The sequence below is a fragment of the Microcystis sp. LE19-41.2A genome (genome assembly GCF_027530405.1).
Lineage (GTDB): Bacteria > Cyanobacteriota > Cyanobacteriia > Cyanobacteriales > Microcystaceae > Microcystis > Microcystis aeruginosa.
In genome coordinates, this window is the sequence record NZ_JAPZQJ010000646.1 from 1 (window position 1) to 42,450 (window position 42,450).

Below are 42,450 nucleotides of genomic sequence, written 5' to 3' on the forward strand. Positions count from 1 at the left end.
TGTTCGTCTAACTCTTGATTAATTTGTTTCATTACATGGAATCTATCGGCGACTACCTCGGCCGATGGCATCAATTCTTTCACCAAATTTTTATAGGGCAACCAAAGGTCTATGCTCACTTCTTCAATTTGCTCTAACACCTCTTTTCCCCAGCCTGTAAGCGTTTTCCTCAACTCCTCTTGTGTTCGCTTCTCTAGAATAGCTATTAGTTTTCCCGTATCTAAATTTACTAAAACCGCACAGTAATTTTTTTGTCCTTTGACTAGAACGATTTCATCAATTCCTAGCCTTTTTAATTTCGATAGGTCTGGCTCTGTAATTTCTTCGGCGATGTCCTCTACCATTCTTTGAATCTCTTCTTCCGTTACGTTATTTCTTCGGCTAACATTTAAAATATCTCCTTCTTTTAATTGTTCGAGTATATTCTCGGCTAGTCTTTTCGTATAGGTTCGTTTCTTGGCGACAAAATCTAACTCTTCGCTAAAGGGTCTCTGACAATTACCGCACTTAAATTGACGACGATTAACTTGTAGGTACACTGGTTGTCCTGAGATTGGTAAATCTTTGACTAAATGTCGATGATTTTGGTGGAGTTTATCGCTCTCTAACCCACAACGAGGACAGGTTGCTTTTTGATTTTTCGATTCGACTGGTCAAACTATACCGATATTTTCTAGGTGTCGATAGCCTTGAATACAGGTTCCTTGTAGGTTCAAAAATTTGTCAAGTATCATAAGTAAAATAATCTCGTTTTTGGCTATTATATCAAATCTTAACTCAATTGTCTATCTTTTGGTATTAACCTGTTTGTGCCTTAAGTCCTTCCCTGTATGGATTTCAGCTACTTTTGAGGGTAGGCACTCTCATCGAATTTTATTTTAAGTTAATTATTTGCATAACAATTCCCGAAGAGCCAACATTTTTAATGGCTCCTGGCAAGCAGGTATAATGCCTGAAATTAGAAACCGTTTGTAAATTAATGTAAAAAGCTCGCCAAGTCAAGGTTTTGGCGATTTATAGAGCAAATGAACTAAAAACTCAGGATCTTTGTCAAGTAAGGACTTTGGCGATTTAAATACTTGTTTACAAACAGTTTCTTACTGATACAACCGCAAGATTTGTGGTCGGTGATGATTTCCAACATCCTCAAGCAATCTGAAGCAACCATCTATGGGATCGAGGGTAGGACGTAGAGCCAAAAAAGACAGGCATTGAGCCTGTCTAAAAAACCAAACAAATTACCGATCAGTTGGCCACAAATAGGGAGTTTTTTGCGTCAAATTTCCAAGCAATACCATCGGGATCTCTGATGCGACTCCAATCGGCAAATTCTGTTTCGGATTTATTTTTCTTGTTTCTACCCAAAACGGCCGGGGTAACTCCTAAACGTTTAGCCAAATCCGCCAAACTCATTGATGAGATAGTTTCAGAATCAGAGGTTAGAGATTCTTCCTTAACTTCTGATTCTGATTGGGATAAAGAACTATCAGGACTGTTCAAACTAGGATTAATTATCTCCTCCGGTTCTTGAATTACCGTTTCTTGAACAGCGATCGCTGCGGTATTTTCTTCCTCTTTTTCCTCAAATAATTTACCTAAATTAGTCAGAGGTTGGGAGGAGGAAATAACAGGAACCTCCGGGACGGAATTTTCCCTCTTCTCGGCGACAATCAGGGGGGATTTAGTCTCCTGCGATTGCTCTAAATTGGTCCGAGGGAATCTCGATGCAGTAATCGCAGGAATTTGTTTTTCCCCTATTTGTTCTAAAGAGGGGTCACTCTCATCAAAAATACTACCCAAGGTACTGGCGGTGATAAAGTAATAGGCCATACCCTGATCGCCTACAGCTTTTTTTTGCGCCCCAAATTCCTCAGCTTTTTTGTCTAAAAATTGTCTGGCTAATTTGGCCGTGAGATTGGCTTTTGCCGATAGGTCAATCGGGGTGAGACAACCTTGATTGTCCTGTAAAAGTTGATTGAAATAGGGGTTAATCACCGTCGATAATTTTGACCAGCGATAGTCTTGCCACACCTTGACTGCCAGAGTTAAGAAGAAGACAAGTAGGATCAATGGCCAAGCGGTAAAAACAAGGATGATTAGCACCGCTAGGGGGATGATGAGGACGAGAAACCCCGCCGTTTGACGATCGATAATTTTTCCAGTCATAATTTCATGAGCTGCCACAATTAAAATTCTTAATGGCTAGTTTGACTATCTCCTGCCATAAGTGTATATGACCAGTTTAGGCTTTATTGGTCACGCCGGTTAGTTCTAGTCGTTCAAACATGGCAAATCGTGCCTTCAAGGCCAGAGAATCATCAAGTTTTGTTAAAAAAATCGGTTTTTGATACTTTTGTTCTAAAGCTTTTTTGATTAACCAATCGGCTAAAAAGGGATTTTTGGGTAGTAAGGGACCGTGGGCATAGGTAGCGATCGCATTGTGGTAAAATGCCCCTTCATAACCGTCCTCTCCGTTATTTCCGTAACCGGTAATCACCTTTCCTAAGGGAGAAACGGTTTGTAAATAGGTACGACCCCCGTGATTTTCAAAACCAATTACTAGCGGTTTTTCCCCAGTCATAGCTTTAATTTCCTCCGCTAAGGGGGAGGCAGTAATTTCAAAAACCACGTTACCGATACAGCGTTTTGCATTGGGACCGGGATGTTTACTTACTAGGTCTAATAATCCCAATCCTTCGATTCTTTGACCGAAAGCTGGTTCGTAATAATGTCCTAATAATTGTGGGGAACCACAGGTAAAAACTCCCGGTATTCCTGCTGATAATTGTTCTTTCATCGCCGCCGCTTTTCTCCCCTGTAAATCCCGCATAACGATCTCCTGTTGCCGATCCTGCGCTCCACCCCCAACAATTATATCTACTTGATAAAATGTCTCGGCTTCTGTTTGAGCATCTAGGGGAATAATTGTCACAGGAATATCACGCCATTGACATCTTCTTTGAATAGTAATAACATTACCTCGATCGCCGTAGGTACTCATTAAGGTCGGATATAACCAGCCGATTTTTAGTTCTAGTTCTTGCATAATTTCTTAGGGGAAATGGGGGAATGGGGAAATGGGGAAATGGGGGAATGGGGAAATGGGGGAATGGGGAAGTGGGGAAGTGGGGAAGTGGGGAATTTCAACTAAAACCCTAAAACCCTAACACCCTAAAACCCCCCGCAACGCGCACGCAGTGACCACACCAACACCTAACACCAATCTTCACTCTTTTCTAATTTCTACAAAATCTTTCGGCCCGTGAGAATCTCTCGTACTTCTAACATAGCAGAATAGGTGGGTAAAATATGTAAAGTTTCCTCATTTTTGGTGTTATTAAGGGCAATTTGGAGCGCTTTTTTTAGCTCGGATTCAACAATTAAATTAACGGGATAAGCGAGACTATCCTGACTATATTGTAAGCGTAAAGCCATGTCATAAAGTCGATCGCCCGTTACTACTAAAGTTGTTCCCAAACGGGTTAATTTTTCCGTATCCACATCCCAAATCCAAGAAACATCCGTACCGTCGGGGATGCGATCATTGAGAACTAAGAGAGTAGTAGAAGACTTTTCTTTCTGTAAAATATCAGCCACTGCGCGAATTGTTTCATTCATACCCACGGGATTTTTAGACAGTAAAATCCTAACTTTTTTACCCTCAATTTCTAATTCTTCCGCTCGACCAAAAGCCGCTTTAAAACCCTGAACTGTCTCAAAAATTTCTCGATCTTTAATCCCTAATTCCTGGGCTACTAAACCCGCCGCTAAAGTATTATATTTATTATAAACACCGATTAAAATCTGCGGCCAATCCTGACTATGAAAAGCAGGACTACTCTTTTTAAAGCCGCAACTAGGACAACTAAAATCCCCTAAATGGGAGAGATAAACTCCGCGATAATCCAAAGAAGCGCCACATTTAGGACAGTAAATAGAATCGACAGCGTGGGGAATTTCTTCTAGATATAATTCCGGCTCACTTAAGCCAAAATATACAACTCTTTGGGGCAGTTGTTGACCCAAATGGGAAAGGGTCGGATCATCAGCATTGAGAATCACTAAAGTATCGGTGGGTAGGGGAGATATGGCCCCTTGCCAACGGCGACTAATTGTATCCACTTCCCCATAGCGATCGAGTTGATCGCGAAACAAATTGAGAGCTAAAATAGCGCGAGGACGACAATCTTTTAAAACCAAAGGGAGAATATTTTCATCCACTTCTAAAATGGCATAATCAGCCTTTAAAGTGCCGAATAAATTGGCATCGGCTAATAAAGCAGTGATTAAACCATTAATTAAATTTGCCCCAGTGGTATTATGGGTGACTTTTGCCCCCTGACGCTCTAGAATAGTTCTTAGGAGTAGGGAAGTGGTAGTTTTTCCATTCGTGCCAACCACCAAGATTACCCCCCGTCGGACTTGCCCACAAAGTAGCGGTAACAAACGGGGATGGAGACGACGGGCAATTTCCCCCGGCAAGACGCTGGCAGCCCCTAAACGGAGTCCTTTAACCACAGCAGTAACGGTTTTAGCCACCGCTACGGCTATCCCTAAACGGATGCGATCAAACAATTGCATTAACTGAGATTCTCATAGCTGTTTCGTGATTTTACCCCTAAAAGAAGACCGGTAAACGGGGTAAGTTCCCTAATTCCTCTCGCAGTTGAGGTAAATCTCAGTTCATTCTGGCGTTTTTTCTCCCCTAACAAGTTTTTTAATTGTAGTTATTATCGGAAATTTTCTGCGTAATTCACTATAAGTAATTGTTGATTTTTCCTGAATCATAAACAGGAAAGCTTCTTGTGTAGAATTGTATTTTTGAGGATAGCGAGGACTGCTAGGGTGAATGGCAATTAAATTATAAAAATAAGAACCTTGGTTAAGAGAATGAAGGCGACGTAGATCGCTAGTGAGAAAAGGCGCAGGAGCGAAATAACGAAAGAAATGGTAGCCAATTTCTGCTAAAAATTCTTGCAATTGCTCGATTTTAAATCCATATTTTTCGTAATGGGGTAAACAAACTTCAATATATAAAATGGGGTGATACTGTTTTAAGGTCTTCCTGGCTCCCTGAAGAACTTTAATCTCCATTCCTTCCACATCTATCTTAATAAAATTACATTGTTTCAGATGCAAATTATTTTCTATCCAAAAATCTAAGGTTGTGGAAGTAAATAGTTCTCCCTCGACCTCTGATGATTCAATAAAGCGGGTAGCTCCCATGTTTTTAGGGGCTTTTTTTATAGAAAAATTTTTTTGAGTATCACTAATAACATCAGTTTGTACTTGTACTAAATGTGAAACATTATTCAATCGCAGGTTTTCCAAGAGAATTTGATGAGTTTCTGGACAAGGCTCAAAGGCAAATACTCGGCCTTGAGGGGATGATAAACGGGCTGCCAAAGTTGAAAAAGTGCCAATATTGGCACCAATATCAAAGCAAACATCCCCCGGATGAATCATTTTATCGTCGATTCCGGGATAAGCACTCGCCAAATCTCGCAGATTTTCCAATAAATTAGATGTCTTCGGGTCGAGACAATAAAATTTACCTTCAGGTGTATTAACCAGCTTTAAATTATCATTCATAAACTCAGCCTTGAAATATTTGAAAACATCATATTACGCTTCGAGAATTTTGTCAATATTTAAAGCCAATAGATTTCCAGAAAATGTAGCATCTGAGTTAAGTTTTAGCCCCTTGATTACAGGGAAGTATTCTTACAGCGGTTATCCTAATAGTAGAATACGAAATTTTCCTTTTGGGGAGTAAGCAGACCAGAGCGCGGAGACGATGCCAAATATAGGTTACACTTCACCTTTAGGAGAAAAGCTTAATCAAAGTGATTGCCACTGCCATCAAATACAAAAAGCCTTTATCTGCCCCAGGGGTTCGTCTTTGAAAAAGACAGCCTATAATTGTAGGTAAGTTTGGCGCCGATTCTACCGCACACGACATTTTAGGGCTAGAGCTTATGGGTTTATTGACAAGATTGGGGATTTCACTGGGATTACTCGCCCTAGGTGGTACTGTGGGTGTGCTAGGAAATCAGTATTTAAGCAGAAAAGAGCCGCTAGAGGTAAATAAACCGCAGGCAATCCTCCCCGCTTCCCTCTCTCTCCCTGTTATTCCCCAAACCGACGGCAATGTTAATTTTATCGCCCAGGCCGTGCAGAAAGTCGGGCCGGCGGTGGTGCGGATTGACTCGGCCCGGGAAGTGGCCGACCAAATTCCCGAAGAATTTAAACAGCCCTTTTTTCGGCGCTTTTTTGGTAATGAAGTGCCGATTCCCAAGGAGCATTTAGAACGAGGAACCGGTTCTGGGTTTATAATCAGTACAGATGGACTACTTTTAACTAATGCCCATGTGGTGGAAGGGACAACCCAAGTAAAAGTGACTTTGAAAAACGGTCAAACTCATCAAGGTAAAGTCCTGGGGGTTGACAATATGACCGATGTGGCCCTGGTGAAAATCGAGGCGAAAAATTTACCGACGGTGACTTTTGGCAAGGCCGAAACTTTAATCCCCGGGGAGTGGGCGATCGCTATTGGCAATCCCCTAGGCTTAGATAATACGGTGACAGTGGGCATTATTAGCGCCCTAGGACGCACTAGCAGCGAAGTGGGGGTTCCAGATAAACGGGTTCGTTTTATCCAAACCGATGCCGCTATTAACCCCGGCAATTCCGGCGGCCCGTTGCTAAACGCCAAGGGGGAAGTTATCGGTATTAATACGGCAATTCGGGCCGATGCCCAGGGTTTAGGGTTTGCTATTCCCATCGAAACCGCCCAAAAAGTGGCGGGACAGCTATCTAGCAAGGGTAAAGCGGAACATCCCTACATCGGTATCCACATGGTGACGCTAAACCCAGAATTACGGCAGCAATTGAACGAAACTAAAGAATTAAACTTTAATATTGACCAAAATGAAGGGGTAATCGTCCTGCGAGTGGTGGAAAATTCCCCCGCTCAAAAAGCCGGAATGCAAGCGGGTGATATCATCGAAACTGTGGCAGGAAACCCCGTTAAAACCGCTTCGGATGTGCAGCAAGGTGTAGAAACCAGTGCGATCGGTGGTAATCTGGAAATCGAGATTAACCGCAGGGGTAAACAACAAACTCTCACCGTTCAACCGGGGGTTTTTCCTAGCAAAACTAGCGAGTGAACTACTTTCAACCGGTCAAGGGGCGACCCCTTACCCTAAACTGGGAGGAGAGAAAATAGCAGCGGAGCGATCGAAATTGAGGCAGCGGTTACAATTAAAACTATCAATTGGGCGCGGGGCTGCCCTTCTAATCGGTTTGCTGGGATTAACGGCCTGTCAACCGCCTGATCCGCCGACAATTTCGCCGACAGAATCGCCTAAAATTGAGGAAACTGGCCGCTTAATTCTCAATAATGCCACCTTAGAACAGGCTAACCCCTCCGGACAACCCCTCTGGAAAATTCAAGTCAAAAAAGCTACCTACACCCAAGACCAAAAAATCGCCCGTCTGGAAAATATCAAAGGTAATATCTATCAAGATGGGAAAGTGGTTTTACAGGTTAGTGCTGACCGCGGTGAAGTTTACAAGGAAGGCCAGGAAATTCTCCTCAAAGATAATATTGTGGCTGTGGATCCCCGCAATAAGGCCATTATTAACGCGCCGGAATTGCGTTGGCTACCCAAGGAGGGTGTTTTAATCTCCCCCAAAGGGATCAAAGGTAGTCATCTACAACTAGAAGCTAAGGCGCGCCAAGGACGCTACGACACGCGCCAAGAAAAACTAGAATTACAAGGTCAAGTGGTGGCTACCGCCAAGGAATCCCGTGTTGTCCTGCAAACCGAGCGCCTGTACTGGGAAATTCCTCAACAAGTCATTAGTACCGATCAAAAAGTCGCTTTTGATCGCTATATTAGTAAAACTATTATCGATCGCCTTACTGCTATCGGCGGTCGTTGGGAAAGAAAAAATAATCAGGTTATCCTGCAAGAAAACCTCGAATATCGCTCTTTAGAACCACCTTTACAGATTTCTGGTTCTCAGGCAATTTGGAACTATCAAAATCGTACCCTAACTTCCGATCGCCCCACGGAAATTTTTCAATATCAAGATCAAATCACTATTACTGGTAATCGTGTGGTGGTGGAATTAGGCAATCGTATCGCTTATCTCAAGGATGGGGTTAAGGGAATTAATCAGAAAACTGGGGCGCAATTGTATAGTCAGATCTTAACTTGGAAAATGTCGGAAAAAATTGTCGAGGCCGAGGGGAATATTATCTATGAACAACAGGAACCAAAATTTAATCTCACTGGCGATAAAGCGATCGGAACTTTAGAAGATAATAACATTGTTGTTAGTAGTAGCTCCCCCGATCGAGTTGTCACCGAGATTTATCCCCGTTAACAGGGAAAATTAGCCAAAAAAAACTCTCCCCAAAAAAGGGAGAGAGGGGGGGGAAATATTTAGGGTTTGCTGAAAAAGTTTTTCGTGGGGACAGGGTGTGGGGTGTGGGGTGTGGGGTGTGGGGTTCACCCCAATGGTCGGCACTTTTTGAGGGAAAAAAAGTTTAAAAACCTTATCCAACAAGGTTTTTAGATTTATTCAGCAAACCCTATTTAAAACCTTACCATTTGAGCAGGTTAAACTGTTCCATATCGATCGTGTCGCGGTTACGATAGATAGTCAGGATAATCGCTAAACCCACGGCTGCCTCGGCTGCCGCTACGGTAATCACGAAAATAGTAAAAATTTGGCCTCGGATATTAGCGGGGTCAAGATAGTTGGAAAAACCCATTAAGTTAATGTTAACGGAATTGAGCATCAATTCGATCGACATTAAAACCCGGACGGCATTGCGACTGGTGACTAAACCATAAATTCCGATACAAAATAAAGCCGCCGCTAATAACAAATAATACTCTAACTGAATCTGCATGATACCTCTTTCTTTGGTCTTATTTAGGGGCGGTTAATTCTCTAGGTCGTTCGGGTAATGTTAAGGCTGTGGCCGTAGGTTCTTCAGCTTTCAGGGTGGGGATAAGGTCACGACGAGCTAAAATAATTGCTCCGACCATGGCCATTAATAATAGCACGGAAGCTAATTCAAAGGGTAGCAAGAAATCACTAAAGAAATGCTTACCGATTTCTACTAAAGTATTAGTCACTACTGCGGGAGAAGTGCTAGAAATTGACCAAGGCGTGATTAAAACCATGGTCGATAACAGGACAAATAAACCCACACAAACTAAAGCAGTAGATGCCCGACGAATCCAACGTTTAGGAATATCAGAAAAGTCCTCTTGCTTGTTAACAAGCATAATGGCAAAGAGAATTAAAACGTTAATTGCGCCCACATAAATTAGAATTTGTGCCGCCGCTACAAAATCAGCATTTAGTAAGAGATATAAACCGGAAATGCTGATAAAAACACCACCCAATAAAAAGGCGGAATAAACGATATTAGATAATAGTACCACGCCTAAAGCTGTCCCGATTACCAGGGCTGCTAAAATGCCAAAAGATACTATTTGAACGCCCTCGGCTAAATTCACAGTAGTTTCATCTCCTTTTATGCTTGAGAGTTATTAATTATTAGTTATCAGTGAGGGATTGGGTGATGGGGTGGTCACTGCGTGCGCGTTGCGGGGGGGATTGGGGAGAAAAAGCTGTCTCGGAGCCCCCTAACTGCTAATTAATCGGTAATTTCTTCTGGACGTTTACCGGCGCGTTGACTACCGGCGGGTAAATCGTGGGGTTCGATGACACCTTTAGGCAGATAACCTAATTCCCTCAGAGGTGTCACCATCGGATCTTGGGTGACTTTGTAGGGTAAACGGCCTAGGGCGACGTTATCATAGTTTAATTCATGACGATCATAGGTCGCTAGTTCGTATTCTTCGGTCATCGACAAACAATTAGTCGGACAGTATTCCACACAATTGCCGCAGAAAATACAGACCCCAAAATCGATACTGTAGTGTTTGAGTTCTTTCTTTTTAATTTCCTTGTTAAAAGTCCAATCCACTACTGGTAAATTAATCGGACAAACTCGCACACAAACTTCACAGGCGATACATTTATCGAACTCAAAGTGAATTCTACCCCGATAACGTTCCGAGGGAATTAACTTTTCGTAGGGATACTGGACGGTAATCGGACGACGACGCATATGATCAAAGGTAACGGATAAACCTTCGCCGATGTATTTCGCCGCTTGAATGCTACCTTTGGCGTAATCGCTGACTTGTTTGAGAATGTTAAACATGATGGTCAGAGTTATAGTAGGTTAACAGGGCAAAAAAGGAAATTAACCGCCAAAAGCAAAGGGAAAAGCTAGTTTTAGGGCGGCGGTAAGTAGTAAGTTAACTAAAGATACTGGTAGGAGGAATTTCCAGCCTAAATCGAGTAATTGGTCAATGCGAACCCGGGGTACGGTCCAACGCAAGAGAATAGCGATGAAGATGAGAAAATAGGCTTTTAATACTGTCATCGTAATCCCTAGGGAAGCGGTGATAATTTGTAGCCAGGGATTGGTTTCACTCACTCCCAACCAGCCGGCCAAAGCATTGACGGGGATAGGAAATTCCCAACCGCCAAGATAGAGGACGGCGAAAACTAGGGCCGACAGCACGAGGTTAACGTAGGAACCCACATAAAAGAGAGCGAATTTCATCCCCGCGTATTCGGTTTGATAACCGGCGACTAATTCCTCCTCCGCTTCCGGTAAATCGAAAGGCAGACGTTCACACTCAGCTAAAGCGGCAATCCAGAAAATCAGAAACCCCACCGGTTGGCGCCAGATATTCCAGCCTAAAATGCCATAACCGGATTGTTGTTCGACAATATCAATGGTACTGAGACTATTAGACATCATCGCGATCGCTAATACCGATAAAGCCAAAGGAATTTCATAACTAATCGATTGCGCCGCCGCCCGCAGGCCTCCCAGCAAGGAATACTTATTATTCGAGGCATAACCCGCCATTAATAAGCCAATGGGGGCAATACTGGACAAGGAAATCCATAAAAAGATACCTACGTTTAGGTCAGTAATCACCAGATTTTGACCGAAGGGGACGATGAGATAGGAGACAAACACCGGCATCACCACCAAAATCGGCCCGAAGAGGAATAACCAAGGGTCAGCCTTAGCGGGGACGACATCTTCTTTAAAGACTAATTTCAGACCGTCGGCGACCGGTTGTAAAACGCCCAAGGGGCCTGCGTATTCCGGCCCGATACGCTGTTGGACGGCGGCGGAAATTTTTCTTTCTAACCAGACGCAGACTAAAACCCCCACCGTGGCGGCTATAATCATCAGGAACATGGGTAAAGGCATCCAAATCGCTTTAGCCAGTCCTCCACTTAATCCCAGGTCTGTTAGGGATTTAATGAAACTTTCTTGTAAATCTATGCCTTGATTCATATTTGGCGATCGCTGTACTGTCGATAGTTCGGCATGGTCTGAAGATTTTTAAGCAAATCTTATAGCCTAGTATACAGTTAGTCGGTCTGAGGGTTATCAGTAAAGTGACAAAGGCTTCAACTCATTAGCAGCCAAGAGAGTCAAGCAATCTTGATTCCCCCGCCGAGAATAGGTATTAGTCAATAGTTAGACTCTGAATCTATCAATGTTCCCAGCTGTTTCTTAGCGCCGACAACCTCAGCTAGTGACCAATTATTCACAGGAAAAAAATCTAGATAACTTACCGTTTAGGCAGTTAAAGCAGCTCTCCAGTCCCTTGTGCGATAAGTTTTACCGACTGTTAAAACCCAGTTATCGAGCGTTTCTGGCCACTCCCCGCTATTTAGGGTAGGCTGAAAAAATCTAAAAACCTTGTTGGGTAAGACTTTTAGACTTTTTGTCAATCAAAAAGTACCAGGCATGGGAGTGATCAGGGGGAAAATTCCGGGACTTTTTCCCTGAAAATTAGGTAATTGGCCACCTCAAAACTGGTAAAACCCCACACCCCACACCCCACACCCCACACCCTGCCACCAGGAAAAACTTTTTGCCGCAAACCCTATTTATTATGATAAGCCGCCTGTAGATCCCGAATCGAAAACAAAGCTTGAAACTTTATTCCCTGAGATTGGTAAAATTCCGCCCCTCCTTGCTCTCTATCCACCAAAGCAATGATTAAATCTACTTGATAACCGGCATCGCGTAATCTTTCTACCGCTACCATGGCACTTTTGCCCGTTGTCACCACGTCTTCGAGGACAACCACCGCGGCACCCGGGTTTAAAATCGGCCCCTCGATATAAGCCATGGTTCCGTGACCTTTTGCCTCTTTGCGGACAATTAAAGCTGGAATCGGACGATTTTCGTAGGCAGATACCACAATAACGGCGCTGACAATCGGATCCGCCCCTAGGGTTAATCCTGCCACCGCTTGGGTATCTGGAGGCAGTAGCGACAGCAATAAACGCCCCACGGCTAAAGCTCCCTCAGCAGTGAGGGTAACTTGTTTGCCGTTGATATAGTAGCTGCTTTTTTGTCCTGAAGACAGGGTGAAATCCCCCTCTCCATAGGCAAGACGGACAAGAGCATCGAGGAGAAATTGACGCAGGGAAGCAGTATCGAGATTCGCTACCGAGGAATTAGCCATATTTTCAGGATTGGGAGCCTGACTGACTCCAAAATTTCGGTTACAATTAAGCCAAAAGTCATTATATATTGACTCGATCGCTAGTATTGATTTCTTTCTCATCCCATTGACGCGATTTTTTAATTAACCCTATCCCTGTGAGGAGATTTTTAGCCATGCGCGCTCAATTTTTACTTCCTTCCCTGTTTTGTTTAACCGGTTTAGTCTGGTTGAGTTCGCCTATTGCGATCGCCCAACGTTCCCCCGCCACCACTCCGGCACCGGTAAAAACCCAACAATTGCAACTTGTCCCCTCTCCCGATACGGCGGTGGGATTTAATAATATCCCCGGTTTGTTTAACCGCGCTGTTAATAACAATACGGGTCGTTTCTACGACTACACCAGCATTTTAGGACAGTTCAACTCTCGGGAGGGTTGGCGTACTTTTATGCAAGGTTCCTATTTCGATAATATGATTACCCGGGATGCGAAATTGGTCGAAACTTTATACTATGATGTCATGCAACAGCAACAGTCTGGCCCCTTAATTCGCACCCAAGATTTACCCAATCCCTTCGATACTTCCCTACAGGAAAATCCCAGTTATTTAAGTCCTGGCGGCTTTTAATTCGCCAATTCAACTCGGAATTGGCGAACAATGTAATGGGTCGAGAATCTTCTTTGAAGGTTCCCGAACTGCGGCGAGATGCCTTTTTAAGTTCGATCGAAGCTCCTTGAGAAGCTAAACTCTCACCCATTTGGCAATATCAAGGGTTTTGTCATAACGATAGCTCATGCCATCATTGGCAACAATTATTTGACCTCGACTGGCTTTATTTTTGATGGTACTTAAGCTATAGTTGGTCAGTTTTTGCATTTCTTGATGGGTAAAATTGTCTTGATTGTTAATTTCAGAGACAATTTCTATCGTTTCATCAACGGTTTTGGCATTGTTAGAATGAGTTGCAATCGCTGCTGATGGATGATAGTCTTCCATCCTCATTAAGCGCCAAGTAGAATCCTCGGAAAGTTCCAAAACCTTTTGATGGTAGTTAAACAAACTTTCTCGATGTCCGACACTAATAAAGGTCTTTCCAGTTTGTTGTAACTGTTTATATAAATGATCTTCATTTTTTAAATCTAAAGCACTGGTGGCTTCATCTAAAATCACAAAATCTGGCTGATTAACGAATAGTCGCGCAAAGGCTAGACGTTGTTGTTCTCCTAAGGATAAAATATTTTCCCAATCCACTTCCTCATCAAAATTTTTGATGCGATTAAGAACATCTTGCAGGTTAACTTCTTGTAAGATTTCTTTTAATTGGGATTCACTCATCTCCGTTGTCGTTTGAGGATAAATTAGCTGTTCACGCAAGTTTCCTAAAATGATATAAGGACGTTGGGGTAAAAATAATAAATCGTCGAGGGGAGGTCGCACCAAATGACCTGTCCCTGTATTCCATAACCCAGAAATAGCGCGTAAAAGAGAACTTTTTCCTCGACCACTTGGCCCAACAATTAATAAACCTTTCCCTGGTTCAACGGATAGGGATAAATGTTCGACAATCACTTTAGCGGCATCGGGAGTTTGTAAGGTGACATCCTCAAAAGCTAGATTGTTATTTTCAATGACTTTAATGGTATTAACTGGGGTTTTTTGTTTGCTTACACCCTCTAAAGCTTGGTAAAACTCTTCTAAACGTTCAATATAATTAATAAACTCACCGGAGCGTCCAAATTCATCCACTAACACGGATAAGGCTGTGGAAAAGAAATAGCAACAATAGCTGGCTTGGTTAACTTGTCCAAACTCAATTTCACCACTAATATATAATGGGGAAACAATTAAGAAGGGGAAGATTTGAACAATGGATTGATAGCCTCGGTTAAAAAATTCCTGGGTTCTTTCCCAATTAATTCTTTCAATCATGATTTTAATCACCTGATTGAACTTTCTTTGAATAATATTTAACTCTTTTTCTTCCCCTCTAAAAAATGCAATTGATTCAGCGTGAGTCCGAACATGAGTAATGGCGTATTTATAGGTTCCTTCGATTTCTAATTGTTGTTTATTGACTTTATTTAGTTGTTGAGTAATATAGGTGGCAAGAATATTTCCAATAATCGTATAAACCAGAAGCACAATAGAAATGGTTTTAGAAATTGACCAAAGGATGACAATAAAAACCAGCATCTCCATAACTTTTTCAACACAGGTTGTTAAAAAGTCCATCGTTGTTCTGGCAATGGGTTGAATTTCTTGGGATAAACGTTGATCTGGATTTTCAATATCCCCTTTAAAATTAATTTGATAATAAGCACGATTTTTAAAATATTTTTGCAAGATACTACTATTGATCCATTGATACCAATCCAGCGCAATTAGTTTTTTAAGAAACCTAGACAATCCTGTGAAAAACGTCATACTGCCTAGAGTAATCCCATAAATAATGACAAAATGAGTTAATTTTTCTGCATCCCTAGCTTCTGTGACGCTAATTAAGTCTCTAAAAACAAAACTATTAAACGCATTAAGACCTACTACTCCCACTAATAATAAAAACAATAAAACGAGCATTCCCCAGGAACGAATAATCTGCGAAAAAGCTCTATCCTGGTGTTCTTTAGGATACCAATAAACTTGAATAAATCTTAAAAATTCTTGAAGAGATTGATTGAAAGTTCGGGTATCTTCTTTGAGATTTATAGTATCTGAGGCTTTTTCTGCAACATTCATAGAATTCTTCTCGCACTAAAATGGGGGACATTAGAACTTTTAATGTCTATCTATTGAGTTAGACACTAATTCAGCATACCATAAAAATCTGCATTATTATCACAAATTCTATTACTACTATTTTCTAGATTTTTTACATATCAGTAATCAATATTAACCTATTGTTTAGGCATTGGAGCAGATTCATAATCGTTTGATAATTTTGGCAGGATTACCAGCAACAACAGTAAAAGGTTCTACATCTTGTGTCACCACCGAACCTGCTCCAATAATTGCTCCTTTCCCAATCGTAACCCTTTTAAGAATCGCAACATTAAATCCAATCCAAACATGATCTTCTATCACCACTGGTGCAGATTTTATATCAAGATATTTAGCATCCTTAATCAGATTATTTAAAATGACGACTTCCACAAATTATTTCTGTCTTAAAACATAATTTAATGAATGAGCATCGGTATCATAAATATTGACATCATCGGCAATTATAACTTCATTGCCAATTTTGATAGAATTTGCTGATCTAATTCCAGTTTTCTCACCAATATAACAATTTTTACCGATTTCTATTTTTCCATCATGGGTAAATAAAAACAATTCACCTAATATTATGGTATTTTCTCCGATAGTAATTAAACTTTTATCTACCCTATAATTTTCACACTTTCCGATAAATTTTACGGAACTGTGAACCGTGGCATTTTCGGAAAGTTGTTTACGTTTTTCGATTCGTTCTTGTTCTTCTAAGAATTTTGAAATTAATAAACATAATTTATGTTTTAAGTTAAACATAACATTTCCCTCTTAGAATTGATGCTCTGGATATTTTGAATCTGGGTATGAGATAAGCTGTGCAATTCAGCTTATGGAGTGTGATGAAATCGATCATTTATTGTGTTAAAAACCCAATTTTAGTAAAATATTCAAAATAAGTTTTTAACAATCTGTCATCAATTTTTGGAAAATTAAAGGCTGTACCCTTTAACCCCATTACCGTATTTTGAGCATCAAACTGGGGGGGATAACCTGCGGATAAATTTTCATCTGAAAAATTATCTAACACCGGAGATAAAGCATTATCTGTATTAATTTTACATTGTTCTGTTAAATGTGATCGCCATTTTTCAAAAGAAACCAACTGCAACGGATAACCCATTTCCCGAACACAATCAAATAAGTCACGATTTAAGGTTGGGTGAGAATTCAACAAATGAAATGCTTTCCCTAAAGAGCTTTCTTGACTGGCTAAATGTATAATTGCACCACTCACATAATCCACAGGAGTGAGGTCTTCTGTACTATCGCCAAAATCAGGAATCATTCCTAATTGAATACAGCCTTTAATCATACGACAAAACAAATCTTCTCTATTACAAATTCCGGTTTTGCTATGTCCAATAATTCGAGACGCTCTGAAAATTGTCATCGGAAGTCCCCGTTTTCCAGCTTCCATGATTAATTTTTCAGCAACCCATTTACTTTGAGTATAACCAGCATTGAGTCCATGATTTATACCTAGAAGATCAGATTCTTGAATTAAGTTTCCTTGAGCATAACTGGGGGAAAAAATAGAAATCGTTGAGACAAAATGAACAGGTTTAGTTTTAATTAAGCACGCTAATCTCAAGATTTCTGCTGTTCCTAAAACATTAGTGGGTTTCAGTATTGAATAGGGATAAATGGCATTAACCCAAGCTCCATTATGATAAATCACATCAATTTGATTCCCTAAGTCCAGAAAATCTGGTTCACACATTCCTAAACGCTTTTGGGATAAATCACCAATAACAGGAATAATACGAGAGCTTTTCTGTTCATCCCATAATTGAAAGATTTTTAATTTCTGGTAAATTTTCGCTTGAGCTTGTTCTAAACTTTTGTCTCGAATTAAACAATGAATATTAGCTTCTGTTTTGTCTAATAATTCAGCTAATAAATGAATTCCGAGAAAACCCGTAGCTCCTGTTAGCAAAATATCAGCAGGTTTTTGAGGAAAGGGAGCCACAAGATTCGGCGGTTGAATGGAGGGATCTAAGGTAATTTCGACTTGCCAATCTGGGATTTGATCGCTCTCAATTTCATCAGATAAATTCAAGTCTAAATTAGAGGATAATCCTGCTACCGTCGGTTCTGAAAAAAGATAGTTTAAAGGAATATTAATAGCTAATTGTTCTCGCAGTCGAGAAATCACTTGGGCAGCTTTTAAAGAATGACCACCTAAGTCAAAGAAATTATCGAAAATACTAATTTGCTTTAACCCTAAAACATCTTGCCAAATCTCAGCAACAATTTTTTCCGTAGCTGTTCGGGGTGTAATCATCGTTTTTTGCTCCTGAATTTCGGTGGGTGCGGGTAAAGCGTTACGATCAATTTTCCCACTACTCATTAAGGGCAATTCTTGAAGCTGTACAAAGAAAGCTGGAATCATATAATCTGGTAATTTCTGTTTGAGAAAACTTCGCAATTTTGCAGGATCAATGGATGGAGATTTTGGCACAATATAAGCCACTAATTGTTTATTATTTTTTTGATCTTCTCGAACAATTACCGCCGTCACTCGGACATCTGGGTATTCAGTTAATACGGCTTCAATTTCGCCAATTTCAATACGAAACCCTCGAATTTTGACTTGATTATCAATGCGTCCTAAAAACTCTATATTTCCATCGGGTAAATAACGAGCTAAATCTCCAGTTTTATAGAAACGTTGATATTCTGATGAATTAAAAGCATGAGTAATAAACTTTTCACGGGTTAAATCATCGCGATTGAGATAACCTTTAGCCAAACCTAAACCTCCAATTAACAGTTCTCCCGGTATTCCAATGGGGACTTGTTGACAATAGCGATCACAAATATAAACCTGTGTATTTGTAATCGGTTTACCAATAGCAACAGAATGAATTTGAGCAATTTTATGACTCAAATTGGGATTAAAAACCGTGGTAGTTATCGTCGCTTCTGTCGGACCATAAGCATTCAGCCAAGTGATATCTTCTCGTTGACTATTTGATAGTATTTTTTGCCATAATATTAATCGCTCTGGTAATACTTCTTCACTTCCTGTAATCACTAAGCGTAGGGTTTCAGGTAAAGTTATTAAAGTTTGAGATAAATCTAATACCCATTCATGCCAATAAGTAGCAGGAAGATTAATTACCGTTAAACGATTGTGCTGAATAAATTGAGTAAAATCGGCTAAAGAAGGGAATATTAATGCAGGACGCATGACTAAAGTTGCACCCGTTAAAAAGGTTGGATAAATTTCTTCAGCAGCTACATCAAAGGTAAAAGAAGCAAATTGTAAAATTCGGTCACGACTTGTTAAATCATAGGCTTTAATGATTCCTAAGCTATGATTAACTAAACTTTGATGTTCAATCATAACCCCTTTAGGAGTGCCTGTTGAACCAGAGGTATAAATAATATAAGCTAAATTATTTGGCTGAATAGGGTTAACTAAATTGTTTTGGCTTTGACTAACAATTAAGTTTTCTTCATTATCCAGACAAACCACTTCTGCTTGATGATCACGGAATAAATTAACCAAGGTATTTTGAGTGATTAATACCGAGACTTGAGCATCATTTAAGATATAGTTTAAACGCTCTTGGGGATAATTGGGAGCTAGAACAAGATAAGCAGCACCCATTTTAAGAATTGCCAAAAAACTGATAATAATAGATACAGATTGTTCTAAACAAATACCCACTAATGATTCAACTTTAACCCCCTTAGATTGGAGATAATGAGCTAATTGATTGGCACGATAATTTAAGTCTTGATAGGTGACTTTTTCCTTGCCCCATTCTATGGCAATATCATTCGGCGTTTTTAAAACTTGATGTTCAAATAATTCATGAATACAAACCTTTGGATTTTCAGCAATATTAGTCTGATTCCATTGAGCTAATAACTTTTGTTCTGATAACGGTAAAATTGGTAATAATTCAATTGATTGTTCAGGATTAACGGCAATTCCTTCTAATAAAGTTTTAAAGTGGGTAATCATGCGCTCAATTGTGTTTTGATTAAACAACGCGCAATTATAATCAAACGATCCAACTAAACCCTCAGTCGTTTCTTGCATGGCTAAGGTTAAATCAAATTGAGCAATTAAAGCATTCATCGTGACGGGAGTTAATTTTAAATCCGCCATCGAAAAATGATTAATGTGCAGCATATCTTCCCAAGAAAACATCACTTGGAATAAAGGACTATAACTTATGTTTCGTTGAGGATTTACCGCTTCTACCACCTTCTCTAAGGGTAAATCTTGGTGTTCATAAGCTTCTAAAACTACTTGTTTGACTTGATTTAATAAAGCTTTAAACGAGAGATTTTCTTTAAACTGAGTGCGAATGGGTAAGGTATTAATAAAGCAACCAATTAAGGGTTCAATTTCAGGAAACTGTCGATTTCCACTGGGAATTCCAATCACAATATCTTCTTGACTGCTATAACGATATAATAAAATATTAAAAGCCGTTAACAGCGTCATATTTAAGGTAGCGGTTGACGTTTGGCTAATATTTTTCAGGTGTTGGCTTAATTCTGGACTTAGTTTAAATGTACAATTATTGCCTTTAAACGTTTGTATGGGAGGACGAGGATGATCAGTGGGAATTTCCAATAAGGGTGGAATTCCCGTTAATTTTTGTTGCCAATAATTAACTTCCTGGGTGAGTTTATCTCCTTGTAACTTTTGTCTTTGCCAAACGGCAAAATCACCATATTGAATAGGCAAATCGGGTAAAGGATTAGATTGTTTTTGTAAAAAAGCTTGATATAAACTAGAAAGTTCTTCGAGTAAAACTTTCATTGACCAGCCATCAAAAATAGAATGGTGTAAACTCAAAAATAAAAGATAAGAATTAGCTTTTATTTTAACCAAAAAAGTCCGCATTAAGGGAGCTTGGGTTAAGTCAAAGGGAGTATAAATTTCTTGTTCGGTTAATCGCTCTAATTCTTGGGTTTGTTCCGCAGAAGATAAAGACTGTAAATCCAGCAAGGTAAAATTTAAATGAATTTTCGGGTTAATAATTTGTCGGGGAATTTCGTCAACTTCTTGAAAACAAGTTCGCAACAATTCATGACGTTGCATAATAGTTTCCAAAGCTTTTCTAAAGATTTCAATATCTAAATTGCCTTCAATTTGAAAGCGAAACGGCATATTATAGGTATAGCCTTGAGCTTCTAATTGGTACAAAAACCAAAGTCGTTCTTGAGAAAAAGAAAGCGGTACAAATTGAGACGGATTTCTAGTCGGTATTGTATTCGTTTTTACACCGATTCCTTTTTTTTGTAGTAACAGCTTGAGTAATTTTTGTTGGTCTTGAGAATTATGGTTCATTTTTGACATGAGTTAATAGGATTTATTTAATTTAGTGATTTTAGGTTGGTTTCATGGATACAAATCAACCTAAAAATTGTTTAATTATTGATGCTAAATAGCGGTATAACCTCCATCTACCATTAAAATTGTTCCAGTTACATAAGAGGAAGCTTCAGACGCTAAAAACACGACAGGGCCAATTAACTCTTCTAAATCTCCGGTTCGTTTCATGGGAATTCTAGTATATAATTCGTCCATTTCATCCGAAGTTGAACGTAAACCTTCTGTTCCTTCCATCATATTATTCATATAGCCCGGTGCAAAAGCATTGACTCGAATTTTGTGACTAGCTAATTCTACCGCTAGGGATTTTACTAATTGATTGACACCACCTTTTGCGGCGCTATATGCTCCTGAAGATTTGGGAACAGCAACGAAAGCACAGATAGAAGAATTCATAATAATTGAACCTGCTGTTCCTTGTTTGATCATTTGTTTGGTTGCGAGTTGAGCGCAATTAAAATAACCTTTTAAGTCAACATTAATAACCTGATCCCATTCAAATTCTTCTAATTCATCAGTGTTTTTGAGAATTTCAACTCCTGCATTACAGACCATAATATCGAGTTGACCATAATGAGCAACCGCCTGGTTAATTAAATTCTGACAAGCTTGACGTTGACGAACATCGGTCTCAATTGCGATGGCTTCGCCTCCTGCTTCTTGAATCAGTTGAACCGTTTGTTCAGCACCAACTTGATTAATATCACCAATTACCACCTTAGCTCCAGCTTGTGCTAATCCTTGGGCTAATACCCGACCAATTCCTCGGGCAGCACCCGTGATAATTGCAACTTTACCTGTTAAATCAAAGAGATGATTTGTCATTTTTTTCCTTCAGTTTAAATCAATGTCCATTATATAAAGTTTAATTCATTTAGGTTCAGCTTTGAGATAATAAAGCTTGAACTTCTTCTGGTGAAAGTTTGGAAATTTCTTGAACTGTTACGGCAATTTCATTCAGTAAACCTTCATGCCCCACTAATTCAATCATGACTTGAGTTAATTGGCTGATAGTTGAGTGATTAAAAAGTTGACGCACAGAAATTTCAATTTCTAAGGTTTGACGGATTTTACTAATCAGTTGAATCGCTTTTAAAGAATGCCCACCTAACAGAAAGAAATCGTCTTCAATCCCAACTCGTTCTACTTCTAAAATTTCTGCCCAAATTTCTGCTAAAACTTCTTCAATTGCAGTTCGAGGAGCGACATAATTTTGAGTTAACGATAAGGGGTTTTTATCGGGTATTGGTAAGACTTTTCGATCAACTTTACCGTTAGGACTGAGTTGAAAAGATTCCATCACCACAAAAGCAGAGGGAATCATATAATCGGGTAGCCAGTTTTCAAGGAAATGACGTAATTCAACTTGGTTTACGGTTTCACCTGGACGGGGAATAAAATAAGCGGCTAAATATTTTTCTCTGGCGGTTTCTCCCTGAACTGTAGCAATGGCTTGGGCAATTTGAGGATGTTGATTTAAAATAGTTTCTACTTCCCCTAATTCAATTCTATAACCTCTAACTTTGACCACATCATCAATTCTTCCTAAATATTCAATGTCTCCATTGGGTAAATAACGAGCTAAATCTCCAGTTTTATACAGCAATGAATTATCGCTAAAGGGATTAGGAATAAATTTTTCTTTGGTTAATTGGGGATTGTTGAAATAACCCCGCGCTAAACCGCCACCCGCAACATATAACTCGCCAGTGACTCCGATGGGTACAGGTTGAAGATGAGAATTTAAAATATAAACTTGCACATTAATCGCGGGTTTACCAATGGGAATATACTTCGGCCAAAGCTCAGGATTAGGGTCAAAGGTATAACTGGTAACGATATCCGCTTCTGTGGGTCCATAAAAATTGTAAAGCGTACAATGTTCGAGTTTCTTGAATGCAGAAATCATCGCTGGGGTAATTTGTAATTGCTCTCCAGCTGAAATAATTTCACGCAAGTTAGCAAATAAGTAGGTTTCCTCACTATAGGTTTCAATTAATTGTTGTAACAAAGTAACGGGCAAAATCGCTTTATGAATGGGGTTATTTGCCAATAATTGACTTATTTTAGCAAGGTCTAAGCGGGCATCTTCTGGAACAATAAATAAGCTTCCCCCTAAACACCAGGCTGCAAACATTTCGTGATAGCTAACATCGAAATTGAAGGGAGCAAATTGTAAGAAATTTCTCTCCGGTGACATTTTCGCCTGATGATGCTCAATAATATTGGTTAAGGATTGATGCAGGATCATAATCCCTTTTGGCACACCCGTAGAGCCTGAACTATAAATAATATAGGCCAAATCCTTTAAACTCACGGGGTTGTCAAGATTAGTCTTGGGTTCTAAGGCAATTTCTGACCCTTGTTCATCCAATAAAATCCGTTGAGAAATGGTTTCACTGTTTAAAAGAGATTGACAATCTTTTTGGGTTAATAAGGTTTTGATTTGGGTGTCTTGCAGGATGTAAGAAAGTCTTTCTTGAGGATAGGTTGGGTCTAGAGGAACACAAACACCGCCTACTTTTAACACTGCTAAAACGGCAATTACCATATTAACAGACCGTTCTAAACAAATCCCGACCAAAGATTGAGAACTCACCCCAATTTTTCGTAAATAATGAGCCAGTTGATTGGCAGACTCATTGAGTTCTTGATAGGTTAATTCTTGCTCTTGAAAAACAACGGCGATGGCTGAAGGGGTTTTGAGGGTTTGTTGTTCAAATAATTCATGAACGCACTGTTTTAGGAGTTTTTCGGGTGCAGTTTGATTCCATTCAATTAATAATAATTGACGTTCAGCTTCCGTTAATACAGGTAAGTCTTGAATCCGACGATGGGGATTAATAGCGATTCCTTCTAATAAGGTTTTAAAATGACCTAATATCCTTTCAATGGTGTCATTTTCAAATCGTTCTTGAGGATAAATAATTTTAATACTTAAGGCTTCTCCAGGGGTGACAATAACCGTTAAGGGATAATCAGCATTGCCATAATCTTGCATTTCACCGACTTGTAAACCGCCTAAATTCTGACTATCATTGTCGCTAAAGGGTAAATTTTCAAAGACAACAAAACTTTCAAAAACTGAATGAGGGGACGGAATTTCACTCCATTTTTGAATATCAATTAAAGAACTATAACTATATTGCTCTCGTTCTAAATGCTCTTGTTGTAATTGTTGAAACCAAGTTAATAATTCAAGTTGAGGCTCAATTTTGATGCGAACGGGTAAGGTATTTAAAAACATCCCTACCATCGATTCAATTCCTGTAAAATTGGGCGGTCGTCCCGAAACGGTTGCCCCAAATACAATATCAGATTCACTACTATAATGATGTAATAATAAAGCCCAAGCTCCTTGAATTAGGGTAGAAAGAGTAAGGCGATATTCTTGGGCGAGTAATTTCAGACGACTGGTAATTTCTGGAGAAAGTTTTGATTTTTGATGAAGATAATTTTTACTTTGAGTAACAAGAGGATTTAACGGTTTATCAACGACTAATGGAGTTGGAGAGGTAAAACCTTGAAGATTTTGTCGCCAAAATCGTTCGGCTTCAGTTTGATCTTGCTGTTGTACCCAATTAATATAGTCTTGGTAAGGGCGGGGTGTCGGTAAATTGACGGGTCGATGGTTGATGAGTCCAGCGTAAAACTCGAAAACTTCTTTCAACAGAATTGCTGTTGCCCAACCATCTAATAAAATATGATGTCCAGTATGGATAAATTCATATTTTTGATCTTCGACTTGAATTAAATGACATCGAAGTAAGGGGACTTTATCTAATTCAAAATATTGCTCTTTATCAGAGATTAATAATTCCTGAAATTTAGTTTCTTGTTCGGCGAGAGAATGCGCTCGCCAATCATAATTAAACCAAGGTAAGGTGACATTTTTTCTAACCACTTGTAAAGGCTGTTTGGTTTTTTTCCAAGCAAAACAAGTCCGTAAAATACTATGTCTATCTACTACTTTTTGCCAAGCTTGTTGGAATGCATTAATATCTAAATTACCTTGCAAGGTGATTTGAATTTGTGATAAATAGGTCTTTGATTCTGGATTATATAAAGAATGAAACAGCATCCCCTGCTGCATGGGAGAAAGGGGATAAATGGATTCAATATCTTTTTTACTAACCTTAGATTTTTGAGGTGTTACCATTGTTTTTCCCAATAGATTAAATAAAAATGTGCGTGAGTTTATTGAATCAAATTTTATTCAATAAATACGATAAACTTAGAACGAATTACCTTTAACGTTGACTAGACCACTTGAGTTTAAATTTGTTAATTTCTTCATCGGTGTAAAAATGACGCACTAATGGTTGATCATAAATTTCTTCTAAATATTCATCACTAAAGGTCAGACTCTTTCTTAAATTATCATAGATGAGATAGTCATCCGCTTCTAAAAAGTCTGCTCGGTCAAGTCGTTCACAATCTAAATTTTCAACACCTAAAAAAGTTTCTAGGGCTTCTTTTAAGCAAGAATCAAGTTTTTCTAATTTTAAGACTAATAAGTCAATATTTCTGTCTGGGAAATTTGCAATCGCATAACCTTTTTCTTTCGGAAAATCAATGGAAGCGATATCAATGCCGAAAACTGGTTGCAATTCTTCTTCAAACCAGTCAAACTGCTTTCCATAAACAAATTTTTGAGACCAAAATTTTTTAATAATTTCATCCATTGTGATTAATCCTTCTTGATATTTTATGAAAAATTCAGGAAAAACAGATTGACAATGAATGACTTGAAAAAACCAAGAAATATTACGGGCGATGGGTTCTCGGACTCCAGTAATAATTTTAATATTTTTTTGATTTTTAATTTCCTCAATGTGTTCGCTTAAATATTTGGTCATACAGGAATGCCCAAAGGTAAAAGCATGATAATGTTTCTCCAGTTGCATTGTTTCCCAAATTTTTGAGAAATGTTCTGAATTCAGATTATGGATATGATAAATAGCTTGATTTTGCAGATGTTTTTTTAGGGTCAAATAGGTACTCATTGAACCGACTTTCCCCATTTGATAAACAAATATGACTGAAGAATTATTGAGAAGTTCTTGTTTTAATTTTCTTTCTGTATTCCACATATTAATCCTATTATTCATATAGGAATACACGGGAAAAAACTGTTTATCTGCGATGGGATAATAGTTAAGAGCTTGGTTTGAGAGTTTAGTTTGTGTGTTCATGATGCTTGTTGATGATGCTGGAGGGTTGAATTTAAAATGCTGACGAGGATAAACCACCATCGATGGGAATAGTAATTCCCGTTATATAACTCGCACATTCTGAAGCTAAAAATACAACGAGATTAGCAAATTCTTCAGTCGTACCAATTCGATTCATGGGAATTGTTTTTAGAATTCCTTCTCGGATTAAATCTGGGGTTGTTCCTTGCTTTTTGGCATAAATTTCTAAATATTCTCGATGTCTAGGGGTATCAATAACGCCGGGGTTAACACTATTAATTAAAACATTATAGGGGGCGGTTTGTCTAGCTACTGATTTGGTAAAATTCATTAAAGCTGCATTGACAACACCCGATTTAACTAAACGAGGAGATGGCTCTTTTCCCGATGTCCCAATGATATTAACAATTCTTCCCCAATGTTGTTTTTTCATAATCGGTAACACTAAATTGGTTAAGCGAATATAACCCATTAATTTTCCTTGAAAAACGTTTAACCAATCTTCATCGGAAAGGTTTTCAATTAAATTTTCAGCAAAGTTAGCTCCTTCAGAATTATTGACTAAAATGTCAATTTTGCCGTATTGATTTAAAGAGTCTTGTATTAATTGTTCAGAATCTTGAGCTTGATGGACATCAGCCACTAAACGCAGAATTTGTTGGGAAGGATAAGCTTGAACCAGAGATTGATAAGCTTGTTCTAAGCGTTGGGAATTGCGACCACAAATAATTAAGTGACAGCCTTCTTCTGCTAATTTTTCAGCAATGGTAAACCCAATTCCCGCACTACTTCCCGTAATCAAAGCCACTTTATCTTTTAATCCTAAATCCATAAACTTTGTCCTAGCATTTTGTGGTTAAACTTAAAATTTTAAAACAAACTAAATTAAAATTTTAATCAAATTAATATCTTGATTCGATGAATTATATCCCTTTTTTAAAACTTTTGAAGGAGCATAATAAATTTGACCATATTCTAAACACTGTTCTTCATTTTCTATAAAAATTTCTAATTGTCCATTTAAAATAAATCCGATTTCTTCTTGCTGACCTTGATGTGGGGGAATGGAATAACTAGACGGGATTTTCATCATCACGATTTCAAACCAAGAACCCTTAACCGATTGACAAGGTAAATGAGTGATTTTATCTTGGTTGTTTGATAGGGTTAATACAACGTCTTCTGAAGGTAAAGAAGAGGTAATCCGTTTAAGATCAAATCCAATCATCGCTTCGGACAAAGGATTAACAAAACCATGAGAAACATTAGCATCGGCGACATGAATATCTTGTAAAGCTCTCAAGGGTTTAATCACATCTTTAATATACAGTTCCAGTTCTCCTGAGAGTACCATGCCAATTTGACTTTCAGGATGTTGGTGGGATTCAAGTTTAGCATTAGGAGCTACAGCGGATAATTGAAAAATGGTATTTTGGCATTGAAAAACCTCTAATTCTACATGAGGATTGAGTTTAATAGGCTTGGGAATTGGGAAAAATTTAGACATGATTTTAGGGGACAAGTTCAAAATGAAATTGAAATTTAAACTCTCAATTATTTTTCTGTGATGAAGGCAACTATTTTCATCGGATAGGGAGCTTTTTTAGGTATGCACAGGTAAATAAATACTTTGAATCATGGTGTTTTCCTGTTTGTGAAATAAAGACCAACTCATCTCAATTTTACCATATTGTGAAATAAATTCTAAATCATGTTCTCGGATGGCATTTTCATTGGTAATGGCTAAATCTGCCAACCCCTGTTTAACTTGAATAGCGGCAACACTGGTAGAATTGACAAATTTGATTTTAATCTTGTTTTGATTCAGGTCGCTAGGTAATAAATAGGGAAGTAAAGGAAGAGGAGCGGGATGAGTAACTAGGGTACAGTTTTCTAAAACGATTCCTTCATTTTTTCGCTTGGCTAATCCGTAAACGGGTGTGGGATAGGTGAAGATAAAACCTAGTTTAAAACTCGGTTCCATGTAGAAATCATTAATTCTTTCATAGGCATGGGGTACTAACGCCAAATCTATCTGATTGTCGAGTAAAGATTCTTTTAAATCTGTAAAGCTATCAAATAAATGACTATTAACCGAAATCTGTTGTAATTTCCATTGAGAAATTAGATAATTTAAGGTTTGTTCACTACTGGTTTCTTTTGGACCCAAAGTGCCAACGCTTAAGGTTTTGACATCAAGCTGGGGATAACACAATTCCATTGAAAACTTTAACATGGTTTTAAGGCTCCTGAATTTTTAAGGGCGGATAAATTAGGATTTCCGGTGCAAAATAAAACAATTTCAAGTTCAGCAATTAAAAATTTTACCAACTCATCAACGGCGGCTTCTGATTCAATCGCTGCTACGAGAAACGGTCGAGCCAACCCTCCTAAATCGGCTCCTAAAGCGATGGATTTGGCAAGGTCTAAGCCATTTTTTAAGCCTCCAGAAGCAATCAAAGGAATGGTTGAATTCATAGACCGAATGGCAGTAATACATTCAGCCGTAGGCAAACCCCAATCGGCAAAAACTTGTCCGAGATGCCTTTGTCTGTTGTCTTTGGCTCTTTGACTTTCGACTTTAGCCCAGGACGTGCCTCCGGCCCCAGCCACATCAATCGCAGCGACTCCGGCTTCAATTAATTGTTTGGCCGTCACCGCAGAGATGCCATTTCCGACTTCCTTGGCGATGACGGGAACGGGCAATTGAGCGCAAATTTGCTCGATTTTAGCGAGTAACCCTTTAAAATTGGAATCGCCTTCCGATTGAACCCATTCTTGTAAAGGATTGAGATGCAGAATTAAAGCATCAGCTTCTAATAATTCCACCAGTTTTAAACAGTCTTCTAAACCGCAGCCGTAATTTAACTGTACAGCCCCTAAATTCGCTAACAGGAGAATATCTGGCGCCAGAGAACGGACTGCAAAGGTCGGCGCTAATTCCGGTTGTTCGAGTGCAATGCGTTGAGAACCCACCCCCATCGCTAAACCATAACGTTGAGCGACCGTTGCCAATCGAGTATTGACTAAATGGGCTAATTCTGTTCCTCCGGTCATGGAAGAGATGAGAATTGGAGCTTTTAGAGATTTCCCCAAAAAGGTTGTCCCCAGTTCAATATCGCTACGGTCAAGTTCAGGAAGACAACAATGGGTAAAACGATATTTTTCTAAACCGTTTGTAAGTTGTTGAAACTCTACATCTTCTTCGATACAAACTCGCAGATGTTCGCTTTTACGATTTTCAATTTCACTGGGAAGATTAGGTGATGGCATAGTTGTTATCAAGCAGGAGGGTTAAACATTAAGTTGAGGTTAAAAATCGAGTTCTGAAAGCAGTTCATCTAGTTCTACCTGATTAAGATCCGCATCGGGAAAATCCGATGGAGTATAGCCTCCTTCTACCGATAAACAATGGTTAATCAGGCTTTCTAAAGAATCTCGATAGGCAGCAGCTAAATTTTTGATCGTTGTTTGATGATGAAAATTTTCACTATATTGCCATTCTATATCAAGTTGCCCATCAACCACAATTCCATGAATCGCAATTAAATGGGAACGTTTTCCCAAAGGACTATGAATGGAACCACTGGATTCTTGAGATAATTTCCAGCCTATCTCGCCGATTTGATGGCTGGTAAATTGACCTAAATAATTAAAGCTAATTTGAGCTTTTGGATAGTTTTTTAACGGGGATTGAATCGTTAAATCTGAACTCAGATAATATCCAATTCCATAATCAAATCCCCGATTCGGAATTTGTCGTAATTGCTCTTTAATGGACTTGAGACATTCACCGGGATGGTGAAGATTTTCTAAGGTCAAAAAGACGGGAAAAATACTGGTAAACCAACCCACAGTTCGAGATAAATTCACGGATTCAATTACATTCTCTCTTCCATGACCTTCCATGTCAAGCAAAAGCTTATAACTCCCTGTCCAATGGCCAAAAGCTTGGACTAAAGCGGTCAATAGAATATCATTAATTTGGGTGTTATAAGCTTGCGGAACCTCCTGTAAGAGTAAGCGGGTTTGTTCTTCGGTTAAGGTGAAAGAAACCGTTTTTGCATGGGCAACAATGTTGGACTGAGCTTCACCTTGACAGTCCAAAGGAAGAGGAGAAATTGAGGGAAAATCACGGTTTAGCCAATACTTGAATTGAGCGTGAAATTCTGGGGTTGTAGCATAGTTTTGCAGTTCCTCAGCCCAAGTTTTAAAAGAACTGGTTTTAGGAGGAAGTTGCAGAGGCTTTTGGGTTTCTAATTGGTGGTAAATCGTAACGAAATCTTCGAGGATAATCCGCCAAGAAATTCCATCTACTGCTAAATGATGAATGATAATTAACATTTTTCCCCTCTCACCCAAGGCGAAGAAAACCACCGCCATTAAGGGTCCTTCCTCTAAGTTGAGTACCCGTTGTTGAACCTCAGAAATTTCTGCCATCTTGGTCAATTGTTCATGGCAAGATAGATGGTATAAATCCACCTTTTCAAAGGCGAAACTATGGCAGTCTAGGCTGTGATTTTGTTGCCATTGTTCCCCTTGTTGCACAAACCGTAACCGCAAAGCATCATGGTGATAGAGTAATTTAGAAATAGTTTGTTTTAATAAATCTGGTTGTAGATTATTGGGAACCTCTAACAAGATAGATTGATTAAAGTGATGACGTTCGGTCCAATTTTGTTCAAAAAACCATTTTTGAATCGGCGTTAACGGGACTTCACCTGTAACTAATCCCTGGTCAATTTCAGTGATAGCAGTTGTCTCCGCTACGGTGGCTAATTGAGCGATAGTTTGATGACTAAATAATTGTTTAGGAGTAATTTGTAATCCCACTTGATTAGCTTTAGCGACAATTTGAATGGCGATAATTGAATCGCCTCCTAATTCAAAGAAATTCTCATTAATACTAATTTGATTTTGACCTAAAACTTCCTGCCAAATTTGGGCTAAAATTGTTTCTTTCTCGTTACTAGGAAGAAGATAATTTTCTAATTCATCAACATCAATTTCTGGTCTAGGTAAAACACTGCGATCAATTTTTCCATTCTGATTAAGAGTAAAAGCATCTAAGAAAATCAAGAAAGCAGGAATCATATAATTGGGAAGCTTTTCTTGGAGAAAAATTCGTAATTCTGGCTGAGTGAGTTGTTTATCTTTCGGAACAACATAAGCATACAAACGCTTGATTCCAAGTAGATCTTCTCTGGCGATAACAATTCCATCTTTGACCTGAGGATGCTGAAATAAAACGGCTTCTATTTCGCCTAATTCAATTCTAAAACCTCTGATTTTTACCTGATGATCAATCCGTCCAATAAATTCAATATTCCCATCGGCTAAATAGCGTACTATATCACCTGTTTTATACAGACGTGCTGACGAATCTTGACTAAAAGGATTGGGAATAAATTTTTGTTCAGTTAAGTCAGGACGATTGAGATAACAACGGGCTAAACCATCACCACCAATATGCAATTCGCCTTTAACACCAATAGGAACAGGTTGCAAATAGGGATCAAGAATATAAATTTCTGTATTAGCTAAAGGACGACCAATTGGAATAGTTGTAGCTTCTGAAGGAATATTTTTAATTAAATACCAAGAGGTAAAAGTTGTGCTTTCTGTTGGCCCATAAACATGAAGTAAATTTTGAGCGGTTCCTTTATTAAGGGATTCTTTGACCCATTGAGGATCAACTGCTTCGCCACCAAAAAGTAAATATCTTAAGCTTTGAAAAGCATGGGGAATAGTCTGAACTAACTGATTAAATAACGCTGTCGTTAAGAATAAAATAGTAATTTGATATTTTTGGAGAAAATGAACAAATTTTTCAGGAGAAAGAACTATATCTTTATCTACTCCTATTAACTGTGCGCCATGTATCAGCGCCCCCCAAATTTCAAAAGTAGCGGCATCAAAAGAAGGATTAGAAACCTGAGCCATTCTATCAGTTGGTTTTAAATATATATAGTTAGTATTACAGACTAAACGAGTCACTCCTCGATGGGGAATAGCAACTCCTTTAGGTTTACCTGTAGAACCTGAAGTATAGATGACGTAGGCTAAATTCTCAGCGTTAACATGACTGAGAGGATTCTGTTTACTTTGTTGTTTAATTGGGTCTTCATCTTGTTCTAAACAAATCAATTGATTGACTGTTGTTGGTAGTTTTTTGATGAGGTGCTGTTGCGTTAATAAAATTTTGATTTCAGCATCATTTATGATAGATTCAAGTCGTTCTTCGGGATAGCTTGTGTCCAGTGGTACATAAGCTCCTCCAGCTTTTAAGATTCCTAAAAATCCAATAATCATTAAGGGTAATCGCTCGACACAAATCCCAATTAATTGATCTGGTTTAACCCCTAATTTTTGTAAATAACGGGCAATCTGATTGGCTTTTTGATTTAACTGTTCATAGGTGAGGGATTGTTCTCCATCGATGACCGCTATAACATCAGGTGTTTTAACAACCTGTTCTTCAAATAACTGATGAATACAGTAATGATCAGGATAAGACGTTTGAGTTTGATTCCATTCTACTAATAATTGTTGTTCTTCCGATTCAGTCAGTAACGGTAATTTCCCGACGGTTTGCTGAGGATTGGCTACAATTCCTTTTAATAAAGTTTGGAAATGACCCACCATGCGGGTAATTCTTTCGGCGGTAAATAGGTCGCTATCATATTCCCAAAAACCTTCTAAATAAGCTCCTTTTTCCGTTTCAATTTCCTCTAAAACTAAGCTGAGATCAAATTTAATTCTCTGGTTTTCAATGGCTAGATATTGAGCTTTTAAATTGGGTAATTCTAAAGCATTGAGGGGGGCATTTTGCAGCGCAAACATTACCTGAAATAAGGGATTATAACTTAAACTTCGTTCGATTTCTAACCCATCAACCACTTGCTCAAAGGGGACATCTTGATTAGCATACGCTTCTAAAACAACATTGCGAGCTTGCTGTAATAATCCCGAAAAAGTCGGATTTCCTTCTAGGGAATTCCGCAGCACTAAAGTATTGACAAAAAAACCAATCAAAGGTTCAATTTCTTGTCGGTTTCGGTTGGCGGTGGGTGTCCCGATTAAAATATCATCTTGACCACTATAACGAAAGAGTAAAGTGTTTAAAGCAGCCAGTAATGTCATAAATAAAGTCACCCCCGACTTTTGGCTCAAAAGTTTCAGTTTTTCTGTGAGTTCTGAGTCAATTTGAAACGAGATACTATGACCTCGAAAATTGGGAGTAGCTGGACGGGGTTTATCGGTTGGAAGTTCTAATAAAGGAGGAGCAGCCGTTAATTGTTTTTTCCAATAATTTAACTGATTTTCTAAGATTTCACCTTGTAACCATTGTCTTTGCCATACCGCAAAATCCGCATATTGTATGGCTAATTCGGGTAAATCTACGGTTGAATTGGATAAAAGTGCTTGATAAAATTTAGATAATTCTTTAAATAAAATGCCCTTTGACCAACCATCGATAATAATATGATGGAAAACGTTGACTAAAATATAATTTTCATATCCCAGATCAAACAGAGTACATCGTAATAGGGGAGATTGGGTTAAATCAAAGGGTTTTTGTAGTTCTTCAATAATCTGTTTATCAATTTGATCTTGGGAAATATCTTTTAAATTAATAACTAATAATTTAATCTTTAGAGATGGAGCAATTTTTTGAATAGGTTTTCCTTCAACCACTGGAAAGGTTGTCCGTAAGCTCTCATGGCGTTGAATAATAGCATTAATCGTTTGCTCTAAAATATCAATGTTTAAGCGTCCCGTTAAACGGATGGTTAGAGCTTCATTATAAGCCGAATTTTGCTGATCCATCTGATAGAGAAACCACATTCTCTGTTGAGCAAAAGATAGGGGTAAATCTTCAGTTCGGGCAACGCTATTAATTACGGATTCAAGGGGTTTAGATGGTGTTGTTGCACTTCTTAAAAAAGTGAGAATTTCTGGTTTTCTTGTCCCGATTTCTTGCTTAATTTCTGGTGTCATTGCTCCTTGGGGAGCTTGATATTTTAACTTTTCTTCCTCAAGCCAAAGCTTGATGTCTAAACTATTTAAGTAAGATAAAAATTCTGCGACTTTCATCAATAGTATCCTTTTCCTTAATTAATGTTCTGGTATTTTTGGAATGGGGGTGATATTTGGCTGAGTACAGTAGCTCAAGCTAGAGCTACTGTTAGAGATATAATCAACTTGATTCGTCTATTTTTATCGGTTTATTGCCTCTAAATATTGTTTTTTAATGCTGTGTAAATTACGAGGTTCGCTCTTAGGCGAAAACAGCCCATCAGTCTCCCATTTACTGGCATCCAAACTAATTGCCCAAGCATTTAACCAGGGGTGTTCGTTAATTTTAGGTAACAGTTCGGGTCTGGTATCCTCTAAGGCAATTTGAAAAATGACTTGAGCAAATTCTTCTAATAATTTTAAGCTGGCTCGATAAGCTTCTATGATTTCAGCTTCGGTTTTATTAGATTGTAAATTCCTGGTTCGCAGTTCATTTACAAAGGGGATTGCTAAGTAATCAATAAATTCAAAGCTAACCCGACCCAGGGATTGATTTGCCCAATCTCGGAATAGTTGTTGTATTCGATAGGAAAGAGGGAAAAATTCTGCATTAATCTGTTGAACTTTCATCTTAAGTTCCGGGTCAAGGAAGATGGAATTAAACATCATTAAGCAACCGAATGTCCATCCAGCTAAGGTATCCCAGATGACTTTTGTAGCCATCGCTGTCCCATTTTTAAGACAGTTATAGGAATTTTGAATATTAAAGGCTAACCCATCGTGATAGGTTAAATAAAAGTGATTCGCATCGTCAACTCTTTCGGGAGTTAGTTGACCTTTAAGGTCAAGTTCAATCATTTGAGTGGTTAAAGAATTGCCAAAACCAATACTATCTGAACCGGGGGAATAAAACGGATCAGGAAATAGGCCTGCTTCACCGACACAAGCCCAACGATTAAAGGAAAAGACTTGTTTCGAGGAGTAGCTATATTTCGGCATCTTTCTAAAGTCTTCTGGGGATTTACCTTCTAAATGAGCCGCTAAAACGGGTTCATTTTCCCTTAACCACTGAAAGGCTAACTCATAGTTATGATAATTTTTTAACGGGTGAATATCTTGACGAGCCACAATGCCAATACTGGTATAACCCGTAGATAAAGGAATTAACCAAACCCAGTATCCTTCACCGCATAAATGATTTGTAGAATAATAACGGTTGTTATTAGGAACACGCCGATGCCATTTTTCTTCACTGGCTGGCACAAAATTGCTGACATCAAAACGACCCTCAACTCGGAACCAAACCGCACTGTAATTATTATGATTAGGTTTCGCTAAACCGAGTTTCTTCTGTATAAATCGACGACGACCCATCGCATCGACAACCCATCGGGATTTAATACAATGAGTTTTTTGATTCGCTCCACTGCCTTGAGTATAAATAATTTTATGCTGTTGCTGTAGCCCTTCAGCAAACTCGATGTCTTTAACCGAACAATTTTCTTTAAGGTCAATTCCTGCTTCAATATTAAATTGGCGTAAATCATTTTCTAATTTACCCCGATCAATTTGATAAGATTTAGGAGCATGAAACTCTGATAATCCCAGTTCAGGTCTTTTATGAAATTCAGTTTCTTGAGGTTTGAAAAAATAACGTAATCCCAGTTTAGATAAATGTTGATTGTTAAAATAATCGGTTAACTGCAGCGTATTTGCTAAATAAAAAGCCCCAACTTCAACGGTTGATTCTCCCACTTTAAAACCAGCTTCCGGTAAAGGACGAGCCATTTTATCAAGAACAACAACAGAAAGATTAGGTTGTTTAAGTTTTAACTGTCTCCCTAAGGTTAAACCCGCTAATCCACCGCCACAAATTGCCACATCATAGTCTGTTTCCGAACTAAAATTGTCAGCTTGTTCACGCAATAAAACGATGAGTTCTTCTTTATGCTCTTTCAATTGTTCGAGTAAATCGGGAGTCATAACACCTTGAGGAGAACGATAGCGCAGCTTATCCCCTTCCATCCAAATTGTCACACCTAAATGATTCAGATCCGATAAAAATTCAACTGTTTTCATAAATTTAAGTCCCTCAAAGACTAAATACTATAGACCAAACAAAAATTATCAATGGCGGGGAGTCGGTGGTTATTGTTAAAGTCAGTTGCTATGGGAGCAACCGCTTACATACTCCACAAAAAGACTGTTTTAAACCGAAACTATTTATAGCATATTCTGGATGATAAATTTTAGTGATGGATACAATTTTTTACATTTTTTTCCAAAATGGATCTGAAAAGCTTAAATTTTAGTTAAGCTATTTTCATAATTCTCCTTCTTCATAATTTTCTGAGGCTGTTGTCATAACTTTACCACTTTTGGATACACTTTGACTATTGTTGGCTACATTAAGCACCTCAATCGTTTGAGTTAAACTGGCAACGGTGGGGTATTCTAATAAACTGTGCAAAGACAATTCTACCGAGAAAACATCGCGTAAACGAGAGATGACTTGACTAGCCAGCAAGGAATGTCCTCCTAGTTCAAAGAAATTGTCATGAATTCCAATTTGAGATAGATTTAACACCTTTTGCCAAATCTTAGCAACTTGACGTTCAGCTTCCGTTCTGGGTGCTATCAATTCGTTATTTTCTTTGCCTTGGAGTTCCTTGAGTAATTGCCGCTTATCAATGTCTCCATTATCCTTAATAGGCAGAGATTGTCGCAGAACTAGGGGACATTGATAGGACGTTCCCAATCGATCTTTTAGACTAACATGATTAGGTAGATTGACCGATTGAACTGTAGATTTACGGGTGTAATAAGCCGTTAACTTTTGGCATCCTTCAGACCTAGATGTGAAACGATTAATCTTGCTATTACTCCCATCTAAACCGATCATTAATTGTCTTTGGTTGTGATATAAACTGGTTAGAAATGAGTCTAAACCTTGCCGTACTGTCATATCATAATACCCTTGAGATCGAGTTATGTATTGCATCTGATAACCTTGGCTAATCCCGGTTTCTTGCCAAGTTGTCCAACTGTAACAATAACTGGGGAACAAATTCTTAGATTTTTGATAGCTGTTCAAAGACTCAAGGAAACTATTAGCCGCCGCATAGGAACCCAAAGCCGCTCCTCCAAAAAAACTAGCCAAGGAAGAAAAACTAATAAAAATTCCCTGAGATTCTTTGAGAAGTTGATGTAAAACCCAAGTTCCTATTACTTTAGGACGAAGAATTGTCGATAAACCCTCTTGAGTTTCGTCCAGAAGTAAACAATCTTTGTAAATTCCAGCCAGATGAATCACCCCATTAAGTTCTCCTTGCCATTGTTTTTTCACCTGTTCTACAGCCTGTTTAACTTGAGGGAAATTAGCCACATCTACCGCTTGATAAATTACCTGTCCCCCAAGATTTTCTAAAGCTTGGAGATTTTTTATTTTTAAGGATAATTGATCTTCGGTTTTGAGGTACTCACTCCAAAGGTGTTTTTCTGGTAAAGGTGTTTTTCCAATTAACAGTAAACGAGCTTGATAATTTTTGAGCAAATACTGAGCAATTTGTCTGCCAATCCCTCCTAGTCCTCCGGTAATCAGATAAATTCCCCCTGATTTAAAGGGTAATTCCTGTTGGCTGTGTTGAAGTAAATTGACTTTTTCCAAACCTGCGATTAAACGTTTCCCGTTGCGATAGGCAATTTCTCTTTCCTTGGATAAAACGGATAGTTCTTGCAGCAGATAACTGACATTAATTTCGGTTTGATCCAGGGGTAAATCAACATGACGAGTATTTAACCAAGGAAGTTCTTGAGCTAGGGTTTTGATCAGTCCTAAAACTGGAGATTTTTCATAGGCAATTTCATCGGTTTCTATGACAAATTGACTATAACTAGAAACAAATAGCAATTGAATTTTTGAGTTAAAATCATGAGTTTTAGCTAAGGCTTGAACTAGGAATAATAAATCATAAGTCCCTTTTTCTTGTGCTTTTTCTAACTGTTCAATTGTTGAAATTTCTCCCTGATAGTCTTGATAAGTACCCAGATGAATAATATTGCCAAGGATAATTTTTTGCTCGGATAAAGATGCCATTAACTGTTGATAATGATTGGCTGTCCCTGGTCTGAGGGTATAGCAATTTTGACTGATTTGAGAAAATTCTTCCGCTGCTAAAACCGTGATACAGGGTAAGTTTTGACCTTGGATTTTTTCTGCTAAAGATGCTCCTAAACCCAAGGAATCGAGAAAAATTAAACTACAATACTTGGAAAGTTCGGTTTTTAAGTTAACTGGAGATCGAGGTTTCCAAACTTTCTGGTAAAACCAATCAGGAATGGTTTGATCGTTTTCTAATAAAATATCTATTTCTTTTAAAATAGAATTAAATTCTCCGTTCGCAAACCGTTTTGTTAATTGCGATCGCTGGATTTTACCGATGGAAGTTTTAGGAATTTCAGTTTTATTTAAGGGGATTAAATATTCAGGATTAACGCCAAAACTGTTAATTACTTTTCGTCTAATCTTTTTCAGAAGTTCCGCTAGATGCTGGTGGTCAAAGGTTTCTACACTAAAAAATAAAGCTAATTGATCGGTACTATTACTAGGATCATAAACAGCACAAGCGGCGGTGTAGGACACTTCTACTTCTTCAATAGTTTCCACTACAGTTTCAATTTCATGGCTATAATAATTCACTCCATTAATAATAATGGTTTCTTTACTTCTTCCAGTAATGACTAAATGACCGTTACTAATAAATGCTAAATCTCCTGTCTTAAACCAGCCATCTTTTAAGAAAGCGTCTTGATTCGCTTCTGGGTTTTTATAATACCCCGGTGAAACTGCATCTCCTTTAACTTGTAAATGACCAATGGTTTCTTCTGGTAATAGGGAATTATCAGTATTAACAATTCTAATCGATATACCCGGAATGGGTAATCCTAAATCCGTAAAGGTTGCACCATTGGGATGTTCAGGATGGACTCGTTTTAAGGAAGAATTCAAGGAGGATTTATCAACCGTGTGAAAGAGTAATGGCTGTTGTTCTGTAGGCTGATAATAGGTAATCCCTGAACCCATTTCTGCCATCCCAAAAGCAGGACGCATCGCCGTTTTTTTCAGATTATATTGAAGATGAAGGGTGTTAATAAATTCTCCAACTGCTTGACCAGAAACGGCTTCACCCGCTGCCAAAAAGAATTTGACACAATCTAAATTCCAATTTTGATCCGGTTCTTTTTTTAAAGCTTCATTGATCAAATTATAGGCAAAATTAGGAGCCCAACTATGGCTAATTCGATATTGATCAATTAAATCTAACCAATTCAAAGGACGACCTAATATATATTCAGTTTGAACATAAACCATTTGGCATCCTAACTCGACACAGCGAATATTCCAGTCTGAAATACTTCCAATATGATCAAAAGGAAGCCAATTAAGAATAATATCGTCGTTTTGATGTTCACAAATTATGTTTGTTCCTCGCGCACGAGAGATGACATTTTTATGGGTTAATGAGATACATTTCGGTATTCCTGTACTGCCTGATGTGAGATTAAAGAACGCGATATCATCCGGTTGACCAATAGGAGGCTGATGGGGAGAATGAGTTTTTAATTCTTCAATAAAACTCAAGCTTAAGGGTTGATTAGGCAACCATTGTTCTAAATATTTTATCTCTTGCTGACGGGATTGATTTGTGATAATAATAGGTTCATCTAACAACTGCCAAACTTGAGATATTTTATGAATTTCATTATTAAAATCTTTATAGCTGGGTGGCACTGAAATAATAACAGGAATAAATCCCCCTAAAAGACACCCCCAAAATGCGGAAATAATATCATAGTTTTCCGATAGCTGAAGAATCACTTTATCTTGAGCTTGTAAACCCTGCTTTTGTAATCCGGCTTGTATTTGTTGAGCGTCTTCCCATAATTGTTGATAAGATTGAAAAACTTCTGATCCATTAGATTGAATATAAATAATCCCTTTATTTGAATGATTTTCAGCAGCTTTTTGGAGTATTTCTGCCAAGGTTTTAGGCTGAAGTTCAGATTCTTCTAAAAGCTGTCCGTGACTGATTCTAGCTTGAGTGTTAGAAGTGTGAATCCTCATATGAATCGGGGTTTGAGATTCTTGATTATCATTTCTTTTCTCTAGTTTTAAGGGCAATAAGTCCGATAGATGTAGGGGTAAAATTTTGATTTTTTTGGAAGTCATGACAGCGGCAACTTGATCAATATCTGACAAAGAGCGTAGTTTTTCTTCTGTTTCCTGAACTTGATGATCATCGATAATTTCAATATTCTTTAATGCAGTTTCATCGACATCACCGCTATCGGTTAAGGGTAAACTGGAAATCTGCACATAGATATTAGGTAGAAGATTGTCCGGTAACTGAGACTGTAAATCGGAGGACAATTGTTCAGAATTCCAAGCTCCAGAGGAAACGATATAGGCGACTAATTCATCCTCTCGTACCATAAAATAGCAATCTTCAATTAAGGGATTTGATAAAAATACTTCTGCTAATTTCTGACAATTTAATTGTGGATTTTTGTGTTCTGTCCTCATACCTAAAATCCTCGGTTCTGTGTACATCTTGCTAATTCAAGTCTGAATTTCATCTGACAGGGGGACAAGAAGGCTGAAATCCATATATCATAAGCTTTCCATGATTTTAGCTCGAAAAAGTTCGCCGCGCCATCTCTCACTTATTAATAATAATTCCTAGTAAGCTCGCTCCTATCCCTAATTCTTTCGTTAGCTTTTTGCCTAGAATTGCTAGATCTATTTCTAGCGAGAGAAGCCAGAAGCCTTTGTTGGCAAATTTTCTAGCTCGCTTGTCCCCCTGTCAGGAATTGCATCACTGTCTGGGCTATCACAGAATACCTCATTCTGGATAGGATAGTCAAGACATTTTCGAGGAGGATGGTTAATTAAGTTTACGGCTCTTTCTATTTCCTCTGCCCTAAGGATTTTAAAATTCATTCCCTTCTACCACCGACTCAGTTACTTTTTTAAAGGGTTGTTTTCAGTTTTTTCGGCGAGTCTCACCCTCAGCTTGTGCTGTACCTTTGTAGATAGCATCCGAGGGAACTTTGATTCCTTCTTAATACTTGCTCCGGTCGTGCTTTGATCACATCCGAGCAAGACGGCTATTTGTCTTTGAGATAAATTTCCCTCTTGACTAAGTTGGTAGAGCAAGTTTCTTTGTTCTATGTTAAGATGTTGAGGGCTTCGTTTTTGGGTCTGATTTGTTGTTGTTAAAGATCGGAATATACCTGATGAGCTTTTCCTAGTCAGGCCTCTAGGCTGATGCGTTTCCTTTTTGAATTGGCGTTTTTGTTGGTAACGAAGCTGATAAGCGGTAGGGTGAATAAAAAATGACAGAACAAGCTTGGTGGGTACAAAAATGGCTGGAACTACTCGATTCCTATCGCTTTAAAAAACGCTTGGAACGAGCTAGACTGTACGCCAGAGAAGGCAATGTTTTAAGTATTGACTTTGAAGACTCGCAAGTTATTGCCAGAGTACAAGGCAGTGAACCAGAGCCTTATATAGTGGACTTATCCCTAGTCGCTTTTAGTGATGAAGAATGGGATTATATTATTAAGCTTCTCTCCAAAAAGGCCATTTATTCCGCTCAATTGCTCACGGGACAAATGCCCGATCATATCGAGCGTGTTTTTATCGATAGTGGGGTGAATTTATTTCCCTTTTCCCTAGCTGATATTCGCTCTCGTTGCACCTGTCCCGATCAAGCCAACCCCTGCAAACATATAGGAGCAGTATACTATCAATTGGGTGATCGTTTTATTGTCGATCCCTTCCTGCTTTTGCAACTGCGCGGCCGAAGCAAAAGCCAAATTCTGGAAGCTTTACGGGAAAAACGCTCCTATTCCTCTGATAATCAACCTTTAGCAGTCAGTGAACCCCCCACAGTAGTCGAAAAAACTGCCCCCGAAAGTGCTATCGATCGCTTTTGGCAGTACGATGAGGAGCTAGATCCCTCCCTCGTTGTGATTACGCCGGGGAATGAAAATCAAACCATTCTCGACATTTTAGGCAATTTTCCCCTCGCTGCCCCCGAATCAGATGCCATAGAACAATTTTTAAAACCAATTTACCGGCAAATTCCCCAAGAAGCGATGGCGATTGCTTTACAGTAGGGGAATTTGAGGTATAAGTAGCTGGTTATAATTAAATTAAAAATGGATTTTAGGTTCGATCCTCCCTGCCCCCCTTGATAAGGTAGGGTTGATTCAAGGTAGGGTTGATTCAAGGTAGGGTTGATTCAAGGTAGGGTTGATTCATGAATCAACCCTACCCTTGATAAGGGTGGTGTCTGATAATTTTTAACGCCTACCTAGGGTCTGCTGAAAAAGTTTTTCCTGGGGGTAGGAGTCAGTAGCCGGTCGTCAGGAGCCGGTCGTTTCAGGCTTTGTTGCCCTTGTTTTTTGTACCAAGCGATGTACTACAAGAAGGATAATGCAAGGTTTTTGAAAGT

General features: G+C 38.6%; 26 protein-coding genes and 3 pseudogenes. 4 read left to right on the top strand and 25 right to left on the bottom strand.

Annotated features, from left to right (window positions below):
* From O9290_RS26470 to O9290_RS26490, 5 genes and pseudogenes are all read right to left on the bottom strand, one after another.
* A pseudogene (locus O9290_RS26470) lies at window positions 1-734 on the bottom strand (ISL3 family transposase); the annotation flags it as partial.
* A gap of 511 nt (window positions 735-1,245) precedes the next feature.
* Window positions 1,246-2,166 (bottom strand): hypothetical protein, encoded by a 921-nt coding sequence (locus O9290_RS26475; protein WP_353852172.1) that lies wholly within the window; start codon window positions 2,164-2,166, stop codon window positions 1,246-1,248.
* A 76-nt stretch (window positions 2,167-2,242) separates the two neighbouring features.
* Window positions 2,243-3,046: a type 1 glutamine amidotransferase gene (locus O9290_RS26480; RefSeq protein ID WP_288059319.1), complete on the bottom strand. Its 804-nt coding sequence runs from the start codon at window positions 3,044-3,046 to the stop codon at window positions 2,243-2,245.
* Between the two features lie 197 nt (window positions 3,047-3,243).
* On the bottom strand, window positions 3,244-4,581 hold the full coding sequence (locus O9290_RS26485; protein WP_288059321.1) for a Mur ligase family protein: 1,338 nt from the start codon (window positions 4,579-4,581) through the stop codon (window positions 3,244-3,246).
* 102 nt (window positions 4,582-4,683) lie between these two features.
* A complete protein-coding gene (locus tag O9290_RS26490; RefSeq protein WP_002762107.1) occupies window positions 4,684-5,592 on the bottom strand; it encodes an FkbM family methyltransferase in 909 nt (302 codons plus the stop codon).
* Between the two features lie 386 nt (window positions 5,593-5,978).
* Between O9290_RS26490 and O9290_RS26495 the strand changes: the two genes are divergently transcribed.
* Window positions 5,979-7,169, top strand: a complete 1,191-nt coding sequence (locus O9290_RS26495) for an HhoA/HhoB/HtrA family serine endopeptidase (RefSeq protein WP_288059323.1) — start codon at window positions 5,979-5,981, stop codon at window positions 7,167-7,169.
* A gap of 76 nt (window positions 7,170-7,245) precedes the next feature.
* A complete protein-coding gene (lptC, locus tag O9290_RS26500) occupies window positions 7,246-8,394 on the top strand; it encodes an LPS export ABC transporter periplasmic protein LptC (protein ID WP_002762103.1) in 1,149 nt (382 codons plus the stop codon).
* A 9-nt stretch (window positions 8,395-8,403) separates the two neighbouring features.
* On the opposite strand, the gene O9290_RS26505 is transcribed toward lptC, so the two are convergent.
* From O9290_RS26505 to pyrE, 6 genes are all read right to left on the bottom strand, one after another.
* Window positions 8,404-8,538 carry a hypothetical protein gene (locus O9290_RS26505; RefSeq protein WP_288059325.1) on the bottom strand — a complete coding sequence of 45 codons (135 nt, stop codon included), beginning with the start codon at window positions 8,536-8,538 and terminating at the stop codon, window positions 8,404-8,406.
* Window positions 8,539-8,614: 76 nt separating this feature from the next.
* Window positions 8,615-8,920, bottom strand: coding sequence for an NADH-quinone oxidoreductase subunit NuoK (nuoK, locus tag O9290_RS26510; RefSeq protein WP_197533180.1), 306 nt, complete (start codon window positions 8,918-8,920; stop codon window positions 8,615-8,617).
* A 25-nt stretch (window positions 8,921-8,945) separates the two neighbouring features.
* Window positions 8,946-9,542: an NADH-quinone oxidoreductase subunit J gene (locus tag O9290_RS26515; protein WP_002762100.1), complete on the bottom strand. Its 597-nt coding sequence runs from the start codon at window positions 9,540-9,542 to the stop codon at window positions 8,946-8,948.
* Window positions 9,543-9,682: 140 nt separating this feature from the next.
* Window positions 9,683-10,255: an NAD(P)H-quinone oxidoreductase subunit I gene (gene ndhI, locus O9290_RS26520; RefSeq protein WP_002733194.1), complete on the bottom strand. Its 573-nt coding sequence runs from the start codon at window positions 10,253-10,255 to the stop codon at window positions 9,683-9,685.
* A gap of 42 nt (window positions 10,256-10,297) precedes the next feature.
* Window positions 10,298-11,416, bottom strand: a complete 1,119-nt coding sequence (gene nuoH, locus O9290_RS26525) for an NADH-quinone oxidoreductase subunit NuoH (protein WP_002762098.1) — start codon at window positions 11,414-11,416, stop codon at window positions 10,298-10,300.
* Window positions 11,417-12,014: 598 nt separating this feature from the next.
* A complete protein-coding gene (pyrE, locus tag O9290_RS26530; RefSeq protein ID WP_002762097.1) occupies window positions 12,015-12,704 on the bottom strand; it encodes an orotate phosphoribosyltransferase in 690 nt (229 codons plus the stop codon).
* 53 nt (window positions 12,705-12,757) lie between these two features.
* Here pyrE and O9290_RS26535 point away from each other — a divergent pair, with 53 nt between their 5' ends.
* Window positions 12,758-13,210, top strand: a complete 453-nt coding sequence (locus tag O9290_RS26535) for a hypothetical protein (RefSeq protein WP_002796351.1) — start codon at window positions 12,758-12,760, stop codon at window positions 13,208-13,210.
* A gap of 114 nt (window positions 13,211-13,324) precedes the next feature.
* Here the strand turns inward: O9290_RS26535 and O9290_RS26540 are convergent, their stop codons facing one another.
* The 14 genes and pseudogenes from O9290_RS26540 to O9290_RS26610 form a co-directional block, all read right to left on the bottom strand.
* Window positions 13,325-15,319, bottom strand: a complete 1,995-nt coding sequence (locus tag O9290_RS26540; protein WP_288055342.1) for an ABC transporter ATP-binding protein/permease — start codon at window positions 15,317-15,319, stop codon at window positions 13,325-13,327.
* Window positions 15,320-15,502: 183 nt separating this feature from the next.
* A pseudogene (locus O9290_RS28655) lies at window positions 15,503-16,111 on the bottom strand (acyltransferase).
* Between the two features lie 97 nt (window positions 16,112-16,208).
* Entirely contained in the window at window positions 16,209-20,681 is a 4,473-nt protein-coding gene (locus tag O9290_RS26555; protein ID WP_353852171.1) for a non-ribosomal peptide synthetase family protein, read from the bottom strand.
* Window positions 20,682-20,765: 84 nt separating this feature from the next.
* Window positions 20,766-21,542, bottom strand: coding sequence for an SDR family NAD(P)-dependent oxidoreductase (locus O9290_RS26560; protein WP_002762089.1), 777 nt, complete (start codon window positions 21,540-21,542; stop codon window positions 20,766-20,768).
* 55 nt (window positions 21,543-21,597) lie between these two features.
* Window positions 21,598-24,876 (bottom strand): non-ribosomal peptide synthetase, encoded by a 3,279-nt coding sequence (locus O9290_RS26565; protein WP_288058631.1) that lies wholly within the window; start codon window positions 24,874-24,876, stop codon window positions 21,598-21,600.
* A 91-nt stretch (window positions 24,877-24,967) separates the two neighbouring features.
* Window positions 24,968-25,912: a putative capsular polysaccharide synthesis family protein gene (locus O9290_RS26570; RefSeq protein ID WP_002794050.1), complete on the bottom strand. Its 945-nt coding sequence runs from the start codon at window positions 25,910-25,912 to the stop codon at window positions 24,968-24,970.
* A gap of 31 nt (window positions 25,913-25,943) precedes the next feature.
* On the bottom strand, window positions 25,944-26,744 hold the full coding sequence (locus O9290_RS26575; protein ID WP_288023395.1) for an SDR family oxidoreductase: 801 nt from the start codon (window positions 26,742-26,744) through the stop codon (window positions 25,944-25,946).
* 48 nt (window positions 26,745-26,792) lie between these two features.
* Window positions 26,793-27,419, bottom strand: coding sequence for a cupin domain-containing protein (locus O9290_RS26580; protein ID WP_002762084.1), 627 nt, complete (start codon window positions 27,417-27,419; stop codon window positions 26,793-26,795).
* Window positions 27,420-27,515: 96 nt separating this feature from the next.
* Complete coding sequence (locus O9290_RS26585; protein WP_002762083.1) at window positions 27,516-28,148, bottom strand: LysR family transcriptional regulator; 633 nt, start codon at window positions 28,146-28,148, stop codon at window positions 27,516-27,518.
* The gene (fni, locus tag O9290_RS26590) at window positions 28,142-29,185 is read right to left on the bottom strand and encodes a type 2 isopentenyl-diphosphate Delta-isomerase (RefSeq protein ID WP_288023393.1); all 1,044 of its coding nucleotides are present in this window, start codon (window positions 29,183-29,185) and stop codon (window positions 28,142-28,144) included. Before fni ends, O9290_RS26585 begins: the two co-directional genes overlap by 7 nt.
* Before the next feature lie 39 nt (window positions 29,186-29,224).
* Entirely contained in the window at window positions 29,225-34,009 is a 4,785-nt protein-coding gene (locus O9290_RS26595; RefSeq protein WP_288058634.1) for a non-ribosomal peptide synthetase, read from the bottom strand.
* A 123-nt stretch (window positions 34,010-34,132) separates the two neighbouring features.
* Complete coding sequence (locus O9290_RS26600) at window positions 34,133-36,010, bottom strand: TubC N-terminal docking domain-related protein (protein ID WP_288058636.1); 1,878 nt, start codon at window positions 36,008-36,010, stop codon at window positions 34,133-34,135.
* Between the two features lie 244 nt (window positions 36,011-36,254).
* On the bottom strand, window positions 36,255-40,514 hold the full coding sequence (locus O9290_RS26605; RefSeq protein ID WP_288058638.1) for a non-ribosomal peptide synthetase: 4,260 nt from the start codon (window positions 40,512-40,514) through the stop codon (window positions 36,255-36,257).
* 463 nt (window positions 40,515-40,977) lie between these two features.
* Window positions 40,978-41,222, bottom strand: a pseudogene (locus O9290_RS26610) (helix-turn-helix domain-containing protein); the annotation flags it as partial.
* Between the two features lie 104 nt (window positions 41,223-41,326).
* Between O9290_RS26610 and O9290_RS26615 the strand changes: the two are divergent.
* Entirely contained in the window at window positions 41,327-42,112 is a 786-nt protein-coding gene (locus O9290_RS26615) for an SWIM zinc finger family protein (protein WP_002762076.1), read from the top strand.
* Window positions 42,113-42,450 lie beyond the last annotated feature (338 nt).

Bases quoted from the DNA above. Each gene is read 5' to 3' on its own strand.
- O9290_RS26475 (WP_353852172.1), bottom strand. From the start codon at position 2,166: ATGACTGGAAAAATTATCGATCGTCAAACGGCGGGGTTTCTCGTCCTC.
- O9290_RS26480 (WP_288059319.1), bottom strand. From the start codon at position 3,046: ATGCAAGAACTAGAACTAAAAATCGGCTGGTTATATCCGACCTTAATG.
- O9290_RS26485 (WP_288059321.1), bottom strand. From the start codon at position 4,581: ATGCAATTGTTTGATCGCATCCGTTTAGGGATAGCCGTAGCGGTGGCT.
- O9290_RS26490 (WP_002762107.1), bottom strand. From the start codon at position 5,592: ATGAATGATAATTTAAAGCTGGTTAATACACCTGAAGGTAAATTTTAT.
- O9290_RS26495 (WP_288059323.1), top strand. From the start codon at position 5,979: ATGGGTTTATTGACAAGATTGGGGATTTCACTGGGATTACTCGCCCTA.
- ndhI (WP_002733194.1), bottom strand. From the start codon at position 10,255: ATGTTTAACATTCTCAAACAAGTCAGCGATTACGCCAAAGGTAGCATT.
- nuoH (WP_002762098.1), bottom strand. From the start codon at position 11,416: ATGAATCAAGGCATAGATTTACAAGAAAGTTTCATTAAATCCCTAACA.
- pyrE (WP_002762097.1), bottom strand. From the start codon at position 12,704: ATGAGAAAGAAATCAATACTAGCGATCGAGTCAATATATAATGACTTT.
- O9290_RS26535 (WP_002796351.1), top strand. From the start codon at position 12,758: ATGCGCGCTCAATTTTTACTTCCTTCCCTGTTTTGTTTAACCGGTTTA.
- O9290_RS26540 (WP_288055342.1), bottom strand. From the start codon at position 15,319: ATGAATGTTGCAGAAAAAGCCTCAGATACTATAAATCTCAAAGAAGAT.
- O9290_RS26555 (WP_353852171.1), bottom strand. From the start codon at position 20,681: ATGTCAAAAATGAACCATAATTCTCAAGACCAACAAAAATTACTCAAG.
- O9290_RS26560 (WP_002762089.1), bottom strand. From the start codon at position 21,542: ATGACAAATCATCTCTTTGATTTAACAGGTAAAGTTGCAATTATCACG.
- O9290_RS26565 (WP_288058631.1), bottom strand. From the start codon at position 24,876: ATGGTAACACCTCAAAAATCTAAGGTTAGTAAAAAAGATATTGAATCC.
- O9290_RS26570 (WP_002794050.1), bottom strand. From the start codon at position 25,912: ATGAACACACAAACTAAACTCTCAAACCAAGCTCTTAACTATTATCCC.
- O9290_RS26575 (WP_288023395.1), bottom strand. From the start codon at position 26,744: ATGGATTTAGGATTAAAAGATAAAGTGGCTTTGATTACGGGAAGTAGT.
- O9290_RS26580 (WP_002762084.1), bottom strand. From the start codon at position 27,419: ATGTCTAAATTTTTCCCAATTCCCAAGCCTATTAAACTCAATCCTCAT.
- O9290_RS26585 (WP_002762083.1), bottom strand. From the start codon at position 28,148: ATGTTAAAGTTTTCAATGGAATTGTGTTATCCCCAGCTTGATGTCAAA.
- fni (WP_288023393.1), bottom strand. From the start codon at position 29,185: ATGCCATCACCTAATCTTCCCAGTGAAATTGAAAATCGTAAAAGCGAA.
- O9290_RS26595 (WP_288058634.1), bottom strand. From the start codon at position 34,009: ATGAAAGTCGCAGAATTTTTATCTTACTTAAATAGTTTAGACATCAAG.
- O9290_RS26600 (WP_288058636.1), bottom strand. From the start codon at position 36,010: ATGAAAACAGTTGAATTTTTATCGGATCTGAATCATTTAGGTGTGACA.
- O9290_RS26605 (WP_288058638.1), bottom strand. From the start codon at position 40,514: ATGAGGACAGAACACAAAAATCCACAATTAAATTGTCAGAAATTAGCA.
- O9290_RS26615 (WP_002762076.1), top strand. From the start codon at position 41,327: ATGACAGAACAAGCTTGGTGGGTACAAAAATGGCTGGAACTACTCGAT.